The following is a 57,325-nucleotide window of genomic DNA, read 5'->3' as shown; positions in this document are numbered from 1 at the left end:
CGGAAGCCGCTGGGATTCTTCACGAGCACCAGTTCAAGGGGCCGGCCGTCCACGAGGATGCTCTCCCCACGGCCGAACGCCGGTTCGACGGCGGCCAGTGACCGCAGGAGCCGGTCGATGTCCGCGGCTCCGCCCAGTACCGCGCGGGCTGCCGCGAGCGCCGCTGCTGCATTGAAGATGTTGTACACCCCGCGCAGCCGCAGCCCGGTGCTGACCCGCAGCCCGTCGATGTCGAACTCGGCCGAGTCGCCCTCCACGGCGGACAGGACGACGTCGGCCGGAAGCGCCGCAGCAGGCGCCGTCCCCTCGGCGCCGCGGAGCTCGTCGTCGTTCGGGAACGTACTGCGCAGCGATTCGTCGAGGCCGAAGTAGACCGCGCGGGCCTGGGTGAGCGACGACGCGATGCCGGCGACGCGCGGGTCCTCCCGGTTCAGGACGACGGTCCCGGTGGTTGCGGTGGCGATGCGCTCCAGCAGGCGCGTGGTGGCATCGATCTCGCCGAAGCGGTCCAGCTGGTCGCGGAGCACGTTCAGCAGGAGCGAGTACTTCGGGGGAACAAGTTTCACGAAGTGCACCGCATGGGCTTCGTCGAGCTCGAGGACGGCGACGTCGGCGACGAGCCGACCTCGCCAGTCGACCTCGCCGAGGAGGGCGGCGGCGACCCCGCGGGTGAAGTTGCTGCCCGTCCGGTTGGTGAAGACGCTCAGGCCCTGGCCCTCGAGGAGCTCGACCACCATCTTCGTGGTGGTGGTCTTCCCGTTGGTTCCGCTGACCACCACGACGCCGTGGGGCAGGGCGGACAGAGCGCGGCCCATGAAGCCCGGGTCGAGGCGCTCGACGACGAGACCGGGCAGTGCCGAGCCACCGCCTCGCAGCCGCGACGCGATGCGCACGATCTTGCCCAGCAGAACGGGAAGGGGATTCATGTCTCCACAGTATCGTCGGCTCGTCCTCCTGCCCTGCAGGCGGCGTGCCGCAGTGATCCACAGCTGGTCCGACGAGACGGGGCCGGCGCGGATCCCACCTAGGATTGCAGCATGCTGTCACCGCACCCGCCCGACGCCGGATCACCGGTTGCCGCGGATCGGGGCGGCGACGTGTCCGTCGGCGTACTCGCCGTGCAGGGCGACGTCCGCGAACACATCAGGACCATCGCCTCGCTCGGCGCACGTGCGGTCCCCGTCCGCCGCCCCGGCGAGCTCGCCGCACTCGACGGACTCATCATCCCGGGCGGTGAATCCACGGCGATGGATCGGCTGACGCGGAGCTTCGGGCTCGCTGATCCCCTGCGGGAGCGGATCGCCGCCGGTCTGCCCGTCTATGGGTCGTGCGCCGGGATGATCATGCTCTCCGACGTCATCGCCGATCCCTCGCTCGACCGGCATGGCGACCCGCAGCGCAGCCTCGGCGGGATCGACATGGTGGTGCGCCGCAACGCCTTCGGCAGGCAGCGCGAGTCCTTCGAGACCGATCTCGCCTTTGCGGGGCTCTCCGGGGCCGGCAGCGTTGCAGGGGAGGCGCCCGTGCGCGCCGTGTTCATCCGTGCGCCGTGGGTGGAGAAGGTGGGCCGGGGAGTGCAGATCCTCGCACAGGTGGCCGCAGCGGACACGCCTCCGGCCGGACCTGTCGAGGGGGGTCCCGGTGCCGGTTCGGACCGGAGTCCTGGTGCTGAGCCGATCGGTGCGGGCCGCCCGGAGCGGGTCGCTAGAATTGTCGCAGTGCGTTCGGGGAATCTGCTGGCCACGAGTTTCCACCCCGAGATCACGGGGGAGCGGCGGGTCCACGAACTATTCATCCGCATGATCAGAGGAGAAGCGTAAGCATGTCGGGCCACTCCAAATGGGCAACAACCAAGCACAAGAAGGCGGCGATCGACGCCAAGCGCGCCAAATCCTTCGCCAAGTTGATCAAGAACATCGAGGTGGCGGCACGCGCCGGGGGTGCCGACGTCGCGGGGAACCCTGGACTCGAGCTCGCGGTCTCCAAGGCCAAGAAGACCTCGGTCCCCATCGACAACATCAACCGTGCGGTCAAGCGCGGAGCCGGTCTGCTCGGTGAGGCGGTCGACTACCAGACCATCATGTACGAGGCACGTGGGCCCCAGGGCTCCGCTCTGCTCATCGAATGCCTCACGGACAACAAGAATCGTGCGGCATCCGAGGTCCGGCTCGGCATCACCCGCAACGGAGGCTCCGTCGCCGATCCAGGGTCGGTCTCCTATCTCTTCGCGCGCAAGGGTGTGGTCACATTGCCGCGCAAGGACCTCACGGAGGACGAGCTGCTCATGTCGGTCCTCGACGCCGGCGCGGACGAGGTCAAGGAATCCACCGACACCTTCGAGATCATCTCGGAGCCGCAGGATCTGCGCGCGGTGGTCGGGGCGCTGGAGGAGAGCGGGATCGAGTACGACGCCGACGAGGTCGAGTTCGTACCCTCCATGCAGGTGGATCTCGATGCCGACGGCGGACGGAAGTTCCTCCGCCTCGTGGATGCCCTCGAGGAGCTCGACGACGTCCAGAACGTCTACTCGAACGCCCACCTCCCCGACGACGTCCTGGCCGAGCTCGAGAACGAGGACTGACATCGCGACCGTCAGGGACGCCTGTCGCGGCTCGTCATGACCTACCGTGTGATGGGCGTGGACCCGGGCCTGACGCGCTGCGGCCTGGCCGTGGTGGACATCGAGCCGAACCGACGATCCACCCTCGTTGCGGTCGGCGTCGTCGGAACAGATCCGGGCAGGAGTCTGGACGAGCGTCTCCTGGTGATCTCGGAGGCCGTCGACTCATGGCTCGATCTGCACTCACCGGAGGTCCTGGCGGTGGAACGCGTCTTCAGTCAGCTCAATGTCAGTACGGTCATGGGTACGGCGCAGGCCTCCGGCGTCGTGATCGTCTCCGCAGCCCGCCGCGGGATCCCGGTGGCACTCCATACCCCCACCGAGGTCAAGGCGGCAGTCACGGGCAACGGCCAGGCCGACAAGACCGCCGTCACCAAGATGGTGACGAAGATCCTCCGGCTCGAGACCCCACCGCGGCCCGCGGACGCAGCGGACGCCCTGGCACTGGCGATCACCCATGCCTGGCGCAGGGGAGCGCAGCCCGGGGTGACGCCGGGACTGGTGACACCCGCACAGCGGATCTGGGCCGAGGCCGAAGCGCGCGCCCGGCGACGGTGATCCGAGAGCGAGGTACCGGTGATATGCGCTGATTCGCTGCGCGCAGGAACTGCGCAGGGTACGGCGATGGCTCGTCAGACGTGCGACCGGTACTATCACTAGAACGTGTGTTCGACAGCGAGCAGTTGTCCGGACCTCCCACCAGCACGTGCGTCAGGAGCATTCGATGATCAGTTCGCTGCGCGGACCAGTGACCCACGTGGGCCTGAACTCCGCCGTCATCGACGTCAACGGGGTCGGCCTGCAGATCCTGGCGACGCCGCAGACGCTCGCCGGCCTGCGGGTGGGGGAGCAGGCATCCGTCGCGACCGCCCTGATCGTCCGGGAGGACTCCATGACGCTCTTCGGCTTCGAGGACGCCGACCAGCGCGAGGTGTTCGAGACGCTGCTCGCCGTCAGTGGAGTCGGTCCGCGACTGGCCCTGGCGGTCCTCGCCGTGCACGCGCCCGAGGCCATCCGGGTCGCCGCGGCGGCGGGCGACGACAAGGCCTTCAGCAAGGTACCCGGCATCGGGCCCAAGGGGGCCCGTCGGATAGTGCTCGAACTCGCCGGCAAACTCGTCCCGCTGGACGCAGTGCCGGGTACGCCGCGACAGGCCTGGCAGGGTCAGGTCCTCACCGCCATGATGGGACTGGGCTGGTCGGAGAAGGACGCCGGGGCCGCCATCGACGCCGCCGTCGACGAAGCCCCCGAGATCGCCGCGACCGGTGACGTCGGTCAGATCCTCAAGCTCACCCTGCGACGCCTCGGTCAGGACGGCGCGCGCAGTTCGGCACGGACGACGGTCGGCTCATGAGCGACCCGCAGGAAGCACCCCTCGTCGCGCAGACCGCCGATCCCGAGGATCGCGCCGTCGAGGCTGCCCTGCGGCCGAAGAACCTCGACGACTTCGTGGGCCAGAAGAGGGTCCGGCGCCAGCTCTCCCTGGTGCTCGAGGCCTCCCGGCTGCGCGGGCGCAGCGCTGATCATGTCCTGCTCTCCGGCCCTCCCGGCCTCGGCAAGACCACCTTGGCCATGATCATCGCCGCGGAGATGAACGCTCCGCTGCGGATCTCCTCGGGGCCCGCGATCCAGCATGCGGGTGACCTGGCAGCGATCCTGTCCTCGCTCACGGACGGGGAGGTCCTCTTCCTCGACGAGATCCACCGCATGTCCCGGCCCGCGGAGGAGATGCTCTACATGGCCATGGAGGACTTCCGCGTCGACATCATCGTCGGCAAGGGTCCGGGAGCCACGGCCATCCCCCTGGAACTGCCGGCCTTCACGCTCGTGGGTGCGACCACGCGCGCCGGTCTGCTGCCCGGTCCGCTCCGTGACAGGTTCGGGTTCACCGGGCATCTGGAGTTCTACTCGACGGACGAGCTCGAACTGGTCCTGCGACGCTCGGCCATGCTCATGGACATGTCGGTGAACTCGGCCGCCTTCGCCGAGATCGCGGGACGGTCACGGGGAACGCCCCGGATAGCCAACCGGCTCCTGCGCCGGGTCCGCGACTGGGCTCTGGTCCACGGCTCCGCGGCGATCGACGCGCGCGCCGCGAGTGCTGCCCTGGACATGTACGAGGTCGATGCGCGGGGACTGGACCGGCTGGACCGCTCGGTGCTGACGGCGCTGATCACCAAGTTCAACGGGGGACCCGTAGGTCTCTCGACGCTCGCCATCGCCGTGGGCGAGGAACCGGAGACGGTCGAGACCGTGGCCGAGCCCTATCTGGTGCGCGAGGGCATGCTCGGACGGACGCCGAGGGGCAGGATCGCGATGGCATCCGCCTGGAAACACCTCGGGCTGGTGATGCCGCCGACGGTTGCTGCGGCGATGCCGGAAGACCTGTTCTCCGTGGCTCCGGAGGACCTGATGGGGGCCGGAGCGGACCTGGACGGCTGGTCGCAGCCGGAGGGCTGACGAGGAGCCGGTCAGGATTGCCCTCTACACTGGTCTTTCACGATGTGTGCCGGGGCACAGTGCCGCCCCCACATCCACTCCCAGGAACGGAAGATACCCAGTGCTTGCAGCTGTAGTTGCCCAACCCGCCGCCGGAGAGACGGAGGGTTTCGATCTCTTCGGTCTCCTGCTTCCGCTGGCCCTGGCCTTTCTGATCTTCACGATGTTCCGTCGGCAGCGGAAGACCCAGAAGCAGGTGCGGCAGATGCGCACCGAGCTGGAGCCGGGCACGGAGGTGATGACGCAGTTCGGACTGTTCGGCACCATCGTGTCGATCGACCAGGAGAACAACAAGGCCGTCCTCGAGCTCTCCCCGGGCAACCATGCGACAGTCCACACGCAGGCCCTGACGAGGGTCGTCCAGCAGGACGCGGCCGTGTCGGACGACGCCGCGGCCGGAGAGCCGGATCGCCCGGACCTCGAGCGTTTCGACGGGATGTCGGTGCCGGACGACGCGTCCTCCCTCGACGGTGTGGACCGCATCGACGGTCCAGCGACCGGTGACGGTACCGACCGACCGGCCGCCTCCGGGTCGACGGCGGCCGGCGCCGGAAGCACCGACGTGGGCTCCGAGACCCCGGAGCAGACCGTGGAGCGCCTGGACCGGGAGCGGGCCCGGCGCGAGGAGCGCGACGCGCGTGGTCACGGCGGACCGGCGAACGGTTCCGACAACTAGTCTTTCATCGGGCGCGGTGGCGGCACCGCTCTCATCAGGTTCAACCGGCGCCAGTGCAGCGCCACTGCATAAGGACGTTCATCATGCCTCGTACCGGTCCCGGGACGGCAGCCAAGCGGACACTTGTCTGGCTGGGCGTATTGACAGCATTGCTCGCCATCCTCCTGGGATCAGGTTCCCTGTGGAGCACGGCGAGCTGGAGTCCCCGCCTCGCGCTCGACCTCGAGGGCGGTACCCAGATGATCCTGGCGCCCCGGGTCCAGGGCGACAGCGAGATCACCCCGGAGCAGCTCGACCAGGCGGTGGAGATCATCCGCCAGCGCGTGGACGGCTCGGGCGTGGCCGAGGCGGAGATCAATACGCAGTCGGGCCGGAACGTGATCGTCTCCCTCCCCGGCACACCCGACTCGCAGACCCGCGATCTCATCCAGGCCTCAGCCCAGATGGAGTTCCGTCCGGTGCTCGCCGGCGGACCGGGTCAGGCACCGGCCGCCGAGACGCCGACGCCGGAGGACCAGTTGCCCAACCCGGCGGCCGAGCCGCAGAATGCGAGCGATCCGAACTGGATCACCCCGGAGCTCTACCAGGAGTTCGAGGCACTGGACTGCCTGGACCCCGCCGCCCTGGAGCCGGCGGAGGAGCCGGCCCCGGCGGACCAGCCCATGGTCGCGTGCGAGCCCGACACCCAGGGCAAGTACATCCTCGGACCGGTCGAGATCCCCGGCACCGACATCTCGACGGCGAGCTACGGCCTGGAGCGAAGTGCCCAGGGCCAGGCGCTGAACAGCTGGGCCGTGAACATCGACTTCAATGACGAGGGCACCCGGCTCTTTCGGGACGTCACCGAGCGGCTCAATGCCATCGGTCCGGGGGATCCCCGCAACCAGTTCGCCATCGTCTTGGACGGCAGGATCGTGTCAGCGCCCACCACCAACGCGGTGATCGTGGACGGCAACGCCCAGATCAGCGGCAACTTCACCGAGGAGTCCTCGGCCGCTCTCGCCGAGCAGCTCAAGTACGGCGCGCTGCCCATCAGCTTCGAGATCCAGAGCGAGCAGCAGATCTCGGCCACCCTCGGATCGGATCAGCTCCGGCTGGGCCTGATCGCCGGGCTGATCGGCCTCGCCCTCGTCGCCGCCTACTCGATCTTCCAGTACCGGCTCCTCGGCCTCGTGACGATCGCGTCCCTGGTGGTCGCCGGTGTCCTGACCTATCTGGCCATCTGCATCCTCGGCTGGACGGAGAACTACCGGTTGTCCCTGGCCGGTGTGGCCGGCCTGATCGTCGCCATCGGTCAGACCGCGGACTCGTTCATCGTGTACTTCGAGAGGATCCGCGACGAACTGCGCGACGGCCGGGGGCTCGTGTCCGCCGTCGAGAACGGCTGGCGCCGTGCCAAGCGCACCGTGCTCGCCTCGAAGGCCGTGAATCTGCTGGCCGCCCTCGTGCTCTACTTCGTCGCCGTCGGGAACGTACGCGGTTTCGCGTTCACGCTCGGGCTCACGGCGATCGCCGATCTCGTCGTCGTCTTCCTCTTCACCCATCCCGTGCTCCGCCTCCTCGCGCAGACCAGATTCTTCGGCGAGGGTCACCCCCTGTCCGGTCTGGACCCGCGCAGGCTCGGCGGTCTGCCGCTGTATCGCGGTGCCGGCCGTCTGCGTGAACCGGGTCAGTCGGTTCCGGTGGCGCGGACCAGGAGCAAGGGGGCCTCGGCCGAAGCCGAGCGGCGCCTGACCATTGCCGAGCGCCGCCGTGCGGAACAGGACAAGGCCCTCGCCGGACGAACCGGTTCCACCAGGAAAGAGAACACCCCATGAGCCGCACCAACTTCGCCACCTTCGGCAATGAGCTGTACTCGGGTAAGCGTTCCTATCCCTTCGTGGCCAGACGCAACATCTGGTTCCTCATCGCGGGCCTCGCGGTCCTGATCTCGATCATCATCCCGGTGGTCAAGGGCGGCTTCAACCTGGGCATCGACTTCCGTGGTGGCTCCGAGTTCACGGTCTCCGACACCCGGAACACCGACATCTCCGTCGGGGAGACCGCGGTGACCGACGTCGTGCCCGACGCCGTACCGCGCGTCACCAACATCGCCGCGAACACCATGCGCATCCAGACCGAGCAGCTCACCGACGACGAGACGCTCAGCGTGCGCGCCAATCTGGTCGACGGGTACGGGGTCGACGCGGACCAGGTGACATCGAGTTTCGTGGGACCCACGTGGGGTGAGGACGTCAGCCGTCAGGCGTTGATCGGCTTCGGCGTGTTCGTCCTCCTGGCCGCGATCCTGATGGCCATCTATTTCCGGACCTGGAAGATGGCACTGGCCGCCATGGCCGCTCTCGTGGTCGTCATGGTGGTGACCGCAGGGTTGTACTCGCTCAGCGGATTCGAGGTGACGCCGTCGGCGATCATCGGCTTCCTGACGATCCTGAGCTACGCCCTGTACGACACCGTGGTGGTGTTCGACAAGATCCGGGAGAATACCGCCGACATCCTGATCTCCACCAAGCGCACCTTCGCCGAACAGGTGAATCTGGCCATCAACCAGACGCTCGTGCGGTCGATCAACACCTCGGTGGTCGCGATCCTGCCGGTGGCCTCCATCCTGTTCATCGGTGCGTTCGTCCTCGGTGCCGGTACCCTGCAGGATCTGTCCCTGGCACTGTTCATCGGTATCATCCTCGGAACCCTCGGCACCATCTTCATCGCTGCTCCGCTCTATGCCGCCCTGAGGGTCGATGAACCGGAACTGAGGAAGCAGGAGAAGAAGGTGAAGGAGCGGCGTTCGCTCGAAGCAGCATCGGTCGGAGGGCATCCGGTGGTCGGTCACGGGTAGACTCGGACGTGCCGCATTCTTCCCGCGGCGCCTCGAATCCACCGGGTCCGAGATCGAGATCGAGGGACGTTGAATGGCTGATGCGGTCGAACCCGCGGTGACCTCCGCGACCGGAGGACAGGGTGCAGAGCCCGAGGAGGGCGGTCAGGTCACGACTGCCGTGCCGATCATGACGCCGTCGGCACCGCCGCCGGAGACCGCTCCCTCTGCTGCGAGCGCCGACCAGGTACCGCCCGGGCGACGGGGACGTACCCGGGCGCGTATCGCCCGGCTGGCAGGTCGTGGGTCCTCGGGATACTCGCCCGTCCTCGAACCGTTGCTGCGCACGGTGCGGGCGAACAATCCGAAGGAGGACCTCGATCTGATCCAGCGCGCGTACCTCGTCGCGGAGCGCAGCCACGAGGGCCAGACGCGCAAGAGCGGTGACCCGTACATCACCCACCCCGTCGCCGTCGCCACGATCCTGGCCGAACTCGGGATGACCGGTACCACGCTCGCCGCGGCACTGCTGCACGACACCGTGGAGGACACCTCCTACACCCTGGCCGAACTCGAACGTGATTTCGGCGCCGAGGTCGCGATGCTCGTCGACGGCGTCACGAAGCTCGACAAGGTCTCCTTCGGGGACGCCGCGCAGGCCGAGACCGTGCGGAAGATGGTCGTGGCCATGGCCAAGGACATCCGGGTCCTGGTCATCAAGCTCGCCGACCGGCTCCACAACGCCCGCACCTGGCGTTTCGTCTCGGCGGCGTCCTCGGCCAGGAAGGCCCGGGAGACCATCGAGATCTTCGCCCCGCTGGCTCACCGGCTGGGGATGAACACCATCAAGTGGGAGCTCGAGGATCTCTCCTTCGCCGCCCTGCACCCGAACATCTACCAGGAGATCGTGCGGATGGTCGGGGACAGGACACCCGAGCGGGAGAAGCACCTGGGCCTGTTGCGGAACCAGATCGAGGAGGATCTGCGCGCGGTCAGGATCAAGGCGACCATCACCGGACGGCCCAAGCACTACTACTCCATCTACCAGAAGATGATCGTGCGCGGGAAGGACTTCGACGACATCCACGACCTGATGGGTGTGCGTGTGCTCGTCGACAGTGTCCGTGACTGCTACGCGACGCTCGGCTCGCTGCATTCTCGCTGGAATCCCTTGCCGGGGAGGTTCAAGGACTACATCGCGATGCCGAAGTTCAACATGTACCAGTCGTTGCACACCACGGTGATCGGCCCCGGGGGGAAGCCGATCGAGATCCAGATCCGCACCCATGACATGCACCGCCGGGCCGAGTACGGTGTTGCCGCCCACTGGAAGTACAAGAGCGGCGGTAGAGCACTGGAAGCGCAGGACACCACCGACCTGGGGTGGTTGCGCAGCCTCGTGGACTGGCAGCAGGAGACGGCGGACCCGAACGAATTCCTGGATTCCCTCCGCTTCGAGATCAACGCCAGGGAGGTCTTCGTCTTCACGCCCAAGGGCGAGGTGATGGCCCTGCCCGCCGGATCGACGCCCGTCGACTTCGCGTACGCCGTCCACACGGAAGTGGGTCACCGGACCATCGGCGCGCGGGTCAACGGAAAGCTCGTCCCGCTGAGCAGCGAGCTGCAGCACGGGGACTCGGTGGTCATCTTCACGTCGAAGGCCGAGGGAGCGGGCCCCAGCCAGGACTGGCAGGGCTTCGTCAAGAGCCCGCGGGCGCGCAACAAGATCAGGCAGTGGTTCACGAAGGAGCGCCGGGAAGAGGCCGTCGACAAGGGCAAGGACCTGCTCACACGGGCGATGCGCAAGCAGAATCTGCCCCTGCAGCGCATGATGACGCACACCGCCCTCATGACGGTGGCGGAGGAACTGCACCACCAGGACATCTCCGCGCTCTACGCGGCAGTCGGCGACGGACACACCTCTGCACAGAACGTGATCGAACACCTCGTGGCACTCATGGGTGGACACGAGGGAACCGAAGCGACCATCACCGAGACCGCCGTGGCCGCCCAGCCCCGGCGTCCCAAATTCTCCGACTCGGGTGTCACGGTGCGTGGTCTCGGCGACGTGTGGGTCAAGCTCGCCCGGTGCTGTACGCCCGTACCTCCGGATCCGATCATCGGATTCGTCACACGCGGCTCCGGGGTCTCCGTTCACCGGAGCGACTGTCGCAATGTGGAGGAGTTGCGGGACCAGCCGGACCGGATGGTCCCGGTGGAATGGGCGCCGACCCAGTCCAGTGTCTTCCTGGTCGAGATCCAGGTCGAGGCGCTGGATCGCAAGAGCCTGCTCTCCGACGTCACGAGTCTGCTCGCGGAGAACCACGTCAACATCCTGGCCGCGAACGTCAATACATCCTCCGACCGCGTCGCGATGTCGCGCTTCGCCTTCGAGATGGGCGACCCGAAGTACCTGAACCACATCCTCAGTGCCGTCCGTCGTATCGACGGCGTGTTCGACGTGTATCGCACCACCGGTTCCCAGCGACGTTCCTGACACCTCATCCGCACTGCTGGGCGGCACGCAATCTGGTCAGTGCGCGGGCTTTTCCCGGTACGCGTGAGGAACCCAGCAGCGCCGCCTCCACGAGGCGCAGCGGACAGGCGAGCTCGCGGGCACCATCGATGGCCCGGAGGACGGACACCGCGGTGCCATCGCCGTGCACGGCGATATCGAGCGCCGTCCGCAGGGGAGTGGTCACGGATACACCGCCCACCAGATTGACGTCGAACGGACCGAGGGAGACCTGGTGCATGACGGCGGCGGTGAAGGGCGGCAGGGCCGTGGTGCGGCGCCGGTGGTCCGTCACGAGACTGATCTGCGCAGGTGCCGGGGCACACCCGTAGATCCACGCGGCACAGGAGCGTGCCAGAGCGACGCGGGGCCTGAGCGAGTGCGGGACACTGTGAGCCGCCGACCGGGAGCGCGTCACGGGATTCTCCGCGAAGTCACTGCGGAGATACGACGAACCGATGACCAGTCGTACGAGACCGTCGAGCTTCATCGCCTGGAGTTCGGCGGAGGTGAAGATCTCCCCTGCATGGAAGAGCACGCCTCCCGTGGAGGTGACGGGAGGTTCGCCGGGGTACCGCTCGGGCGGTGTCGACGCGGTGCTGTCCAGCGGAGGCATTGGTCCAGCATCGCCACTGGACGCCGCACGCAAAAGCCCCCCGACGCTGTTGTGGACAACGGCGTCGGAGGGCCCGGGGCAGCGGTGTCAGGAGAAGTCGCGTGCGGAGCTCTGCAGCATCTCGAGCCACTGCTCGCGCGCCTCCAGAGCCTCCTTCGCGGACGTGATCTTCGTGGTGTCACCGGCGCGTTCAGCAGCAGCGAGGTCCTCACGGAGCTGCGCGATCGTCGCCTCGAGCTGACTCAGTGCACTGTTGGTACGCGCCTTGGTCTCGGGGTTCGTCCGCTGCCACTGGTCCTCGTCCGCTGCCTTGACCGCGTCCTCCACCTTGCGCAGCGCGGCGTCGATCCGGCCCATGTCAGCTCGCGGAACCCTGCCCGCCTCGTCCCACCGCTCCCTGATGGACTGCAGCGCCTTCTTCGCCGCCGGAAGATCCTTCACCGGCAGGATCTTCCGGGCTTCGGCCAGGAGGGCCTCCTTGGCCACGAGGTTGACCGAGTACTCCTCGTCGACGGCGTCGTTCTGGGCCTTCCGCGCCTCGAAGAAGCGGTCCTGGGCAGCACGGAACCGCGCCCAGAGGGCGTCGTCGTCCTTGCGGCTGGCACGCTTGGCCGCCTTCCACTCGTCCATGAGGCGTCGGTACTCGGCAGCGGTCTGTCCCCAGTCCGTGGAATCCGAGAGCTGTTCGGCACGCTTGATCAATGCCTCCTTGGCCTGTTTCGCCTCGGCGTTGTCGCTGTCGAGCTGCGAGAAGTAGGCGCGGCGATGCCGGTCGAAGACCGTGCGCGCGGTCCGGAAGCGTTTCCAGAGGGCGTCCTCCGTACCGCGACCGAGTCGCGGCCCGGTCTTCTGGGCCGTCTTCCAGAGCTCGAACAGTTCGTTCATCCGCGTGCTGCTGGCCTTCCACTGGACCGTGGAGGGTTCCCGTCCGGCGAGGTCCTCGGCCTCGGCGACGATCGCCTCACGGGCGGCGAATTCCCTGGCCTTCGCCTCGTCCTGCACTTCCCGTTCGGCCTGCTCCAGACCGGCGACAGCCTCCAGCAGGGCGTCGATCCGCGCGTCCAGCGCGAGGACGTCACCGACCATGGTGCGCTCTCCGACCTGCGCGCGCAGCTGCCTGGCCGTCCTGGCCATGTCGGAGGACGGTGCTTTGGCGCGGACCCGCTGTTCGAGGAGGGCGACCTGGCTCACGACGTCATCGTACTTCCGCACGAAGTAGGCCAGTGCTTCCTCGCGGGGTGCATCGGGATACTGCCCGACGGCGTGTTCCTCGCCGTCGACGAGCAGGAAGACATGGCCGTCCTCCTCGACCCTGGCGAATCGTGCCGCTTCCTCGAGCGAGGTGGAGTGGACCGGCGGCGCTGAGGGCCGTCCGGTGGTATTCCTGGGTCTGGGGGCCATGGCGGTGGGCAGCGGGCCACGCGGTGCTGCGGGGCGGGGCGACGGCGCGCTCGCAGGAGCGGCCCCGGGTGTCGCTCGCGTCGGGCGCTCGGCCGCTGCTTCCGCCGGTGCTGCGGGCTCGGCTGGTGCTGCGGGCTCTGCCGACTCGGAGGCCACACCCGGTGCGGAGCCGTCGTCGGTCGCCGACGGCTCTGCATTCACTCCTTCGGACCGCGGGGAAGGGATGCCTTCGACTGTCGCGGCGTCCTGCCCGGCGCCCTGGTCGATGCTTGTCTCGTCGGATTGCTGACTGTCTGTCACCGCTAGAAGTCTTTCACTCGTCGGATGGCCGTGAGCGACGCCGGGGCCATTTCGTACAGGGTCCAGGATTCTATCGGACCGGTGGGCCGGCGTGTCGGAGCTGCCACGCCGACGATCACCACCGGCACCGCAGAGGACTGCGGACCCTGCACTGAGGCTACTGTACTCAGGGCCACCTCCGGAGGCCCTGCCCGAACGACGACGACGCTGCGTCGTCACGCAGGGGTAGCAGCGCCGTACCGACACTCCGCGGGCGAGCGCAGGGGTTCTCGTCCGGCTCCCCGGGTGGCTGGAGCTTTTCCGGGGGCCGGGCCGCGGCACCTAGGATTGGTGACGCGGACCCGGTCCGCACCGCCGCTCGCCATCGGGCGACGACGACCCCGCACGCGAGGAGACTCACCCCATGGCCCGCAAGGCTTCACTGTCCGGTTTTCCCGAATGGCTCCCGGAGGAGCGCCTGATCGAGCAGCACATCATCGACGTGCTGCGACGGACGTTCGAGCTGCACGGTTTCTCCGGCATCGAGACCAGGGCCGTGGAGACGGTCGGTGATCTGCTGCGCAAGGGCGAGATCGACAAGGAGGTCTACGCGGTCTCCCGACTCCAGGCCGACGAGGCCTCCGCGTCCGAGAGCGGCCTCGCCCTCCACTACGACCTCACGGTTCCGTTCGCACGCTACGTGGTCGAGAATTCCGGGCACCTCGCCTTCCCGTTCCGCCGGTACCAGATCCAGAAGTGCTGGCGCGGAGAGCGTCCGCAGGAGGGGCGGGCACGCGAATTCACCCAGGCGGACATCGACGTCGTCGGGGACGGCGCTCTGCCCTTCCGCTACGACATCGAGCTCGCGCTCACCGTCGTGGAAGCCCTCGGCGCACTTCCCATCCCCGACTTCACCCTGAGGATCAACAACCGCAAACTGGCCGAGGGCTTCTACCGGGCGATCGGGCTGGAGGACACGGCAGCGGTCCTGCGCAGCATCGACAAACTTGAGAAGATCGGGGCGGAGCAGGTGGGTTCGCTGCTGCGCGAGGAGGTCGGAGCGGACCAGGAACAGGTGCGCCTGGCCCTGGAGCTGGCCGGTATCCGCACACCCGACACCTCCTTCGTCGAGCGCGTCCGTGCCCTGGGTGTCAGCGACGAGCTCCTCGAGGAGGGGCTCGAGGAGCTGCGCCAGGTGGTCGCCGAGGCCGCACACCGGGCGCCCGGGCGTGTGGTGGCCGATCTGAGCATTGCGCGCGGCCTGGACTACTACACGGGGACCGTGTACGAGACGGTGCTCGACGGACACGAGAGTCTCGGCTCCATCTGCTCGGGCGGACGCTACGATGCGCTCGCGCGCAAGGGCAATCGAACCTTCCCCGGTGTAGGACTCTCCATCGGCGTCACGCGTATCGTCTCGCGCATTCTCAGCCAGGGTCTCGCGACGGTGTCCCGCCCCGTTCCCACCGCCGTCCTCGTCACACTGGCCGACGAGGGCTCCTGGTCCCAGGCCCAGGAAGTCGCCTCAGCGCTGCGCGTTCGTGGCATCCCTGCCGAGGTCGCCGCGAACGCCGAGAAATTCGGGAAGCAGATCAAATTCGCGGACCGTCGCGGGATCCCCTTCGTCTGGTTCACCGACACCGAGGGCGCGCACGAGGTCAAGGACATCCGCTCGGGCGAGCAGCACGCCGCCGATCCGGGATCGTGGCTGCCGCCCGCGGGGGACCTGCGCCCAATCGTCAGCGCGCGGTAGCCCGGGGCTCCGGCAGCCGGCGGTCACCGGGTGGCAGGCCGCTGCCCCCGGGCCCGATCAGCCGGCCCGGTCGACGCCGCGACCACCCTGCCGCCCGAGCGCATGCAGGAGCACCCCGGCTGCCAGGACGGCGAGCATGGCGAGGACCTGCGGCCAGGGAAGCGCGAGGGCCAGTGCCACGCAGCCCACAGCACCCACCGCGTTCAGCCAGCGTGGCCAGTACCACCGGCGTCCGCCCAGCGTGAGTGCGGCGATGTTGATCACTGCGGAGTGCACGAGGATGCCCAGGCTGGCGAGGCTGATGGCGGTCACCACGTCCGTGGTGAGCACGAGGACCACCACGACGGCGGCGATCACGAGATCCGTGATCCACGGGAGCGGATTCCGCGCCACCGAGTCCCTTCCCACCGAGTCCCGCACCGGGACCTGTGCCAGCGCGTGAGGTAGATCCCCGTTCCGGACCAGCCCATGACCTGCTCGCCCCACCAGAGTGATCAGGCCGAGCAGCGCGCCGAGGCCGGCGAGGACTGCTGCGCCACGGACGACCGTATCGAGGACGCCGTCGGACCCGTCTCCGGCCGCACCGCCCACGAGGTCCCTCAGTGGAGTGGTCGTCTCCGCCAGGGCGAGCGGACCGAGTGCCTCCAGGAGCGAGACGGACAGCAGGAGATAGAGGACCGTCGTGACGCCGAGTGCTCCGACGATGACCGCCGGGATGTTGCGGTGTGGCTCACGGACCTCCTCACCCATCCGTGCGATGCGCGAGTATCCGGCGAAGGCGAAGAGGGCCAGCGCCGCACCCTGCAGAACGCCGCCCACCCCCACGGGACCGGTCACGGCACCGCTGCCGGCCGCGGCCGGGGACGCGAAGCCGACCACGACCACGAAGGCCAGGACGGGGAGCACGAGCGCGATGACGACGCGCGTCACCAGTACAGAGCGCGTGATGCCGAAGCGGTTGACGATCAGCAGGGCGACGACGGCGGCGACCGCCACGGGCCGCTCACTGCCCGGGGCCACGTGGAGACCGACGGTGAGCGCCGCGGCAGCACACGCTGCCAGTCTGCCCGTGAGCAACCCCCAGCCCGCGACGGCAGCAGCCCACCATCCGAGCTGTTCCCGGCCCGATGCGTCGGCGCCGGTGGGAGGTGCCTGCGCAGCCGCGAGCACGGCAGCTGCGGTGGCATTGCAGTAGGCCAGAAAACCTGCGATCACCACCGCCAGCGGCAGCAGCACACCTGCGGCGGCAGCGGCCGGGCCGAAGACGACGAAGGCACCTGCGCCGATGATGGAGCCGATCCCGACCGTCGTCGCGTCGAAACCTCCCAGGACCCGGCGGGGCACCGGTGGCTGCGCCATGTCTCTCCTCGTGTCGGATCGGACCCGGTCGCGGCACGTAGGACCGGGGCCGACGGCTTCGATGCCGATACCGACCCCACACCCCACCTGTCACGATGCCGTCGGCGCGACCGGTAACGTTGATCGCGCTCGACCCAACTCTAGGTGGGTGCACGAAGTGCCTGCCACCCCTCTGTCACCTCTGTACCTCTGTGGGAAGGAATGCTGTGCTGCGCACGCATGAACTCGGTTCCCTTCGACCCGAGCACGTAGGACGAACGGTCACGCTGGCCGGATGGGTTGCCCGCCGCCGGGACCACGGCGGTGTCGCGTTCGTCGATCTCAGGGATGCCTCCGGCGTCGCCCAGGTGGTGGTCCGCGAGGAGGAGGTGTTCTCCGCCCTGCGCAACGAATACGTGCTGCAGGTCGTGGGAACGGTGCAGCAGCGCCCGGCGGGCAACGAGAACCCCGCCCTTCCCACGGGTGAGGTGGAGGTCATCGCGGACACCGTCACCATCCTCAATACCTCGGACCCGCTGCCCTTCCAGATCGACGAGCACGTGGAGGTCGGCGAGGAGGCACGCCTGCGCCATCGCTACCTCGATCTGCGCCGGCCCGGCCCCCAGGCCAACCTGCGGCTCCGTTCCGAGGCGAGCCGGGTGGCGCGTGAACTGCTGCACCGCGACGGCTTCGTGGAGATCGAGACCCCCACGCTCACGCGCTCCACGCCCGAGGGTGCCCGTGATTTCCTCGTCCCGGCGCGCCTGGCGCCCGGGTCCTGGTACGCCCTGCCGCAGTCACCCCAGCTGTTCAAGCAGCTCCTGCAGGTCGGCGGGTTCGAGAAGTACTACCAGCTGGCCCGCTGCTACCGCGACGAGGACTTCCGGGCGGACCGCCAGCCGGAATTCACCCAGCTCGACATCGAGGCGAGCTTCGTCGAGGAGGACGACATCATCGCCCTCGGCGAGCAGCTCGTGGCGGCCCTGTGGAAGCTGATCGACGTCGAGATCCCCCTGCCCATCCGCCGGATGACCTACGCCGACGCGATGGCCAGGTACGGCTCCGACAAGCCCGATCTCCGCTTCGGCCTGGAGCTGACGGAACTGACGGAGTTCTTCCAGGACACGGGTTTCGGGGTCTTCAGGGCCCCCTACGTGGGCGCCGTCGTGATGCCCGGTGGAGCCTCGCAGCCGCGTCGTCAGCTCGACGCCTGGCAGGAATGGGCCAAGCAGCGCGGCGCCAGGGGTCTGGCCTACGTGCTGATCGACGACGACGGCAGTATGCGCGGACCCGTGGCGAAGAATCTGAACGACGCCGAGAAGGACGCCCTGCCCGCCGCGACCGGGGCCGGGCCGGGAGACTGTATCTTCTTCGCCGCAGGTGACCGGGTCTCCTCGCGCGCCATCCTCGGGGCCGCCCGCGTGGAGATCGGCCGCCGCACCGGCATGATCAGGGAGGGTGACTGGGCCTTCGTCTGGATCGTCGACGCTCCGATGTTCGAGCCGGCCTCGGCCGCCGTCGCCGCCGGGGACGTGGCCGTCGGCGGTGGCGCCTGGACAGCCGTCCACCACGCCTTCACGTCCCCGAAACCGGAGTTCCTCGACACGTTCGACACGGAGCCCGAGAACGCTCTCGCGTATGCCTACGACATAGTGTGCAACGGCAACGAACTCGGTGGCGGCTCCATCAGGATCCACCGGCGGGACGTGCAGGAGCGCGTCTTCGCCGTGATGGGCCTGAGCGCCGAGGAGGCCCAGGAGAAGTTCGGCTTCCTGCTCGAGGGCTTCAAGTACGGCGCACCCCCGCACGGCGGGATAGCCCTGGGCTGGGATCGGGTGGTGTCCCTGCTCGCCGGGACGGATTCCATCCGCGATGTCATCGCGTTCCCGAAGTCCGGCGGCGGCTACGATCCGCTGACGGCTGCGCCGGCACCGATCACGGCCCAGCAGCGCAGGGAGGCCGGCGTCGACGCCGTACCGAGGACGGATACCGCATCGCAGTCCGACGCCGTCCCCGGATCCGATGCAGCCCTCATGACGGACGTGCCGACCGACGCGTGACGGATCACTGACGGCTGACCGGGACCAGATCCGGGGCTGACGGAGGACCTGTTCTGTGACAGAATCGGCACAGTACGTGCTCCGGGGTCGGTGTAAGTCCGAACCGGCGGTGATAGTCCGCGACCCGCTCCACGTTCCGCACCCGCGGGACGGGATCGGTTGAGCCGGTGGAATTCCGGGACCGACAGTCAAAGTCTGGATGGGAGAAGCACGCACAGCAGGGTCCTGCCGTCGCCTGGTCATCGGGTCGCGGCCATGAGGGCGTCCCTTGCGCGGTATGAGCGCGCAAGGGAGGTGCCTGGTGCTGCCATTTCCCGGAGTCGTCATAGTGACGAAGGATCGGCATGGACTTTCTGCAGTGGCTCTTCGAGGCCCGCATCCCCGTTGGCAGTGGCTCGCTCCTGGTCCGCGAGGTGGTGGGTAATGTCTTCGGACTGCTCAGCGCCCTCGGCGGCATGCGGCGCCGGATCTGGGCATGGCCCGTCGGCATCGTCGGCAACCTCCTGCTCCTGACCGTGTTCCTCGGCTCGCTCTTCGGCGGGGCCGGCGCAGCGAATCTGCTCGGGCAGGCCGGACGGCAGATCATGTTCATCATGGTCTCCGTCTACGGCTGGCGGCAGTGGCAGCGCAGCCGCCGGAGCGGCGGGCAGGCCGTCACCCCGCAGTGGGCGGGGACGAGGATCCGTCTCGGCATGGTGGTCTTCATGATCGCCGGCACACTCGTGCTCACGCCCCTGTTCCGCGTGCTCGGGTCCTACGAGCCGGTCTGGGCCGACGCCTGGACCTTCGTGGGATCCCTCCTGGCCACCTACGGCATGGCCAAGGGGTGGGTCGAGTTCTGGCTCGTCTGGGTCGCCGTCGACCTGGTGGGTGTGCCCCTGCTCTTCAGCGCCGGCTACTACGCCACGGCCTTCATGTACGTGTTCTACGGTGGCTTCACCCTGGTGGGCTTCTTCGTCTGGGCCCGTGCCCAGCGCCATGCCAAGCCGAGCATCGAGACCCTGCTGCCCGATCCCACGCTGCAGTGACGTCGCCGGGCACGAGGGAGAGCAGCCGCGATACGGAGTTCTGCGTCACAGCATCGGCCTGCCGTGAGGTTCCGCTCCCCGGGAGCCGATAGCCTAGGGACGTGAAGACCTTTGATTCCCTGTTCGAGGAGCTCAGCGTGAAGTCCGCCGAGCGGCCCGAGGGATCGCGGACCGTCGCCGAGCTCGACGGGGGCATCCACGGCATCGGCAAGAAGATCGTCGAGGAGGCCGCCGAGGTCTGGATGGCCGCGGAGTACGAGTCGACCGAGAACACCGCCGAGGAGATCTCGCAGCTGGTCTACCATCTGCAGGTGCTCATGATCGCCAAGGGTCTGCGTCCCCAGGACGTCTACGAGCATCTGTAGCCGCGACGGCCTACGCCCGCGGCTCCCGCTCGGCCCCTACCTCTCGAGTGAAGGATCTCCTCCATGCTCCGTGTCGCAGTCCCCAACAAGGGCGCCCTCTCCGAGGCCGCCTCGTCCATGCTCGCCGAGGCAGGCTACCGCCAGCGCCGAGACGCGCGCGAGCTCGTCCTCGTCGATCCCGAGAACGAGATCGAGTTCTTCTTCCTCCGCCCGCGTGATATCGCCGTGTACGTCGGGTCGGGAACCCTGGAGGTCGGCATCACCGGGCGTGATCTGCTGCTCGATGCGCAGGTCCCCGCCGAGGAGCGTCTGCAGCTGGGCTTCGCCGCGTCCACCTTCCGGTTCGCCGGACCGCAGGGGGACTTCTCGTCCCCGGACGAGCTCCAGGGCAAGCGTATTGCCACCAGCTTCGAGAATCTGCTGACCGACTACCTCGCCCAGCGGCAGATCGCAGCGACCGTCGTCCGGCTCGACGGCGCTGTCGAGTCCTCCGTGCGCCTCGGCGTCGCCGACGCGATCGCCGACGTCGTCGAGACCGGAACGACGCTGCGGGCAGCCGGGATGGAGATCTTCGGCGAACCGATCCTCGAGAGCGAGGCCGTGCTGATCGTCCGGGCCGGCGTCCAGGCGCCCGCCGGACTGGACGTGCTGCTGCGGCGTCTGCAGGGCGTCCTGGTGGCGCGCCAGTACGTCATGATGGACTACGACATCCGCGCGGATCTCGTCGGCGCCGCCGCCGCGCTGACGCCCGGGCTGGAGTCGCCAACGGTCTCACCGCTGCGCGACTCCGACTGGGTGGCCGTGCGCTCCATGGTCAGGCGCGAGAGGACCAACCGGATCATGGACGAACTGTACGACCTCGGAGCCCGGGCCATCCTCGTGAGCACCATCCACGCCTGCAGGATCTAGGAGCAGCCATGACCGTCGCGATCCGCGTGATCCCGTGCCTCGACGTCGATGCCGGCCGTGTCGTCAAGGGCGTCAACTTCCAGGAACTGCGCGATGCCGGCGACCCGGTGGAGTTCGCCCACCGCTACGACCGCGGTGGTGCCGACGAACTCACGTTCCTCGACGTCACGGCGTCCTCGGGGAACCGGGAGACGACATTCGACGTCGTCGCCCGTACTGCGGAGGAGGTCTTCATCCCGCTCACCGTCGGAGGGGGCGTCCGCGAGCTCGCGGACGTGGACCGCCTGCTGCGCCATGGTGCGGACAAGGCCTCGATCAACACCGCCGCGGTCGCCAGACCTGCCATCATCGACGAGATCACCGCCCACTTCGGCGCCCAGGTTCTCGTGCTCTCGCTCGATGCCCGGCGCACCCGGGATGCGGCCACGACGACACCGTCGGGCTTCGAGGTCACCACGCACGGCGGCCGCCGGGGCACCGGGATCGATGCCGTGGCGTGGGCGAGAGAGGCAGCCGACCGCGGGGTGGGGGAGATCCTGCTCAACTCCATCGACGCCGACGGCACGAAGGAGGGCTTCGACCTCGACCTCATCCGTGCCACGCGGGCCGCCGTCGGCGTACCGCTCATCGCCTCGGGTGGAGCAGGCAGACCCGAGCACTTCCCCCCGGCCGTGCAGGCGGGTGCCGATGCCGTCCTCGCCGCGTCGATCTTCCACTTCGGCGCGCAGGACGCCATCGCCCAAGTCAAGTCGGCCATCCGCGAGGCGGGCTTCCCGGTTCGCTGAGCAGGCCGGGTGAGCTGCCGGAGGCTCAGATCCCGACGTCGGCGCTCGAGAGCAGCGCCACGGCGTCCGGCTGGCCCTCGAACGTGACCAGCGCCTGCTCGCGGCGGCCGTGGGCGTGCATCACCAGTTCTCCCGGTTCACCGATGATGGCCACCGAGACCGGCGCCCGCTTGGCCACGTGGCGCGGACCGTTGGGCCGCACGAGGATGACGCCCACATCAACTCCGCGGTACATGAGCGCGGCTCGCTTGATGAGTTCGTCCCACAGGGCGTCGGCGTAGTCGTCGTCGAGGGCCCGTGGAGCCCAGCGGTCCGTCGCCCGCCTCACGTCCTCGGTGTGCACGAAGTACTCGATGAGATTGGCGCTGCGGTCGATCACCGGCAGACGCATCGGCGAGAGCTTCGGAGGGCCGGCCTCGAACCGTCGGACCAGGGCCGAGTACCCTGCAGGCGAACCGGCACGCTCCGCCGTCTCCCTGGTCACGCGGTCGGTCATGGCTGCGAGCCTCTTGACGACCATGCCGACGCCGGTCGCCGGACGATGCTCGCGGAGGTAGAGGTGCGCGGCAAGTTCGCGCGTGGTCCACCCCTCGCACAGGGTATCGGCGTCGGGGCCCGCTGCGAGCAGCGTTTCGGCCAGAACCTCTCGGGACGGGATCACGTAGCGCATCACTGCTGAAACTAGCACGATGCGCCCACCTGTGCCGAGGGTGCATGATCCGACACGGGTGACGCCGGTAGAATCGACCCGATGGCCTCCATGACACCCGCCCCGACTCGCGCTGCTCCGACGACCCCGAGCGGTGCCCCGCACGAGCAGCTGGATCCGGCGATCGCCGGGCTGCTGCGGAAGGACGACGCCGGACTCGTCGCCGCCGTCGTCCAGCAGTACGACTCGCGGGAGGTGCTCATGCTCGGCTGGATGGACGAGGAAGCTCTGCGACGCACCCTGACCAGTGGGCGCGTGACGTTCTACTCGCGGTCCCGCTCCGAGTACTGGCGCAAGGGGGACACGTCCGGGCATCGCCAGTGGGTCAGGGCCGTGGCCCTGGACTGCGACGGCGATGCCCTGCTGGTCACGGTGGACCAGGAGGGTGCGGCCTGCCATACGGGTACCCGGACCTGCTTCGACGGCCGGGCGCTCCCGGTCGTGACGGGTCACCGGCCCGACAGCGAAGGATCCTGATCCGATGCGGCACCCGGGAACCATCAGCCCCACGCTCGAGGAGTTCCGTGTACTCGCGAGGACACGCCGCGTCGTGCCGGTGAACCTGGTCGTGCTCGCCGACGCGCTCACGCCGATCGGCATCTATCGCACGCTCGCCGCGGGCCAGCCGGGCACCTTCCTCATGGAGTCGGCGGCCGTCGGCGGCGTATGGTCTCGGTACTCGTTCATCGGCTCGCGCTCGCGCGCCGTACTGACCACGCGCGACGGCGATGCACACTGGCTCGGGGAGCCACCGGTGGGCGTACCCGTGGACGGCGATCCCGTGGAGGCTCTGCGGCTCACGGTCGAGGCACTGCGGACCGAGCGGTTCGAGGACCTGCCGCCCTTCACCTCCGGCATGGTGGGATTCGTCGGCTGGGAAGCGGTGCGGCACTGGGAGAGGTTGACGAGTCCTCCCGAGGACGACCTCCTGCTTCCGGAGCTGGCCATGTGCCTCGTCTCGGACCTGGCCATCCACGACAACTCGGAGGGCTCCCTGACGCTGGTCGCGAACGCCATCAACTTCGACGGCACCGACGACCGCGTCGACGAGGCGTGGCACGACGCCGTCGCCCGGGTCCACGCGATGCTCTCCCGGGTCCTGACGCCGACCGAATCGGCCGTGTCGGTGCTTGACACGGACGCGTCGACCTCGCAGCGGGCGATGGACCGGGTGCGCGAGTCGTGGTTCGAACCCGACTACCTCGCCGCGATCGAGCGCGGGAAACGGGCGATCGTCGACGGGGACGTCTTCCAGGTGGTCATCAGCCGTCGCTTCGAGATCGACTGCGATGCCTCCGCCCTGGATGTCTACCGGGTGCTGCGCACGACGAACCCGAGCCCCTACATGTACCTGTTCAGCCTCGAGGACGCCGCGGGGCGGACCTACTCGATCGTGGGCAGTTCACCCGAGGCGCTCGTGACGGTCACCGGCGACGAGGTCATCACGCATCCCATCGCCGGTTCCAGGCCGCGCGGGCGCACCACCGAGGAGGACCGCAGCCTCGCCGTCGAACTCCGGGCCGACACGAAGGAGAAGGCCGAGCACCTCATGCTCGTGGACCTGGCCCGCAACGACCTGTCCAAGGTGTGCAGACCCGGCAGCGTCGATGTCACGCAGTTCATGGAGGTGGAGAAGTTCAGCCACATCATGCATCTCGTCTCCACCGTGGTGGGACGGCTCTCACCGGGCAGGAGCGCCTACGACGTCCTCGCGGCCACCTTCCCCGCGGGAACCCTCTCAGGAGCCCCGAAGCCCCGCGCGCTACGCCTGATCGACGAGGTGGAACCCCACCGGCGCGGGATCTACGGGGGAGTGGTCGGCTATCTCGACTTCGCCGGCGACATGGACCTGGCCATCGCGATCCGTTCGGCACTGCTGCTCGACGGCACGGCCTACGTCCAGGCAGGAGGCGGGATCGTCGCGGACTCGGTGCTCGACGCCGAGGCGCAGGAGACCGTCAACAAGGCCGCCGCTCCACTCCGCGCGGTCCTGGCCGCGGCCGGACTGCGCTCGGCGGCCCCCGGGCAGGATCGACCGGAGGCGTCGGTGACCGGCGCCCAGTCGCGGGACGCCCGGACGACGGGCGATCCGGCGGGCGACCTACCGGTGGGTGCGCAGTGAGCGAACCGACACCGGCCGGCACCGGCTCAGGGCCGCAGGCCCAGCGACGTTCCGTGCGTCGGGGAAGCGTGGTCCTGGGGATCGTCGTCGTCTCGCTGCTGGCGTTCGGTTCGACGACGCAGACCTGGCTCACCGTCGCGCTGCCGCAGGAAACCGTGCAGAGCCCCGATCTGATGATCGCCGGCAGCGACGCCGCCACACCCGTGACGGCGTTCGCACTCGTGGCACTGGCGGCTGCGATCGCGGTCTCGATCGCCGGGCGGGTGGCACGGTGGATCATCGCCGTCATCCTCGTGCTCTCCGGGATCGGGATCGTGCTCTCGAGCGCCGGCGTGGCGCTCGACCCCGCTGCCGCCGCCCGGCCGGCCATCGGCGCAGCCATCGGTGTCACGACTCCGGCCGGAGCGGACGCCTCGGCGACCTGGCTGCCGTGGCTCGCGGTCGTCGCGGGTATTCTGCTGGTCCTGGCTGCGGTATGGGTGGTCCTGGCCGGCCGTGGCTGGGGATCCAACCGCCGCTACGACTCCGGCACCAGGGACGACTCCCGGGGAAGGGCCGGGGAAGATGTCCGGGAAGCACCGGTCAGGTCCTCCGGCGACGTACCGCCGGGTGTGCTCCCGCCGGACGGGGTGGAGACCGCGGAGCGGGCGGAGACCTCGGATCAGCCGGGAGTCGTGCAGCCCGCGGCGAGGCGTCGCTCTGCCCACGCGGACGAGATCGACAGCTGGGACGAACTCTCCCGCGGCAACGACCCGACCTGAACCGACGAGACCCCCGCGGTCCATGCCTGCTGCCCCGCCCATCAATGGCAGAATGGGAGCAGACCCGTTCGAAGGAGATGTCCCATGGCAGCCGAGACCCGTACCGCGCAGCACCGTAATTCGTCCGAGAACCATTCCCGCCAGCCGGACGAGACGATCGGACACGGCAACAGCCCTGCGGCCTGGACCTGCGTGATGATCATGCTGGTCGGTGCCGCCGTCGCCTCCTTCGCCTACATCCTCGCGAGCACCGACGGCAACCACGACTTCGGCACCCTGCTGTTCTGGATAGGTATCGCCGTCATGTTCGTCGGCCTGCTCGTCGGCTTCGTCCTCCGCAGGATCGGCTACGGCGTGGGCGGGTCGAAGCTGAAGAACAACGCACACTAGATGACGGTCCTCGACGACATCATCGAGGGCGTCCGCGAGGATCTCGCGGCACGCCTACGTCAGGTGAGCCTCGAGGACGTCCGGGCCGCGGCCGCCGCAGCCCCGGCTCCGCTGGACGCGTTCGAGGCGCTCAGCAGCGGGCGGGGCAGCGACGTGGCGGTCATCGCCGAGGTCAAGCGAAGCAGCCCCTCCAAGGGTGCACTCGCGGACATCGCCGACCCCGGGGACCTGGCGGCGGCCTATGCCCGGGGCGGTGCGAGTATCATCTCCGTCCTCACGGAAGAGCGGCGCTTCGGCGGATCGCTGGCCGATCTCGACGCCGTACGCGCAGCAGTGCGCATCCCGGTGCTGCGCAAGGACTTCACGGTCGACGAGTACCAGATCTGGGAGGCCCGCGCCCACGGTGCCGACGTCATCCTCCTGATCGTCGCGGCTCTCACGGATGCCGAGCTCACCTCGTTCCTCTCCCTGACCGGGGAACTGGGGATGCAGGCGATCGTCGAGACCCATACAGCGGACGAGGTGCACCGCGCGGCGGCTGCGGGTGCCTCGATCATCGGCGTGAACGTGCGCAATCTGAAGACACTCGACGTGGACCGGTCGGTCTTCGCCGGGCTGGCAGAGCTGATCCCCGCAGACGCCGTCGTCATTGCCGAATCAGGGGTGCGCGGGTCCGCGGATGTCGCCTCCTATGCCGCTGACGGAGCACATGCCGTGCTGGTCGGTGAGGCTCTCGTCCGCGGCGACGACCCCGCGGCAACCATCAGGGAGTTCCGGCAGGCCGGCCGGGAGGCCTGGCAGGACTCCGCCATGGTCGCCGGCCGCTGAGGAGCGCTGCAGGGAATCTGCTGCAGCGCTGGCTTTCGCAATGACGTACGACAGTGACATTCGGAACGAACCGAGACGACACGAATCCCGCCGGCGTACCGCCCGGGACGGGATCAACAGGACAGGAGTGCTGCAGTGACCGAGATGCACCAGGCCACGGAACGCCAAGGCGCTGATGCCGGGCCGGTGGACGCCACCGACGTCGGATCGGTCGAGGCATTCCTCAGCCACGACGAGAGCCTGCGACACGCGCCCGGCCCCTATTTCGGCGCCTACGGCGGGCGCTGGATGCCCGAGTCCCTCATCGCAGCCCTCGACGAACTGCAGGACACGTTCGACAAGGCCAAGGCCGATCCCGAGTTCACCGCCCAGGTGGCGGACCTCAACAGGAACTACGCGGGCCGCCCGTCGCTGCTCACCGAGGCGAGGCGTTTCGCCGAGCACTGCGGGGGTGTGCGGGTCTTCCTCAAGCGCGAGGACCTGAACCACACCGGCTCCCACAAGATCAACAACGTGCTGGGGCAGGCCCTGCTCGCCAAGCGGATGGGCAAGACCCGCGTGATCGCCGAGACCGGTGCCGGGCAGCACGGCGTCGCGAGCGCGACGGCCGCAGCCCTGCTCGGGCTCGAGTGCGTGGTCTACATGGGGGCGGAGGACACGCGGCGGCAGGCTCTGAACGTGGCGCGCATGCAGTTGCTCGGCGCGACCGTCGTCCCCGTCACCACCGGCTCGCAGACGCTCAAGGACGCCATCAACGATGCCCTGCGCGACTGGGTCGCGAATGTGGAGAACACCCACTATCTGCTCGGCACCGCGGCAGGGGCACATCCGTTCCCTGCTCTGGTCAGGTACTTCCACGAGGTCATCGGGGAGGAGACCAGACAGCAGATCCTGGAGCAGACGGGCCGGCTGCCGGACGCGGTGTGCGCCTGTGTGGGCGGCGGCTCCAACGCGATCGGGATGTTCCATGGCTTCCTCGACGACCCCGAGGTGGCCCTCCACGGCTTCGAGGCAGGTGGTGACGGGGTCGACACCGGCCGCCACGCAGCCACCATCACCCTCGGACGTCCGGGGGTGCTGCACGGCGCCCGGTCCTACCTGATGCAGGACGAGGACGGCCAGACCATGGAGTCGCACTCCATCTCGGCCGGCCTCGACTATCCCGGTGTCGGGCCCGAGCATGCCTACCTCGCGGACATCGGACGCGCGACCTACGAGCCGATCACCGATGCCGAAGCCATGGAGGCCTTCACCGTCCTCTGCCGGACCGAGGGGATCATCCCCGCGATCGAGACGGCACACGCCCTCGCCGGCGCCATGAAACTCGGTCAGCGCCTCGTCGCAGCTCTCCGGCCGGGAGAGCAAACCGATGACAAGGTGATCGTGGTCAACCTGTCCGGGCGGGGGGACAAGGACGTGGCCACCGCTGCGGGGTACTTCGATCTCCTGCCGGACGAGAGCGCCGAGCAGGAGATCGCCGAGGACGGTGAGCAGCTGTGACGTCGGCATCCGGGCATCGGTCGGTACCTCCTGACGTGGGCGGGTCCCGAGCCGCGGCAGCGATAGAGAAGGCCCGCAGCGAAGGCCGAGCGGCGCTCATCGGTTATCTGCCCGCCGGTTTTCCCGACGTCCGGACCACCATCGACGCCGGCATCGCCATGGCACGCAACGGCATGGACCTCATCGAGGTCGGCATCCCGTACTCCGATCCGGTGATGGACGGACGCGTGATCCAGGAAGCCACCGTCGAGGCGCTGTCCAATGGGTTCACGGTGTCGCAGATCTTCGAGGTGGTCGAGGGCATCACGCGCAGCACCGATGCGGCCGTCCTGGTCATGACCTACTGGAACCCGGTGATGCGGATGGGGGTGCGTCGGTTCGCCGAGCGTCTCGCGGCGGCGGGCGGCGCCGGACTCATCACTCCGGACCTGATTCCCGACGAGGCGTCCGAATGGCTCGAGGTCTCCGAGGACCTCGGTCTGGACCGGGTGTTCCTGGTGGCGCCGTCCACATCCCCGGAGCGGATGCACCGCACCGTCGAGGCGAGTCGCGGCTTCGTCTATGCGGTCTCGGTGATGGGGGTCACCGGGGCGAGGTCGTCCGTCGGCGCCGCCGCCGAAGCGGTGGTCGCCGCCGCCCACGAGGCCGGTGCCGAGCGCGTCTGCGTGGGGCTGGGTGTCTCCTCCTCGGACCAGGTGCGCGAGATCGGCGCCTACGCCGACGGCGTCATCGTGGGTACCGCGCTCGTCGCTGCACTGCGCGACGGCGGCGTCGAGGCGGTTGCGCGCCTCACGAGGGACCTCAGCTCGGGAACGGCGCGAGGAAGCAGCGGCAGGGACGAGGGCACGGGTGACGGCACAGCTGACGGGCCCGCCGGCGGCGCCGTCGACAGCACCGGCCACAGCACCGGTGCGAGGACGTCGGGCGGCCCCGCATGATGCAGGCCGGCCTCGCGGCATCGATCCCGAGTCCGCCCTCGCAGTGGGCCAGCTTCGATATCGGTCCCCTCACCATCCACGTCTACGCCCTGTGCATCCTCGCCGGGATCGTCCTGGCGGTGATCCTGACGCAGAAGCGTTTCGTGGCGTTCGGTGGTCATGCGGACACCGTGTGGGACATCGCGATCTGGGCGATCCCCTTCGGCATCATCGGAGGCCGGCTCTACCATGTCGTCTCCTCGCCCGACGCCTACTTCGGTCCTGACGGCGATCTCGCCCGGATCCCGCAGATCTGGCAGGGCGGACTCGGCATCTGGGGGGCGATAGCCCTCGGAGCCCTCGGAGCCTGGATCGGGGCACGCAGGGCGGGAGTGAAGCTCTCCGCCTTCGCCGACGCGGCAGCTCCCGGCGTCCTGCTGGCACAGGCGGTGGGACGGCTGGGGAACTGGTTCAACCAGGAACTCTTTGGTGCACCCACGACCCTGCCGTGGGGACTCGAGATCGACGCCGACAACCCGAATTTCCCGCCGGGTCAGGAGCCCGGGACACTCTTCCACCCGACCTTCCTCTACGAACTCCTCTGGAATCTCGCCGGTGTGGTGCTCCTGCTCCTGCTCGCGCGGAAGATCCGGCTGCGTGGCGGACGCATGGTGTGGCTCTACGTGGCGTACTACACCCTCGGCCGGGTCTGGATCGAGACACTCAGGATCGACGACGCCGAGCAGGTCTCGCTCTTCGGCATCACCCAGCGCCTCAATGTGTGGACCAGCATCGCCGTCTTCCTCGTCGCACTGGGAGTCCTGATCTATCTGTTCGTCAAACGTCGTCCGGGGAAGGATCCCTCCGTCTACCTTCCGGGCCGCGGACCCCGGACCACGCAGGAGGAGGGAACCGGGCCCGTCGACGACGGATCCGGTGACCGCGTGATGAAGAGCACGGCGGAGCGGAACGGACGAGAGGGTGCAGCCGGGAAGAACGAGTCCTGAGCGGTCCGGAACCGACGCCGGCTCGTCGCCACGCACAATCCACACCACGCAACACGACTAGGCTAGGTTTCATGAGACGCGCAAAAATCGTTGCAACATTCGGCCCCGCGATCGACAGTTACGAGAGCACACTCGCGGTGCTCGACGCCGGCGTCGACGTCGCGCGCATGAACATGAGTCACGGTGACTACTCCGTGCACAGCGGTACCTACGAGAACGTCCGCCGGGCGGCCGCGGAACTCGGCAAGCCCGTGGCGATCTTCGCCGATCTGCAGGGCCCCAAGATCCGCCTAGGCCGCTTCTCGGACGGACCGCACCAGCTCAGTGCGGGGGACACGTTCACCATCACCACCGAGGACATCGAGGGCACCCCCGAGATCAGCTCGACCACGTTCAAGGGCCTGCCCGCCGACGTCGCCATCGGTGACCTGCTCCTGATCGACGACGGCAAGATCTGCCTGCGGGCGACGGCCGTGGACAGCACGAGTGTCACCACCGAGGTGGTGATCGGCGGCATGGTGTCGAACAACAAGGGCATCAACCTTCCCGGAGTGGCCGTGAACGTCCCGGCCCTCAGTGACAAGGACGAGGAGGACCTCCGCTGGGCGCTCCAGCTCGGGGTCGACATGGTGGCGCTCTCGTTCGTCCGGGACGCCGCGGACATCGACCGAGTACACGAGATCATGGACGAGGAGGGCCGCAGGGTCCCGGTCATCGCGAAGATCGAGAAGCCGCAGGCCGTGAAGGCCCTCGAGTCGATCGTCGACGCCTTCGACGCAATCATGGTGGCCCGCGGCGATCTCGGCGTCGAGCTGCCGCTGGAGGACGTCCCGATCGTGCAGAAGAATGCCGTGGAGCTCGCCCGTCGCTGGGCCAAGCCCGTCATCGTGGCGACCCAGGTCCTCGAGTCGATGATCGAGAACCCGCGCCCCACCCGGGCCGAGGCCTCGGACTGCGCCAATGCCGTGCTCGACGGCGCGGACGCGGTGATGCTCTCGGGGGAGACCAGTGTGGGAAAGTACCCGATCGAGACCGTGCGCACCATGGCGAACATCATCGAGTCGACGGAGCTCCACGGGCTCGAGCGCGTGCCCGCCCTGGGCAGCAAGCCCAAGACCCGCGGAGGTGCCATCACCCGAGCCGCAGTGGAGATCTCGGACCAGCTCGAAGTCAAGTACATCTGCACGTTCACCCAGTCGGGGGATTCGGCGCGCCGCCTCTCCCGGCTGCGACCGAAGAAGCCGGTCTTCGCCTTCACCCCGGTGCAGTCGACGCTGAATGCCATGTCACTGCTGTGGGGCATCCAGCCCAGGCTCGTCGAGTTCGTGGAGCACACCGACCAGATGACCGCGCAGGTGGACCGCGTCCTCTTCGAGCAGGGACTGGTGGAGGTCGACGACCTCGTGGTCATCGCGGCCGGTTCACCTCCCGGACAGGCGGGGTCGACCAACTCCATCAAGGTGCACAGGGTCGGCGACATCACGGATGCGGGCCAGCTGCCCGACGACCACACCTCCTTCATCAAGGAGGACGTGGGTCCCTGGCCCGTCAAGAAGAAATAGTAGGGCGCAGCCGGATCGATCCGGCTGATCCAGCCGGTCCGGCTCCGGTCAGGACCACGAAGACCCCCATCCGGCCGGATGGGGGTCTTCGTGCGTCCATGTCTCAGTTCACCTGGTTGATGATGGTCTCGGCCACCTCACGCATCCCCAGGCGCCGGTCCATCGACGTCTTCTGGATCCAGCGGAATGCCTCGGGCTCGGTGAGACCCATTTTCGTGGTCAGCAGGCTCTTGGCGCGTTCGACCAGCTTCCGCGTGGCGAACTGCTCCTGCAGATCGCTGACCTCGGCCTCGAGCGCGAGGATCTCCTCGTGGCGCGACATCGCGATCTCGATGGCCGGGATGAGATCAGCAGGTGTGAAGGGCTTCACCACGTAGGCCATCGCTCCGGCATCCCGTGCCCGCTCGATGAGTTCCTTCTGACTGAACGCCGTCAACAGGACCACCGGGGCAATCCGGGCCTTGACGATCTGCTCGGCCGCCGTGATGCCGTCCAGCACGGGCATCTTCACGTCCATGAGCACGAGGTCGGGCCGGTGCTCCGTGGCCAGCGCAACAGCCTTCTCGCCGTTGTCCGCCTCGGCCACCACCTCGTAGCCCTCTCCGCGCAGGATCTCGACGATGTCCAGTCGGATGAGCGTCTCGTCCTCGGCCACGACGACCCGGCGTGCGGGCCCGGAGGGCGTGGACTCGGTGTTTTCAGACACTGGTGCTCCTTGGTCACGATGATGATTCAGGGGTCGCTCGACGCTCTCGTCCTGACCCCGAAAACAGCCTATCGGCATGTAGAGTGGTTTCTCGCACCAGGGGCACCCGAGCCGGTCGGCTGACGGCACCCTGTGCAGGTACGGCCCGAATGGCGGAATCGGCAGACGCGCTGCACTCAAAATGCAGTATCGAGAGATGTGTGGGTTCGAGTCCCACTTCGGGCACCGTCGTGAGCCGGATGGACGGCTGGAAACAGGGCAGTCAGTGCGGAGAACATTGTTCAACAATCTCTTGCCGAGATTGTTGAACAACCTGTAGGGTCGTCTCCACCATCCGATGTGACCGTAGTCACCATGTTCGAACGGACGATCCATGGCAGAGACCGGCAGTACGCCACGATTGAGTTCATCCACGCGGCGCACAGCTCTGCTGGGCGCGATGTTCCTGATGGCGACCAGCGCCATCGGACCCGGGTTCATCACCCAGACCACGGTCTTCACCGCCCAGATCGGCGCAGCGTTCGCCTTCGCCATCCTGGCCTCGATCCTCATCGACATCGCCGTCCAGCTCAACGTCTGGCGGGTCATCGGCGTCTCCGGCCTCCGCGCCCAGGAGCTGGGCAACCGGGTCATCCCCGGAGTCGGCTGGTTCCTGGCCGGGCTGGTCTTCATCGGGGGCGTGGTCTTCAACATCGGCAACATCGCCGGAACCGGGCTCGGCGCCAATGCGATGCTCGGCCTCGACCCGAAGATCGGCGGCGCCGTCTCGGCGATCATCGCCATCATGATCTTCGTCAGCAAGAAGGCCGGCATGGCACTGGACCGCATCGTGGTGATCCTCGGTGCCATCATGATCCTGCTGATGATCTATGTCGCGATCGTCGCCGCACCGCCGCTCGGAGAAGCCCTGCGGAACGCCGTCCTCCCGGAGCAGATCGACTTCCTCATCATCACCACCCTCGTCGGTGGCACCGTGGGCGGCTACATCACCTATGCAGGCGCCCACCGCATGCTCGACTCCGGCGCGACCGGCATCGAGAGCGTGAAGGAGATCACCCGCAGCTCCGTCCTGGGCATCATCGTCACCGGTCTCATGCGCGTCCTGCTGTTCCTGGCCATCTTCGGCGTCGTCGCCGGCGGAGCGGTGCTCTCGAGCGAGAACATGGCAGCCGAGGCCTTCGGGATCGCCGCCGGTGACGTCGGCATGCGCCTGTTCGGAATCGTCCTCTGGGCAGCAGCGATCACCTCGGTGATCGGCGCGGCGTTCACCTCGGTCTCGTTCATCACGTCCTCGAGGACGCCTGATCGCACGCGCAATCTCATCACGGTCGCCTTCATCGCCGGGTGTGCTGTGGCCTATCTGTTCCTCGGCCAGGCACCTCAGCAACTGCTCATCTTCGCCGGGGCGTTCAACGGACTGATCCTGCCCGTCGGATTCGGCGTGCTGCTCTGGGTGGCGTGGCGCCGCCGGGACCTGATGCACGGTTACGTCTACCCGAGGTGGCTGCTGGTGATCGGTGTCCTCACCTGGTTCCTCACCCTGTTCCTCGGCTACACCTCGATCACCGGGCTGGCTCAACTGTGGGGCTAGGTGCTGATCCGGCGAACCAGCTCCGTCTCGGCGTCGTCCAGGTAGGCGCGTAGTCCTTCCGCGGCCGCCAGCCGATCTCCGGCCCGAAGCCGTTCGACGAGCCGGACGTTGCGCTCCACGAAGTGGGCGTGGAAGTCGGGAGCCGAGGTCATGGCGTGGAAGACCAGTCGCATCTCCGCGAGCACACGGTCCATGAGCACCCGGAGGGAGGAACTGCCGGTGAGGTCCACCACGCTACTGTGCAGGGCCTGGTTCGCATCGGCCATGTCCGCAACCGCACCGTCGTCCCGCGCCGTCAGGGCGCGTTGCACGATGCTCTCCATGCTCTCCAGTGCCTCCGCGCTGAGCTCACCCCAGAGGACGGCGGCCGGTTCGATGGCGCGGCGCACGCGGTAGATCTCGCGTACCTCCTCGATCCCGGGTGAGGCGACGAATACTCCCCGATTCGGGATCCTCGTGATCACGGATTCACCGGCGAGCGCAGAGAAGGCCTCACGCAGCGTGTTGCGGGAGACCCCGAGCGAGGTCGAGAGGGTCTGCTCGGAGAGCTTGGTCCCGGGCGTGAGATCTCCCGCCGCGATCCGCGCGCGCAGGACGGAGGCGACCCACCCGGCGGTGTGCGCGTACTCCGCCGAGCCGGCGGGACGGTCCCGGTCAGCATCCGCCGTCGGCGTGGTGTCTTCGGCTGTCGTCACGACGGGAGGCCACCCACCGTTCCCAGTGCCTCGCCGCGGACGACGACCCCGCCGGGCTCCTGGTCACCGCGACGGAAGACCCCGGCCACCGAGCAGACCACGTCGGTCTCCATCTTCATGGCTTCGATCACCGCGACGGACTGCCCGACCGTGATCAACGCGCCGTCGTCGACCAGCCATTTCACCAGGGTCCCACCCATCGACGCCGTGACCGCGCGGTCCTTGGCCGGGTCACGGCCGACAGTACCGTCGTCGCCGGCACCGCCGCGGACTGCCGGACCGGCGGCCCGATCGATCGGTGCTCCAGCGCCGTTCATGAGGGCCGCGAAGACGGTGGCGGGCAGTCCCAGCTGGACGGCCCTGCCGTCGATCTCCACGGTGAGGGTCTGGCGGCGGGCCACGGGCGAGGCCGTGCCACTCGAGAGTGCTGCGTCCAGCCGTGGGGCGAAGGCGCCCTCTATCCACGTGGTGTGGACCCGGAGTGTCCCGGGGTCGGTGAAATCGGGCTCGCGCACCACGGCCCGGTGGAACGGAAGGACGGTCGGCAGGCCCTCGATCCGCAGTTCGTCGAGGGCGGCACGTGCGCGCCGCAGCGCCTGGGGACGATCCTCGCCGTGCACGATCAGCTTGGCCATCAAGGAGTCGTACTGGGCCGGCACACTCGAGCCGGGCCGGACCCCCGTGTCCACCCGGACACCGGCGCCGGTGGGTGCCTCGAACACGTCCACAGGACCGGGGGAGGGCAGGAAACCGCGGCCCGGATCCTCGGCGTTGAGGCGGAACTCGAACGCGTGACCGGTCGGTGCCGGGTCCTCGGTGATGCTCATCGGCAGTCCGGCCGCAATCCGGAACTGTTCACGCACCAGGTCGACGCCCGAGGTCGCCTCGGTCACCGGATGCTCCACCTGCAGGCGCGTATTGACCTCGAGGAAGGAGATCACGCCGTCGGGGGCCACCAGGTATTCGACGGTACCGGCGCCGATGTAGCCGGCCTCGCGGCAGATGGCGCGGGCCGACTCGTGGATGCGCACACGCTGGTCCGCGGTGAGGAACGGTGCCGGAGCCTCCTCGACGAGCTTCTGATTACGACGCTGCAGCGAGCAGTCGCGGGTCCCCACGACGACGACGGTGCCGTGCGTATCGGCGAGCACCTGCGCCTCGACGTGCCTCGGTGTCGCGAGGAACCGTTCGACGAAGCACTCGCCGCGACCGAACGCGGCGGTCGCTTCACGGACCGCGGAATCGAAGGCGTCGTCGATGTCCTCCAGTCTGTGGGCTATGCGCATCCCGCGGCCGCCCCCGCCGTAGGCGGCCTTGATGGCGACGGGCACGCCGTGCTCCTCCGCGAAGGCACGGACCTCGCCGGCGGTCGCGGCCGGCCCGTCCGATCCCGGAACCAGGGGCGCGCCGACCTTCACGGCGATGTCCCTGGCCGTGACCTTGTTGCCGAGGATCCTGATCGCCTCGGGGGGTGGCCCGATCCAGGTGAGACCGGCATCCAGCACGGCCTGGGCGAAGTCGGCGTTCTCCGACAGGAACCCGTACCCCGGATGCACGGCGTCCGCCCCGGCGCGGGCAGCCACGTCGAGGAGCCCGGCGATGTTCAGATAGGTGTCCGCACTCGATGATCCGGGCAGGGCGTATGCCTCGTCGCTGAGGCGGACGTGCAGGGCATCGGCGTCGACGTCGGAGTACACGGCGACCGAGGTCAGCTCCGCATCGGTGCACGCCCGGATGATGCGCACGGCGATCTCGCCGCGGTTGGCGATCAGGACCTTCTTCATGGTGGCTACTTCCACGGGGTTCGGGTAAGGGCTGCATCGGTGCACGGCAGCGGCTGCAGGGTCTCGGCGTCGACCGCCACGAAGACCACGCTCGTGCCCGGGCCGAGCTGCGCGGCGACGGGCAGATCCTCGGGTACCACGACGCCGATCACCGGGTACCCTCCGGTCACCGGATGATCGGCGAGGAACACGACCGGCAGACCGGAAGGGGGTACCTGGAGGGAGCCCGCCACGACACCCTCGCTCGGGAGTTCGTCGGTGACGGCGCGTTCCAGCGCCCTGCTGCCCGGTGTGTCCGGCAGCGCGAGCCGGATGCCGATGCGGTTCGACTGGTCGGTCACCAGCCAGGTCTGTTCCGTGAGACCCTCACGGGATGCAGGGGTGAACCAGTCGTCACGGGGACCCGGGGTGATCCGCAGGACCGCGGGCCCGGCAGCACCCGAGGCGATCGTGTCGGTGAGCGCGGAGACTTCGGGCAGGCCTACCATCCGCGCCGTGTCCACCTCACCCACGGGCAGCACGGTCCCCGCCGACAGCGGATCCGGCCCGAGCCCGGACAGGACATCCGTGGAGCGGCTGCCCAGGACGAGCGGGACGTCGATGCCGCCCCTGACGGCCAGATACGTGCGCAGCCCCGTCGTCGGCGGCCCGAGGTGGAGGCGCTCGCCGTCGTGCAGCGCGAACGGAGCATCCATGGGAGCCGGGCGGCTGCTGTCATCCGCGCCCCGGATCCGGGCCGGTGTCACGGCTCCCGCCAGGGCCGCCGTCAGTTCTCCCTGTGCGCGGACCGTGAGCCCGCCGAGAACGGTCTCGATCACCGCGTCCGTCGGCAGGTTCCCCACCAGCCTGTTGGCCTGGCGGGCACTTGCGGTATCGGCTGCTCCGGACGCAGGCACACCGACGTCGCCGTGGCCCGGCCGGCCGAGATCCTGGATGAGGGACAGCGGCCCTGCCTCGATCACCTCGAGGCAACCGGCCACGCCGACGCCTGCCCGGTCGGGCGCTGCGGGGCAGGGCGCGCCCCGTACGTCCTGGTTCACCAGGGTCACAGCTTCCCGTACCGCGACGTACTGCACGGAGGTGCCGGGGCGCAGCAGGGCCGGCTGGTCCCGGTCGAGATCCCACAGCCGCGCTTCGGTCCGGCCGATGAGCTGCCAGCCGCCGGGGGAGCGTCGCGGGTAGACGGCCGAGAAGGTGTCCGCGAGGGCGACCGCTCCCGCGGGGACCGCCGTACGCGGGGTCGTGCGGCGCGGGACCGTGAGCGCGTCGTTCTCACCGATCAGGTAGGCGAAGCCCGGGGCGAAGCCCCCGAAGGCCGCGGTCCACAGCTGGCCCGTGTGCGCGGCGACGACGCCGTCGGGGTCGAGACCGGTGAGGCGGGCCACAGCGGCGAGGTCCTCGCCGTCGTACACCACCTCGATGCGCACCGGGTCGCCGCCCGCGAAGGGTTCGGCCGAAGCAGGTGCATCGAGCTGCGCGAGGGCACCCCGGGCGGCCCGGGCATGGGCGCCGGACGCGAACGTGATCAGCACGGTCCTGGCGGCGGCGAGGACGTCCACCTGGCCCGCCAGCGGGTCCTGCTCCAGCCGGGCGTGCACAGCGAGGACGGCCTGGAGCGAGTCGAGCTGCACGAGGAGGGCACGCGGTCCGGCCCGGCGCGTCCCCACCGGACTCACACGAAACTCCGGATCCCGACACCGGCTGCTTCGAGTTCGCGGCGAACGGCGGCGGCCATGGACACTGCTCCGGCGGTGTCGCCGTGGAGGCAGATGCTCTCGGCGGAGGTGTTCAGGATCGATCCGTCGCGGGCGATGATGACCCCCTCGGTGGCGAGCCGGACCATGTTGGCTGCCACCTCGCTCTCATCGTGCAGCACGGCGCCCGCCTCGCGGCGGGAGACCAGGGTGCCGTCCGGATTGTAGGCGCGGTCCGCGAAGGCTTCGGCCACGCCGCGGAGCCCTGCGCGCTCGGCAGCGGTCAACGCCACCGAGCCCGGCAGGAGCAGGAGCGGCAGATCGCCCCCGAAGGCCCCGACGGCGTCGACCACGGCCTGGGCATGCACCTCGTGCGTGACGATGGTGTTGTAGAGGGCGCCGTGGGGTTTGACGTACGCGACGGTCCCTCCGGCAGCGCGGGCGATGGCCTCGAGGGCCCCGATCTGGTACAGGACGTCGTCGGCCAGCTCGGTGGGTGAGCAGTCCAGGAAGCGGCGGCCGAACCCGGCCAGATCCCGGTACGCCACGTGCGCGCCGATCGTCACGCCGGAGGCAACCGCCTCGCGGCAGGTCTGGGCGATGGTCGAGGGATCACCGGCATGGAAGCCGCAGGCGATGTTCGCGCTGGAGACGGATGTCAGGACCGCGGCGTCGTCGCCCATGGTCCAGTTGCCGAAGGACTCCCCGACATCGCTGTTGAGATCGATGTACGCCATGGTGATCCTCGTCTCTGCAGGGCCGTTCCTCATAGGATGCACGACGGCAGGGAATTGTTCAACAATTCCGGTGAGGTCGCCGACGAGATGGATGGCTCAGCGCGGCTCCTCGCCGGGTCCGAGCCGCCGGCGTTCGTCGGTGACGGAGGTGGTCGGGTCAGAACCGTCCGGGTGCTCGATCCCGGAGCTTCCGGGCCGGAATCCGAAGAGCTGTGACTGAACCGCCCCTGAGTCCATGACGGGAGCGGCCGCTGCCGAACGTGCATGCCGGATGCCGAGCACCAGCCTGACCACGACGAGCGCTCCGAGGATCCAGGCGATCGGACCGACCAGGGGGCCGAGGTCCGTTCCGGTCAGCGGGTCGACGATCATGATGAGTACCAGTGCCAGGAGCGTCACGACCGTGACCGCCGTGAGGGCGCTCGACAGTTTCCGGACCATCCATCAACCCTACGCCGCAGGGGTACAGTGGGCCGATGGCCCGCGAAGCGATCACCCTGGACGTCGAGGGCCCGCACGGCACGCGCCGGGTGCGCCTGTCGAGTCCGTCCCGCGTGGTGTGGCCGCAGGTGGGACTGACGAAGCTCGATCTCGCCCGGTACGTCGTCGAGGTCGCACCGGCCTTCCTCCGCGCGAACGGCGGACGTCCCGTCTCGCTGCAGCGCTTCGGCGGGGACGTGGCGGGGGAGTCGTTCTTCAGCAAGAATCCGCCCAGGGGTGCTCCCGACTACGTCCGCAGTGAGACGGTCACCTACCCCAGCGGCCGGTCGCATCCGCAGGTGGTCCTCGACGAGGCGGCGTCCGTGGTGTGGGCCGTCCAGATGAACACCCTCGTCTTCCACCCCTGGGCCTCCCGCGCCGAGGACCCCGATCATCCCGACGAACTGCGCGTCGATCTGGATCCGCAGCCCGGCACGTCCTTCGGCGACGTCGTCTCGGCTGCGCACGCTCTTCGGGGTGTTCTCCGGGAGGCCGAGCTCGACCCCTTCGTCAAGACGTCCGGGAACCGGGGGCTCCACGTCTTCGCCGCCATCGAACCCGTGCACGAGTTCCTGGCGGTCCGGCGGGCCGTGATCGCCGCGGCCCGTGAGCTCGAGCGGCGTATGCCGGAGCAGGTCACGACGGCCTGGTGGAAGGAGGAACGCGGGGCCAGGATCTTCGTGGACTACAACCAGGCCAACCGGGATCGCACGATGGCCGGCGCCTACAGCCCGAGGGCCCTTCCCCACGCACCGGTCTCCTGCCCGGTGGCGTGGGAGGAGCTGACCGACGTCGACCCGGCAGCACTGACCATCACGACGGTTCCGGACCGCCTGCGCGCCGGTGGGGATCCCTGGGAGGACCTCCACGCGGCGCCCGGAAGGATCGACGTCCTGCAGGCCTGGTGGGACCGCGATGTCGAGGCCGGGCTCGGGGAGCTGCCCTTCCCTCCGGACTTCCCGAAGATGCCCGGGGAGCCGCCGCGGGTGCAGCCGAGCCGTGTACGGCACAGCGGGTGAGCCTGCCGGTGCGACTCCGTCCCGGAGTGCGGAGTAAGCTCGGATCATGCCGCTCCATGACCACCCCCGCACCGCCGTGGTCATCGAGGACGATGACGACGTCAGGGATCTTATCCATACGGTGCTGACGGGGTCCGGGTTCCGTGTCCATACGGCACCGGCCGGACTCGCCGGTGTGGAGATGGTGCGCCGTCTGGCCCCTGATGTCGTCACGCTCGACGTCGGACTCCCGGACATTGACGGCTTCGAGGTGGCGGCACGCATCCGGCGTTTCTCCTCGACCTTCATCGTGATCCTGACGGCCCGCACGGACCCCGCCGACGAGCAGCGGGGCATCGAAGCCGGTGCGGACCGCTATCTCCGCAAGCCCTTCCGCCCCGCCGAACTCCGCGCGCACATCCAGGAGGGCGTCGTCACCGCGCGAGCCTGACCGGCGACGTAAGCGACGTCGTCCGTGCCGTACCGGTCGTCGCTACCGATCGCGTTTCAGCCGCGTGCGTCCCGGATCATGTTGGTGATGCGGGCCGTGGAGAGCCGGCGGCCCTTCTCGTCCGTCATCACCACTTCGTGCGTCGTGAGGGTGCGTCCGAGATGGATGGCCGTGGCGGTCCCGGTGACCAGGCCGGAGTCGGTGCTGCGATGGTGGGTCGCGTTGACCTCGATGCCGACGGCCTGCCGCTGCGGGCCGGCATGCAGCCCTGCAGCGAAGGAACCGAGCGTCTCCGCGAGGACCACGTGGGCCCCGCCGTGCAGTATCCCTGCCACCTGCTGGTTGCCCTCGACGGGCATCGTCGCGACCATGCGCTCGGCGCTCATCTCCAGGAAGACGATGCCCATCTTGACCGTCAGCGCGCCCACCCCGTAGCGGCCCAGCCAGTGATGCATCTCGGGTGGTACACCTGCTGCCACGAGCTCGGCCAGGCGCTCCTCGGATGATGCCTGATCTACATCGGAGCGTATGCGGTTCTGCGTCATGGCAACTAGGCTGGCACCTGTGAGTGAAACAACCAAACCTGCGTACATGCCGACCCCGACCACCACGGTATCAACGGCCGGACCGCAGGCTCGGGACCGGCGCAGCGACGGCTCACGCAACCGACTGCTGGTGATCGACGGCCACTCCATGGCGTTCCGCGCGTTCTACGCGCTGCCTCCGGAGAACTTCTCCACGGACACGGGCCAGCACACCAACGCGGTCTACGGCTTCACCGCCATGCTCATCAATCTCATCAAGGACCAGCAGCCCACGCACGTGGCCGTGGCCTTCGATCTGGACACGCCGACCTTCCGTTCCGAGGAGTACACCGAGTACAAGGCCGGGCGCTCGAGGACCCCCGAGGAGTTCCACGGTCAGGTGGATCTGATCATCAAGGTCATGGAGGCGATGCGGATCCCGACCATCTCCCTGGACGGCTACGAGGCCGACGACATCCTGGCCACGCTCGCGGCCCAGGCGACGGCCGCCGGCTGGGACGTGCAGGTGGTCAGCGGCGATCGCGACGCGTTCCAGCTCGTCAACGATCGCGTGACGGTGCTGTACCCGAAGCAGGGCGTGACCAACATCCCGCAGATGGACGCCCGGGCGATCGAGGAGAAGTACTTCGTGCCGCCTCATCAGTACTCGGACCTGGCCGCGCTGGTGGGCGAGAGCGCCGACAACCTGCCGGGCGTTCCCGGCGTCGGACCGAAGACCGCCGCGAAGTGGATCAGGCTGTACGGCGGTCTCGAGGGCATCCTCGAGAATCTCGACGCCATCGGCGGGAAGGTCGGGGACTCGCTCCGGGCGAACATCGAGGACGTCAAGAGGAACCGTCGGCTCAATCGCCTGCTCACCGATCTCGACCTGCCCGTCGATCTCGACGCCATGGCGTCCAGGCACCCGGACCGCTCCGCCGTCGAGGACCTCTTCGACGCGCTGCAGTTCAACACCCTGCGCAAGCGGCTCTTCGATCTCTTCGGCGAGGAGCAGTCGGACGACGACCAGGAGGAGCAGGACGCACCGGAGCATGTCCTGCTGGAGGACGCGGAGGCGCTGACGCAGTGGTTCAAGGCCACGAACCAGTCCCAGGCGTCGGTGGCCCTGGCGACGGAGACGACGGCGGGCGCCACCGACGTGCTCGGGATCGCCGTCGTGACGGCAGCGCAGGCGGCCTTCGTGCCGCTGGAACGGCTGGATGCCGCCGCCGAGAAGGTTCTGGGCGACTGGCTCGCCGATCGAGATGCACCGAAGATCGTGCACGACTTCAAGACCGTCCTGAAGCTGCTCGCAGCGCGCGGTTTCTCCCTCGCCGGTGAGATGGACGACACCGCCATCTCCGGGTACCTCATCCAGCCGGACCGCCGCAGCTACGACCTCGCCGATCTGGCCCAGTACCACCTGCGCCTGTCCATCACCGCCTCGGCGAACGATTCCTCGGGCCAGCAGGCGCTCGACCTCCCAGGCGCCGATGCCGCCTCGCCTGCCGTGGTGGCCGCCTACGCCGCACTGCGCCTCAGTGAGCACTTCGCCGGTCAGCTCGTGGAGCGCGGCGCCAACCAGCTGCTCGGCGGGCTCGAACTGCCGCTGGCGGAAGTGCTGGCCCGGATGGAGCTCACCGGCGTCGCGGTCTCCGTCGAGGGACTCGACAGGTTGCTCGACGACTTCTCGAAGACCATCGGCGCCGCAGGCTCCGAGGCGTTCCGCATCATCGGCAAGGAGATCAATCTCGGGTCCCCGAAGCAGCTGCAGACGGTCCTGTTCGACGAGCTCGATCTCCCGAAGACGAAGAAGATCAAGACCGGTTACTCCACCGACGCCGATGCCCTGACCGACCTCATCACCAGGACCGGTCATCCGTTCCTCGAACAGCTCCTCGCGTACCGGGACGCCACCAAGCTGCGCCAGACCGTGGAGGGCCTGCGGAAGGCGGTCGGCGACGACGGTCGGGTCCACACCACCTACCTGCAGACCGTCGCCGCGACCGGGCGCCTGTCCTCCACGAACCCGAATCTGCAGAACATCCCGGTGCGCTCCGAGGAAGGACGGCGGATCCGCGAGGTCTTCGTCGTCGGACGCGGGCGGGACGGCGACCGCTACGAGTCGCTGATGACCGCCGACTACTCGCAGATCGAGATGCGCATCATGGCCCATCTCTCCGGCGACGAGGGCCTGATCTCCGCGTTCCTCGAGGGGGAGGACCTGCACCGGTTCGTGGGATCGCACATCTTCGGCGTGGCCCCGGAGGACGTCACGAATGCCATGCGGTCCAAGGTCAAGGCCATGTCCTACGGCCTGGTCTACGGGCTCAGCTCCTTCGGCCTGTCGAAGCAGCTGAACATCTCGGTGGACGAGGCACGCACGCTCATGCGCGACTACTTCGAACGGTTCGGCGCGGTGCGCGACTACCTGCGCGGCATCGTGGAGCAGGCCCGCAAGGACGGCTTCACCTCCACCATCGAGGGGCGCCGGCGCTACCTGCCGGATCTCTCGAGCGACAACCGGCAGCTCCGTGAGATGGCCGAGCGCGCAGCGCTCAACGCGCCCATCCAGGGCTCGGCCGCGGACATCATCAAGAAGGCGATGCTCGGCGTCGACGGCGCTCTGACACAGCGCGGACTGCACTCGCGCATGCTGCTGCAGGTCCACGACGAACTGGTCCTGGAGGTCGCCGCGGGGGAAGCCGAGGAGGTCGAGGCCCTCGTCCGTGAACAGATGGCCGGTGCCGCCGCTCTCTCGGTGCCCCTCGACGTGTCCGTGGGTACCGGCGCCAGCTGGCACGAGGCCGCGCACTGAGGACTCCGGGACACTAGGCTTGTCTGCTGTGAGCGACTACACCACCCCTGATCCCCGTACGCCTGAGTTACGCACCCCCGATCTCCGCACCGAAGTCTTCGGGCTCGCCCCTGACGAGGACGCCTCCACCGGCGGCCGCTTCGCCCAATGGCTCGACGCCGAGAGCATCGGCTTCCACGACGGCACGCAGGATCCCGAGGACATCGCGCAGTTCCTCGAGGCGTACCGGAACGACCGGCGTGTGCTGTGGAGCGTGCACGACGACGCCCAGCCGGCAGGGGCCCTCGGCTACCCCGTCGGCACCTACGGCACGATGGCGCACACCATGAACGTCGGCGCCTCGCACATCGAGGCACACCAGATCACGGCCGTCAGTGTCCGCGCGAGCCACCGGCGCCGCGGCATCCTCCGCTCCATGATGACCCGGGACCTGCGTGAGGCGAAGGACCGCGGCACACCCCTGGCGATCCTCACCGCATCGGAGGCCACGATCTACGGGCGGTTCGGCTTCGGGAGCGCGACCTTCACGCAGAGCGTCGAGGTGGATGTCAGCGAACGATTCGAGATCACAGCTCCTGCCTCGGGCACGACGACGCTCGTGGCGCGGGAGCATGCGGTCCGCCTCGCGGAGGACATCTTCGCCTCCTTCCACGCCGGCACCTTCGGCTCCGTGGGCCGCCAGTACGCCTACGCCCGCCGGGCCTCGGGCGAGTGGGGACGCGAACGTCCGGTCGAGGACCGCAGTGTCCGCATGGCCGTCCACTACGACGCTGCCGGAGCACCGACCGGGTACGTGAGCTACCGCTTCGCCGGGTGGGAGAAGACGCCGCGCACCATGAAGGTGGTGGACCTCGTTGCGAGCACACCGTCGGCCTATCTCGAGCTCTGGCGTTACCTGGGCTCGCTGGACCTCGTGCAGGTCGTCACCTGGGACGAGGCCCCGCGCGACGACGTGCTCCCATGGGCACTGCGTGACCGGCGCGGCTACAGCGTCAAGGCGACGGACGACGTCCTCTGGCTCCGGATGCTCGATGTCCCCGCGGCGCTGGAGGCCAGGTCCTACCGGGGCAGCGGGTCGCTCGTCCTGGAGGTCCTCGACGATCTCGGCCTCGCCGCCGGCTCCTTCGCCCTGAGCGTGTCGGACGGCGTCGCCCGGGTACGCAGCGTCGAGGATGGCTCGGGCGCGGACATCACACTGAGCGTCAACGCACTGGGTTCGCTGTACCTCGGCGGGGTGCACGCCGCGACGCTCGCTGCAGCCGGAGGCCTCAGTGCAGCCGACGCCGCCGCCGTCGAACTCCTCGACACCCTCTTCGGCCGGTCCCGGGAACCCTACTGCATCACGCACTTCTGAGTTCCGGCAGCGATCCCGGGGGGGTCCGGCACCGGGCACCGGGATCGATGAGCGCCCTTTGTTCCGAATGCGCCTGCTTTGACGGTGTTGCGGGCCGAAGTTAGACTGGACAGGCGTGTAGTCCGCTCTGACGGGACCGGTCCAGGCTGTTTCCCCCACCCGTACTACGAGCTCCGAATCTTCCGAGGTTCTGTCCATCCAGTCCACATCCGGACGGGGAATCCGCTCCCGGCACAGCCGGGGCTGCGGCGTTCGTCCTGGCCGGAGTACGTCACCATCCACAACGGAGTCCCAACTACATGACCATCACCACCACCGAGAAGCACGGTGCCCCGCAGGTCGCCATCAACGACATCGGCACCGCAGAGGACTTCCTCGCAGCCATCGACTCGACCATCAAGTACTTCAACGACGGCGATCTCGTCGAGGGTACCGTCGTCAAGGTCGATCGCGATGAGGTCCTTCTCGACATCGGTTACAAGACCGAGGGTGTCATTCCTTCCCGTGAACTCTCCATCAAGCACGACGTCGATCCCGGGGACGTCGTCTCCGTGGGTGACGAGGTCGAGGCCCTCGTCCTGACAAAGGAGGACAAGGAAGGCCGCCTGATCCTGTCCAAGAAGCGTGCTCAGTACGAGCGCGCCTGGGGCGACATCGAGAAGGTCAAGGAAGAGGACGGCGTCGTCACCGGCACGGTTATCGAGGTCGTCAAGGGTGGCCTCATCCTCGACATCGGCCTGCGCGGCTTCCTGCCCGCCTCCCTCGTGGAGATGCGTCGTGTGCGCGATCTCGCCCCGTACATCGGTCAGCAGATCGAGGCGAAGATCATCGAGCTCGACAAGAACCGCAACAACGTGGTGCTGTCGCGTCGAGCATGGCTGGAGCAGACGCAGTCCGAGGTGCGCTCCACGTTCCTCAACAAGCTGGAGAAGGGGCAGGTACGGCCCGGCGTCGTCTCCTCGATCGTCAACTTCGGTGCCTTCGTGGATCTCGGAGGCGTCGACGGTCTCGTGCACGTCTCCGAGCTGTCCTGGAAGCACATCGACCACCCGTCCGAGGTCGTCGAGGTCGGCCAGGAAGTCACGGTCGAGGTCCTCGAGGTGGATCTGGACCGCGAGCGCGTCTCCCTGTCGCTGAAGGCCACCCAGGAAGATCCCTGGCAGACCTTCGCCCGCACGCACGCCCTGGGTCAGGTGGTCCCGGGCAAGGTCACCAAGCTCGTTCCCTTCGGCGCGTTCGTCCGTGTCGAGGACGGCATCGAGGGCCTGGTGCACATCTCCGAGCTCGCGGTTCGCCACGTCGAGCTGGCCGAGCAGGTCGTCTCCGTCGGGGACGAGCTCTTCGTCAAGGTCATCGACATCGACCTCGAGCGCCGCCGGATCTCGCTGAGCCTGAAGCAGGCCAACGAGGGTGTCGATGCGGACAGCACCGAGTTCGACCCCGCGCTCTACGGCATGGCCGCGGAGTACGACGAGGAGGGCAACTACAAGTACCCCGAGGGCTTCGACCCCGAGTCGAACGAGTGGCTCGAGGGCTACGAGACGCAGCGTGCCACCTGGGAGGCCCAGTACGCCGAGGCCCAGTCGCGCTGGGAGGCGCACAAGAAGCAGGTCGTGCAGCACGAGTCCGACGACGCGCGCGCCGCCAGCGAGCCGGCCGAGTCCAACTCGTCCAGCTACTCCTCGGAGCCGGTCGTCGCCGACACCGGTTCAGGGACGCTCGCATCCGACGAGGCTCTCGCGGCCCTGCGCGAGAAGCTGACCGGAGCGTAGGGTTCCGCACAGGTCCGTCGTGCCGTTGGTTCACCGACGGCCTGACAGCCCCATGACAGCAGGCCCCGTCCACCGGACGGGGCCTGCTGTCATGTGCGGGTGCGGAACCGGACGGACGGCGGTGCGCGTCGCATCGTGCAGCAGGTCCGGAATCGGCTGGAACGGCCGGGCTGGATGGATCAGCGGCGGATGGAGCGGGTGACCGTGTAGCGCGGCGAGCGCTCGAGCTGCCGGGTGGGACCGATCAGGCGTTCGAGGACGGGCCTGTAGCGCAGCTGGCTGTTCCACACCGTCCACAGCTCTCCGCCCGGTGCCAGGACACGGCCACACGCCTCGAAGAGACGGTGCGCCACGCCCGTGTGCACAGTGCCTCCGATGTGGAACGGGGGATTCAGGACGATCGACCCTGCGGAGCGGTCGGCGAGAGCCGAGAGGGCGTCGTCCCTGCTCACCGTGACGCGGTCGAGGACGCCGTTCGCTCTCGCTGTGCCAGTGGTGGAGGCGACCGCCGAGCTGGACTGGTCGGTCGCATACACCTCGCGTGCCGGATCGCTCAGGGCCAGATAGGCGGAGATGGCCCCGTTGCCGCATCCGAGGTCGATCACGCACTCCTGGCCGGACTGTTCGACCTGCCCGGGCACCGGCGAAGCGATCCCGCGCAGATGGGGCAGGAGCAGACGCGTGCCGGGATCCAGCGCGGCTCCGCCGAACGTCGCCCCGTAGGCCCGCAGCTCAAGCGGCCGGGCGAGACCGACGTCGTGCTGCGTGCTGCGGGGGAAGGACGGCGCCGCCACGCTGCGGGGTCCGGTTGCCTGGATGACACGTGACTTCTGCCGGGCACGACCCGCGCTGACGACGTCGAAGTAGCGGCCCAGCACCGCGTTCATGGACAGCGACATGTGCTTCAGGCGCCCCGCGGCGAGGACACGCACGTCCGCCCGAGCGTGGGCCGCGACGGTCCAGGCGATCTCCTCCAGTTCCTCCAGCGACCGCGGAAGCCGCATCAGGACCGTGCTCACTCCTGCGAGCAGGCCGGCATCGAGCGGGAGCGAGTGGTAGGTACCCTCGAGGCCCTGGTCGGCCGCGTTCAGTGCCAGGGCCCGTTCACCGACCAACGAGTCCTGGAACGCCCGGATCTCACGCCGACCGGCGCGCTGAACGGCTCCGAGCGTGAGTGCACCGTAGGCGTCGTTGATCGTCGCGATCGCACCTGCCTCACCTGGGGCATCCGCGTCATCTCCACCTGCTGTGCCGCTCTTGCCGGTGAGGTGATGCGCCGCCGTGTCGAGAAGCAGCCGATCCGCGGCATCCACCGCGACCAGTCCGGGGGACTCGATGTCGGGCCGCCGACGCAGGAGATCGAGGCTGAACGCAGTCACCCGGTATATCCTAGGCGTTCTGGTGGTCTCAGCGCCGCGTCTAAACTGCTGCCTTCACCCCTTCCTTCGTTCCTGCCGTCGCTCCGGTGTCCGGTCCACCGGCCGGGACGGCGACGAGCAACTTCTTCTCCTCGACCAGCGACAGCGAGAGTGTCCGGTAGCCGACCGTGTCGAAGAGCACGGTGATGACGTCGTCCTCGTACCCCATCACGGTGCCGTGGCCCCACTGGGGATGCACGACCTCCGAGTCGACGTCGAACGGCTCGTCGGCCACCGTCTCGTCCAGCAGGGAACCGCGCAGTGCCGCGGAGGTGCCGGCCTGCTCGGCAGCAGCGCAGTTGTCACAGTTCCCGCAGGGTTCGGGACGTTCCTCCCCGAAATAGGAGAGCAGCGACTGCCGACGGCACCGGCTGGTCTCCGCGTACCGACGGGCCATCTCGACGCGTGAGAGATCGATGCTCTCCCGACTCTCCGCCTGTTCGACGGCGCCGTCCACGGCAGCGGAAGGGCGCATCTTCCGCGCGCGGTACCCCTTGGCCACCTCCTGCACACTGCCACCGGCCTCCAGCAGGTTGAGCAGGCCCGTGAGCTTCCGCGCGGACAGGCCGGAAAGCTCCCTGAGCTGCTTCAGGGTGGCCGGTTCGGCCTGCGCGCACAACAGGAGGAAGAGTTCCCGCAGCTGTGTGCGGTTCGCCGAGGCGGAGGCGAAGAAGCGCCGGAGGGAGAGATCCTCCGGACGGTAGTGCAGCACGGCCCGTGCCGGTTTCCCGTCGCGCCCGCTGCGGCCGATCTCCTGGTAGTAGCTGTCGAGCGAATCGGGGATGTCCGCGTGGACGACGAAGCGGACATCCGGTTTGTCGATGCCCATCCCGAAGGCCGTCGTCGCGACGACGACGTCCGCCGTGCCGTCGAGGAATGCATCATGGACGGCCTCCCGCTCCTTCCGCCGTCGGCCGGCGTGGTAGACATCGACGCGGAGGCCGTGAGCGGCGAGGTCGGCGGCCAGTGTCTCGGCTGTCTTCTTCGTCGCGGTGTACACCAGCCCCGGACCGTCGAGCCCGAGGACCTCCTCGCGCACGGCGCGGTTCTTGTCCGCTTCCTCGACGTGCTGGATCACCTCGAGGAAGATGTTGGGCCGGTCGAAGCCCTCCACGAGGACCAGGGGATCTTCCAGGTGCAGTCTCTGAACGATCTCCTGCTGCACGGGCTGGGAGGCCGTTGCGGTCAGGGCGACGACGGGCGCCTCCATCCTCCTGAGAACATGCCCGAGCTGGAGATAGTCGGGGCGGAAGTCGTGGCCCCAGGACGAGACGCAATGGGCTTCGTCGACGACGACGAGGCTCACGTCGAGGGCGCGCAGCTTCTCGGTGATGTCGTCACGCGTCACCTGTTCGGGCGCGAGGAAGAGGAACTTGGCGCGGGTGGACTCGTCGGTGTCGGCGGCCGCACCCCACGCCGCGTCGAGTTCGCTCGAGGTCAGCTCGGAATTGATGACGCGAGCCCGCTCGGCGCCGGCGTGCCCGTTGATCGCCTCCGCCTGATCGTGCTGCAGCGCGATCAGGGGGGAGATCACGATGGCCACCCCTGGGAGCGTCATGGCCGGTACCTGGTAGATCGCCGACTTGCCGGAGCCGGTCGGCATGACGCAGAGCACGCTCTTGCCCGCGATCAGTGCTTCCATGGCCTGCTCCTGGCTGCGGCGCAGGCTGCTCCACCCGAAGACGGCGTCGGCGGTGTGCTGGAGGTCCTTCAGTGTGGTCACGATGCTCCTCGGACGGGACAGATCGATCCAGCGTAATCAGGCGCACCGACGTTCCTCCCGGGGAGGTGCGCACGGAAGGGGCCTTGACCGACCGGCAGGGTCACCGTAGTGGATGCGCCCATATTAGGGTGGGCCCATGCTGCGTATCGGACTGACAGGGGGCATCGCCGCGGGCAAGTCGGTGGTGGCCCGGCGCTTCGGCGAGCTGGGCGCCGTCGTCGTGGATGCCGACGCGCTGGCGCGGGCAGTGCTCGAGCCCGGCTCGGAGGGTCTGCGCGAGGTCGTGGCGGCCTTCGGCCGGGAGATCCTCGGGCCGAACGGCGGTCTCGACCGCGCCGCACTCGGCGCGCTGGTCTTCGCCGACGAGCAGGCGCGCGATCGGCTGAACGGGATCGTCCACCCGCGTGTGCGACGGCACTCGGCGCGCCTCGTCGACGAGGCTCCCCGTGATGCGATCCTGGTCCAGGACACTCCGCTCCTGGTCGAGACGGGCCAGGCCGCCCGTTTCCACCTCGTCGTCGTCGTCGATGCCCCGGATGAGGTGCGCGTGGAGCGGATGGTCGGGCAGCGTGGCATGGAGCGCGGCGATGCGCTGCGGCGCATGGCCGCGCAGGCGTCACGGACGGACAGGCTGCGGGAGGCCGATGCCGTGCTGCGGAACGAGGGCACCGTCCAGGAGCTGCTGGCGGCGGCCGACGCGCTCTGGCACGAGCGGATCGTCCCGTTCGCCGACAACCTGCTCGCGGACCGCACGGCGGGCATCCAGCGATCGGCGCCCTCCGGCGCGGGCCTCGCCGGGACGAGCGGTCTCACGCGCCGGATCGTCGCGAAGCTCGACGCCGCACTGCCGGCCGGGTCAGCGCTCCCGCCGGTTCCCGACGGCGACGTCGTCCCGGGGACGGCGACCGGAACAGCGACCGGCGCCGGGGGCGGATCGGCGCCGGACTCCGACGACGTGACGCGCACCGTGGTCCGTGTCCCGCTCCTGCTGCCGAGCGAACTCGACCGTGCCTCCCGCGCTGTCTCGGCGGCCGGCTTCCCGCGGCTCACGGGCGGGAAGGTGCCCGCGGAGCACGAGGGACGGGCTGTGCACCGCTCCGCGGATCCGGCACTGGATGTCACGGTTCTCGTCACCGGGCAGGACGACCCAGGCACCTGAGCACCCCTGACCGGGCGCGGGCCGGGGCGCATTCAGCCTGCAGCACACTCCGGGTGGAGTGTCACCGTCAGGCACTATCTTTGAGGCATGAGTCTTGCGCAGGATATCAAGCGTGTCGTGGCGCCCTTCGAGGTCATCAGCGAGTACACCCCGGCCGGTGATCAGCCCACCGCCATCACGGAACTGTCCGAGCGGATCACCGCGGGTGAGAAGGACGTGGTGCTGCTCGGTGCCACCGGTACCGGCAAGAGTGCCACCACCGCCTGGCTGATCGAGCAGGTGCAGCGACCCACTTTGGTCATGGTCCAGAACAAGACCCTCGCGGCCCAGCTCGCCAACGAGTTCCGCGAGCTGCTGCCGAACAATGCCGTGGAGTACTTCGTGTCCTACTACGACTACTACCAGCCAGAGGCCTACGTTCCGCAGACCGATACGTTCATCGAGAAGGACTCCTCGATCAACGAGGAGGTCGAGCGGCTCCGCCACTCCGCAACGAACGCCCTCCTGACCCGGCGCGACGTCGTCGTCGTCGCCACCGTGTCCTGCATCTACGGCCTCGGTACGCCCGAGGAATACATCAACAAGATGGTCACGCTGCGGCGCGGCGACCAGCTGAACCGGGACGAACTCCTGCGGCAGTTCGTGAGCATGCAGTACACGCGCAACGACATGGACTTCCACCGCGGTACGTTCCGGGTGCGTGGGGACACGGTGGAGATCATCCCGATGTACGAGGAGCATGCGCTGCGCATCGAGTTCTTCGGGGACGAGGTCGAGAACATCTACACCCTGGACCCCCTGACGGGCACCGTGATCCGTGAGGAGGAGGAGATGTACGTCTTCCCGGCCTCCCACTACGTGGCCGGTGAGGACCGCATGACACGGGCCATCAAGGACATCGAGGACGAACTGCAGCAGCGCCTGGCGGAGCTCGAGTCGCAGAACAAGCTCGTCGAGGCGCAGCGCCTGCGGATGCGCGTCACCTACGACCTCGAGATGATGCAGCAGATGGGTTTCTGCAACGGCATCGAGAACTACTCCCGGCACATCGACGGCCGCGATGCAGCCTCGGCGCCGCACTGCCTGCTGGACTACTTCCCGGACGACTTCCTGCTGGTCGTGGACGAGTCGCACGTGACGATCCCGCAGATCGGCGCCATGTACGAGGGCGACATGTCGCGCAAGCGCACACTCGTGGACCACGGTTTCCGGCTTCCGTCCGCCATGGACAACCGGCCACTGAAGTGGGACGAGTTCCAGGACCGGATCGGGCAGACCGTCTATCTCTCGGCCACCCCGGGCAAGTACGAACTGGGCAAGGCCGACGGGTACGTGCAGCAGATCATCCGTCCCACCGGTCTCGTGGATCCCGAGGTGGTGGTGAAGCCGACCAAGGGGCAGATCGACGATCTGCTCGACGAGATCCGCGAGCGCGTGGAGATCAACGAGCGTGTGCTCGTCACCACCCTGACCAAGCGGATGGCCGAGGACCTCACGGGCTATCTCCTGGAGCACGGGGTCAAGGTGGAGTACCTGCACTCGGACGTCGACACCCTGCGGCGTGTCGAGCTCCTGCGGGAGCTACGCATGGGCACGTTCGACGTCCTCGTGGGCATCAATCTCCTCCGCGAGGGGCTGGACCTGCCGGAGGTCTCCCTCGTGAGCATCCTCGACGCCGACAAGGAGGGGTTCCTGCGGAGCACGACGTCGCTGATCCAGACCATCGGACGCGCCGCCCGCAACGTCTCGGGCGAGGTGCACATGTACGCCGACCGGATCACGGACTCGATGGAGCGGGCCATCGACGAGACGAACAGGCGCCGCGCCATCCAGGTTGCGCACAATCTCGAGCACGGCATCGATCCCACACCGTTGCGGAAGCGGATCGCCGACATCACCGACACCATCAACCGAGAGGACGCCGATACACGCACGCTCCTCGAGGAGGCCGGCAGGAGCAGGAGACCGACCAAGGGAGCCGTCCGCGCCGAGGGACTCGCATCGGTGCCCGCGGAGGATCTCACCGATCTGATCCAGCAGCTGACCGACCAGATGCACTCCGCTGCGGCCGATCTGCATTTCGAGCTGGCCGGCAGGCTCCGGGACGAGGTCGGGGACCTGAAGAAGGAGCTCCGGCAGATGCAGTCGGCCGGACACGCCTGAGACATGGTGTTCCGGTAGGATCGGGGGGACGTAGGGGAGTATCCCAAGCGCTACGGACGTCAGCACGCGGGGCATCGTCGTCCCGCCGGGCGTAGCGGTCAGCCGGCCCAGGCCGCGGCGGAGAGACTTACGGCGGTCCATCGTGAACACCGGAAGGTAACCCATGCCCGAATTGCCCGTCGTCTTCGAGGTCGGCACCTTCATCGTGCTCGGCATCGTCCTGCTGTTCGATCTGCTGCTCGTCGTGAAGCGACCCCATGAACCCTCCATGAAGGAGGCAGGTCTGTGGGTGGGCTTCTACATCGCCCTGGCGCTGGTCTTCGCCGGTCTGATGTTCGTGTTCACCGGTCCGGAGTACGGCGGCCAGTTCATCGCGGGCTGGATCACCGAGTACAGCCTCAGCATCGACAATCTCTTCGTGTTCATCATCATCATGGCGCGTTTCTCGGTACCCCGGAAGTACCAGCAGGAAGTGCTGATGGTCGGCATCATCATCGCGCTGATCCTCCGCGGTATCTTCATCGCCCTCGGTGCGGTGTTCATCGAGAACTTCAGCTGGATCTTCTACCTGTTCGGTATCTTCCTGCTCTACACGGCCTACAGGCAGGCCACCGACGCCGGCGACGACGAGGACGCCGGTGACAACAGACTCATCGCGAAGCTGCAGTCCGTGCTGCCGATGTCCCAGTCCTACGACGGCAACAGGATCCGCACCGTGGTCGACGGCAAGAAGGTCTTCACGCCCATGATCATCGTCTTCGTGACGCTCGGGCTCACGGATCTCCTGTTCGCCGTCGACTCCATCCCGGCCATCTTCGGCCTGACGCAGAGTGCCTTCATCGTCTTCACGGCCAACATCTTCGCGCTCATGGGGCTGCGTCAGCTGTACTTCCTGCTCGGTGGGCTCCTGACCCGCCTGGTGTACCTGAAGCACGCCCTGTCGGTGATCCTCGCCTTCATCGGCGTGAAGCTCATCCTCCACGCCATGCACGTGAACGAGCTGCCGTTCATCAACGGCGGAGAGCCGATCGAGTGGGCGCCCGAGATTCCCACGTTCGTCTCGCTGGCCGTCATCGTCCTGACGATCGTCGTCGCCGTGATCGCCAGCCTCATCCGCTCGCGTGTGGGCGGGGACACCGACGACGGCGCCGGGAACACCGGGAACACCGGGAACACCGGTGGGCAGGACTCCGCGGGCGGCACGGGGTCGCGCGGGGATTCCGCCGTGGACCCGGCCCTCGACGAGGCCGCTGACGAGGCCGGCAGGAAGAACCCCCGCCGTCGCGCCTGAGATGGCAGCAGCTCCTCGGTCCGGTGGCGGCCCTGGGTGTCAGCGGTGGGTCATGGAGAGCAGCCGCTCGAAGATCGCCTCGCCGTCGTCCGCAATGCCGTCGTGGTGGTACTCGTCGGTCTCCCAGACCCGAAGATTCCGCACCGCAGCGGCCGTGGCCAGCGACAGGTCCCTGTCGACGTAGATGTCGTGGGTGTACACGGCCGCGGCGACGGGAACGGTGTTCGCTGCGAGGACCCCGGTGTCGTAGAGCGCTCCCCAGTCCTCCTTGCCGGCGAGCACGTCGGCGACGGCACTCAGGGGTCGCAGCGCCGGGTCCTCCTCGAAGTACCACCGGTACACCATCTCACCCGTCAGGAGCGGCTCGGCGGCGTCCGGCTCGAACTGCGGGTACTCCGCCAGGATGCGCTGCGCCGACCAGCGCGAGGCGGATCCCTGACAGTAGATGGACTCGTGCATCAGGGCGTAGAGCGGCTGGGATGCGCGGCTGACGAGGCCGTGGACCTGCTCGAGGAACGTCGCCGACAGGCGCGGACCCGACGACGTCCCGGTGAACGCGTCCTCCAGCAGGTAGTGGAGACCGTGGATCCTCGTGTTGCCGCCGAGGTACGAGCCGATCAGCTGCAGGCGCCGGGCCGTGAGCCGCTCACCGCTCGGCAGGAACTCCTCGACGTCGTCGAGATGGCGCATGATGCGGCTCAGGAGATCCCTGTCCTCCGGGTACCAGGAGAAGTACTCGGCGTTCCGCTCCTCGACGCGCGCGAACGTGGCGCGGTACACCTGGTCCGGATGCCCCTCCAGGGGTGCGAGACCGCCGGTGATGAGTGCGCGGTCCATACCCTCCGGCGCGTTCGACAGATAGGTGAGGGTGCAGAAGCCGCCATAGCTCTGCCCGAGGACCGTCCAGGGCGGGCTGCCGAGACTGCGGCGGATCAGCTCCGCGTCGGCGACGATCGAGTCGGCCCGGAAGTGGGTGAGATACTCCGCCTGTGCCTCCGGTGAGCCCAGCGAGGCCAGGGTCGCGGCGTCGGCGGGTGTGGACAGGCCCGTGCCGCGCTGATCCAGCATGAGGATCCGGAACTGCCGGGCGGCGGCCGTCAGCCACCCGGTCAGCTGCGTGGTCCGCACACCCCGTCCGCCGGGGCCGCCCTGCAGGAACAGGAGCCACGGGAGGTGCGCCGCCTCCTCCTCGCCGTGATCGAGGGAGGAGTACTCCCGCGCGAAGATCTCGATCGTCCCGGAGGAGGGGTCAGCGTGATCGAGCGGCACCCGGAAGACGTGTCCGGTGGCCCGCAGCCCGCGCATGACCGCCGTCCTGCCGACCACGTGGTCCCGCGTGCCGGCGAGGACGGCGGGAGCGTCGGAGGGTTCGGGCAGCGGCTGCACTACGCGGCGGAATCGGCGAGCGCGGCGACCTCGGCGAGCGCGTCGCCCGTCAGCCGGAAGGTGCTCCACTCGGTCTGGTTCGTGGCGCCGAGGCTCTCGTAGAACCGGATGGACGGCTCGTTCCAGTTCAGGACCGACCATTCCACACGCGCGTAGCCGCGCTCGGCGGCGATCGAGGCGAGGTGCGCCAGGAGGGCCTTGCCGAGACCGGCGCCGCGGGCCTCGGGGCGCACGTAGAGATCCTCGAGGTAGATCCCGTTGACGCCCTCCCAGGTCGAGTAGTTCAGGAACCAGAGCGCGAATCCCTGGACGGCGCCGTCCGCTTCGATCACGTGGGCGTAGATGGTGGGCTGCTCCCCGAACAGGGCATCGCGCAGTGCGTCGGCGGTGTTCCTGACCGCGTCGGGTTCCCGTTCGTAGACCGCGAGATCGTGGATGAGCTGGAGGATGACCGGGACGTCCGCCGGTTCTGCTGCGCGAATCAGTGACATGGCATCAGCCTAGCGAGAACACACCCTGTTCCGGTGTCCGTCACTGTCTCCCCGGGTACTGCTCAGGCTGCCACGGGAGCCCCGACGCCGAGGATCCGCACCACCGGGCTGCCGGCGTCGTCCGATGCCGCGAGGTCGATCTCCGCGTTGATGCCCCAGTCGCCGTTGCCCTCCGGATCCTTCAGGATCTGGCGGACCTTCCAGCTGCCCGGCTTCTTCTCGATGAGCAGCAGAGCAGGCCCGCGTGCGTTCGGGCCGTCGTCGATGTCCTCGTAGTCGGCGAAGTAGCCGTCCAGCGCATCCGCCCAGCGATCGGCGGTCCAGCCCGAATCCGCGTCGAGTGCCCCGAGCGCCTCGTCCTGCTCGTCGGCGAAGAGCTTCACGCGCTGGAACATCTCGTTGCGGACCATCACGCGGAAGGCGCGCTCGTTCGAGGTCACCGAGGGTGGTTCGGGGGGCAGGTCGACGGCGTCGTCAGCGGGTCCCTCGAGCACTCCGGCGGCAAGCTGCGTCCACTCGTCGAGGAGACTGCTGTCGACCTGGCGCACGAGTTCGCCCAGCCACTCCACGATGTCGCTGAGGTCCTCGCGGAGCGCCTCGACCGGGACGGTGTGCCGCAGTGCCTTGTAGCA

At 68.5% G+C, this 57,325-nt stretch carries 50 protein-coding genes, 1 tRNA gene and 1 riboswitch (2 of these 52 cut by a window edge); of the genes, 34 read left to right on the top strand and 17 right to left on the bottom strand.

Annotated features, from left to right (window positions below; genetic code table 11):
* On the bottom strand, positions 1-926 hold the 5' portion of the coding sequence (locus E8P82_RS04875; protein WP_136453373.1) for a Mur ligase family protein. It extends 346 nt beyond the left edge of the window; only the first 926 of its 1,272 coding nucleotides appear in the window; it begins with the start codon at positions 924-926; its stop codon lies off the left edge, out of view.
* 111 nt (positions 927-1,037) lie between these two features.
* Between E8P82_RS04875 and pdxT the strand changes: the two genes are divergently transcribed.
* The 9 genes from pdxT to E8P82_RS04830 all read left to right on the top strand — a co-directional run bounded on the left by pdxT (position 1,038) and on the right by E8P82_RS04830 (position 11,110).
* Positions 1,038-1,820, top strand: a complete 783-nt coding sequence (pdxT, locus tag E8P82_RS04870) for a pyridoxal 5'-phosphate synthase glutaminase subunit PdxT (RefSeq protein WP_136453372.1) — start codon at positions 1,038-1,040, stop codon at positions 1,818-1,820.
* Positions 1,821-1,822: 2 nt separating this feature from the next.
* Complete coding sequence (locus E8P82_RS04865) at positions 1,823-2,581, top strand: YebC/PmpR family DNA-binding transcriptional regulator (protein ID WP_136453371.1); 759 nt, start codon at positions 1,823-1,825, stop codon at positions 2,579-2,581.
* 36 nt (positions 2,582-2,617) lie between these two features.
* Positions 2,618-3,178: a crossover junction endodeoxyribonuclease RuvC gene (ruvC, locus tag E8P82_RS04860; protein ID WP_136453370.1), complete on the top strand. Its 561-nt coding sequence runs from the start codon at positions 2,618-2,620 to the stop codon at positions 3,176-3,178.
* A gap of 166 nt (positions 3,179-3,344) precedes the next feature.
* Positions 3,345-3,974, top strand: coding sequence for a Holliday junction branch migration protein RuvA (ruvA, locus tag E8P82_RS04855; protein WP_136453369.1), 630 nt, complete (start codon positions 3,345-3,347; stop codon positions 3,972-3,974).
* Entirely contained in the window at positions 3,971-5,080 is a 1,110-nt protein-coding gene (gene ruvB / locus E8P82_RS04850) for a Holliday junction branch migration DNA helicase RuvB (RefSeq protein ID WP_136453368.1), read from the top strand. The genes ruvA and ruvB overlap by 4 nt, the downstream gene beginning before the upstream one ends.
* Before the next feature lie 100 nt (positions 5,081-5,180).
* Positions 5,181-5,795, top strand: a complete 615-nt coding sequence (gene yajC, locus E8P82_RS04845) for a preprotein translocase subunit YajC (RefSeq protein ID WP_246020958.1) — start codon at positions 5,181-5,183, stop codon at positions 5,793-5,795.
* Between the two features lie 83 nt (positions 5,796-5,878).
* Entirely contained in the window at positions 5,879-7,612 is a 1,734-nt protein-coding gene (gene secD, locus E8P82_RS04840; RefSeq protein WP_136453367.1) for a protein translocase subunit SecD, read from the top strand.
* On the top strand, positions 7,609-8,634 hold the full coding sequence (gene secF / locus E8P82_RS04835; protein ID WP_136453366.1) for a protein translocase subunit SecF: 1,026 nt from the start codon (positions 7,609-7,611) through the stop codon (positions 8,632-8,634). The genes secD and secF overlap by 4 nt, the downstream gene beginning before the upstream one ends.
* 169 nt (positions 8,635-8,803) lie before the next feature.
* On the top strand, positions 8,804-11,110 hold the full coding sequence (locus E8P82_RS04830) for a RelA/SpoT family protein (protein ID WP_136453508.1): 2,307 nt from the start codon (positions 8,804-8,806) through the stop codon (positions 11,108-11,110).
* Positions 11,111-11,114: 4 nt separating this feature from the next.
* On the opposite strand, the gene E8P82_RS04825 is transcribed toward E8P82_RS04830, so the two are convergent.
* Positions 11,115-11,744: a hypothetical protein gene (locus tag E8P82_RS04825; RefSeq protein ID WP_136453365.1), complete on the bottom strand. Its 630-nt coding sequence runs from the start codon at positions 11,742-11,744 to the stop codon at positions 11,115-11,117.
* Positions 11,745-11,831: 87 nt separating this feature from the next.
* Entirely contained in the window at positions 11,832-13,445 is a 1,614-nt protein-coding gene (locus E8P82_RS04820; RefSeq protein ID WP_246020952.1) for a DUF349 domain-containing protein, read from the bottom strand.
* Between the two features lie 403 nt (positions 13,446-13,848).
* Here E8P82_RS04820 and hisS point away from each other — a divergent pair, with 403 nt between their 5' ends.
* Positions 13,849-15,177 (top strand): histidine--tRNA ligase, encoded by a 1,329-nt coding sequence (hisS, locus tag E8P82_RS04815; protein WP_136453364.1) that lies wholly within the window; start codon positions 13,849-13,851, stop codon positions 15,175-15,177.
* A 57-nt stretch (positions 15,178-15,234) separates the two neighbouring features.
* Here the strand turns inward: hisS and E8P82_RS04810 are convergent, their stop codons facing one another.
* Positions 15,235-16,536: an APC family permease gene (locus E8P82_RS04810; RefSeq protein WP_136453363.1), complete on the bottom strand. Its 1,302-nt coding sequence runs from the start codon at positions 16,534-16,536 to the stop codon at positions 15,235-15,237.
* Between the two features lie 206 nt (positions 16,537-16,742).
* Here E8P82_RS04810 and aspS point away from each other — a divergent pair, with 206 nt between their 5' ends.
* From aspS to hisF, 5 genes are all read left to right on the top strand, one after another.
* Positions 16,743-18,575 (top strand): aspartate--tRNA ligase, encoded by a 1,833-nt coding sequence (gene aspS / locus E8P82_RS04805; protein WP_211096797.1) that lies wholly within the window; start codon positions 16,743-16,745, stop codon positions 18,573-18,575.
* Positions 18,576-18,648: 73 nt separating this feature from the next.
* Positions 18,649-18,790, top strand: a riboswitch (FMN riboswitch).
* 129 nt (positions 18,791-18,919) lie between these two features.
* Positions 18,920-19,603, top strand: a complete 684-nt coding sequence (pnuC, locus tag E8P82_RS04800; protein WP_136453361.1) for a nicotinamide riboside transporter PnuC — start codon at positions 18,920-18,922, stop codon at positions 19,601-19,603.
* 101 nt (positions 19,604-19,704) lie between these two features.
* Positions 19,705-19,968, top strand: a complete 264-nt coding sequence (locus E8P82_RS04795; protein WP_136453360.1) for a phosphoribosyl-ATP diphosphatase — start codon at positions 19,705-19,707, stop codon at positions 19,966-19,968.
* A gap of 63 nt (positions 19,969-20,031) precedes the next feature.
* Complete coding sequence (gene hisG / locus E8P82_RS04790) at positions 20,032-20,877, top strand: ATP phosphoribosyltransferase (RefSeq protein WP_136453359.1); 846 nt, start codon at positions 20,032-20,034, stop codon at positions 20,875-20,877.
* A gap of 8 nt (positions 20,878-20,885) precedes the next feature.
* Entirely contained in the window at positions 20,886-21,662 is a 777-nt protein-coding gene (hisF, locus tag E8P82_RS04785) for an imidazole glycerol phosphate synthase subunit HisF (RefSeq protein ID WP_136453358.1), read from the top strand.
* A gap of 25 nt (positions 21,663-21,687) precedes the next feature.
* On the opposite strand, the gene E8P82_RS04780 is transcribed toward hisF, so the two are convergent.
* Positions 21,688-22,332 carry a TIGR03085 family metal-binding protein gene (locus tag E8P82_RS04780; RefSeq protein WP_136453506.1) on the bottom strand — a complete coding sequence of 215 codons (645 nt, stop codon included), beginning with the start codon at positions 22,330-22,332 and terminating at the stop codon, positions 21,688-21,690.
* Positions 22,333-22,413: 81 nt separating this feature from the next.
* On the opposite strand from E8P82_RS04780, the gene hisI reads away from it, so the two are divergent.
* The 9 genes from hisI (at position 22,414) to pyk (ending at position 31,458) form a co-directional block, all read left to right on the top strand.
* Positions 22,414-22,848 (top strand): phosphoribosyl-AMP cyclohydrolase, encoded by a 435-nt coding sequence (gene hisI, locus E8P82_RS04775; RefSeq protein ID WP_136453357.1) that lies wholly within the window; start codon positions 22,414-22,416, stop codon positions 22,846-22,848.
* Positions 22,849-22,852: 4 nt separating this feature from the next.
* Positions 22,853-24,493 (top strand): anthranilate synthase component I, encoded by a 1,641-nt coding sequence (locus E8P82_RS04770; RefSeq protein ID WP_136453356.1) that lies wholly within the window; start codon positions 22,853-22,855, stop codon positions 24,491-24,493.
* On the top strand, positions 24,490-25,254 hold the full coding sequence (locus tag E8P82_RS04765; RefSeq protein WP_136453355.1) for a Trp biosynthesis-associated membrane protein: 765 nt from the start codon (positions 24,490-24,492) through the stop codon (positions 25,252-25,254). Before E8P82_RS04770 ends, E8P82_RS04765 begins: the two co-directional genes overlap by 4 nt.
* An 84-nt stretch (positions 25,255-25,338) precedes the next feature.
* On the top strand, positions 25,339-25,644 hold the full coding sequence (locus E8P82_RS15255; RefSeq protein WP_246020950.1) for an HGxxPAAW family protein: 306 nt from the start codon (positions 25,339-25,341) through the stop codon (positions 25,642-25,644).
* The gene (gene trpC, locus E8P82_RS04755; protein WP_136453354.1) at positions 25,645-26,472 is read left to right on the top strand and encodes an indole-3-glycerol phosphate synthase TrpC; all 828 of its coding nucleotides are present in this window, start codon (positions 25,645-25,647) and stop codon (positions 26,470-26,472) included.
* A gap of 144 nt (positions 26,473-26,616) precedes the next feature.
* Positions 26,617-27,972: a tryptophan synthase subunit beta gene (trpB, locus tag E8P82_RS04750; RefSeq protein WP_136453504.1), complete on the top strand. Its 1,356-nt coding sequence runs from the start codon at positions 26,617-26,619 to the stop codon at positions 27,970-27,972.
* Positions 27,973-28,007: 35 nt separating this feature from the next.
* Positions 28,008-28,910, top strand: coding sequence for a tryptophan synthase subunit alpha (gene trpA, locus E8P82_RS04745; protein ID WP_136453353.1), 903 nt, complete (start codon positions 28,008-28,010; stop codon positions 28,908-28,910).
* A complete protein-coding gene (gene lgt, locus E8P82_RS04740) occupies positions 28,907-29,896 on the top strand; it encodes a prolipoprotein diacylglyceryl transferase (protein ID WP_136453352.1) in 990 nt (329 codons plus the stop codon). Before trpA ends, lgt begins: the two co-directional genes overlap by 4 nt.
* A gap of 71 nt (positions 29,897-29,967) precedes the next feature.
* Complete coding sequence (pyk, locus tag E8P82_RS04735) at positions 29,968-31,458, top strand: pyruvate kinase (protein ID WP_136453351.1); 1,491 nt, start codon at positions 29,968-29,970, stop codon at positions 31,456-31,458.
* Positions 31,459-31,561: 103 nt separating this feature from the next.
* Here pyk and E8P82_RS04730 read toward each other — a convergent pair whose 3' ends face one another.
* Entirely contained in the window at positions 31,562-32,164 is a 603-nt protein-coding gene (locus tag E8P82_RS04730; protein ID WP_136453350.1) for an ANTAR domain-containing response regulator, read from the bottom strand.
* 143 nt (positions 32,165-32,307) lie between these two features.
* Between E8P82_RS04730 and E8P82_RS04725 the strand changes: the two genes are divergently transcribed.
* Together E8P82_RS04725 and E8P82_RS04720 are read left to right on the top strand one after the other, a co-directional pair.
* Positions 32,308-32,389, top strand: a tRNA-Leu gene (locus E8P82_RS04725).
* A gap of 148 nt (positions 32,390-32,537) precedes the next feature.
* A complete protein-coding gene (locus tag E8P82_RS04720; RefSeq protein ID WP_136453349.1) occupies positions 32,538-33,755 on the top strand; it encodes an NRAMP family divalent metal transporter in 1,218 nt (405 codons plus the stop codon).
* On the opposite strand, the gene E8P82_RS04715 is transcribed toward E8P82_RS04720, so the two are convergent.
* The 5 genes from E8P82_RS04715 to E8P82_RS04695 form a co-directional block, all read right to left on the bottom strand.
* On the bottom strand, positions 33,752-34,450 hold the full coding sequence (locus E8P82_RS04715) for a GntR family transcriptional regulator (protein ID WP_136453348.1): 699 nt from the start codon (positions 34,448-34,450) through the stop codon (positions 33,752-33,754). The two genes, E8P82_RS04720 and E8P82_RS04715, sit on opposite strands and share 4 nt — an antisense overlap.
* The gene (locus E8P82_RS04710; protein WP_136453347.1) at positions 34,447-36,234 is read right to left on the bottom strand and encodes an acetyl/propionyl/methylcrotonyl-CoA carboxylase subunit alpha; all 1,788 of its coding nucleotides are present in this window, start codon (positions 36,232-36,234) and stop codon (positions 34,447-34,449) included. The genes E8P82_RS04715 and E8P82_RS04710 overlap by 4 nt, the downstream gene beginning before the upstream one ends.
* Positions 36,235-36,239: 5 nt before the next feature.
* Positions 36,240-37,910 carry a 5-oxoprolinase subunit B/C family protein gene (locus E8P82_RS04705; RefSeq protein WP_136453346.1) on the bottom strand — a complete coding sequence of 557 codons (1,671 nt, stop codon included), beginning with the start codon at positions 37,908-37,910 and terminating at the stop codon, positions 36,240-36,242.
* Positions 37,907-38,665, bottom strand: a complete 759-nt coding sequence (locus tag E8P82_RS04700) for a LamB/YcsF family protein (RefSeq protein ID WP_136453345.1) — start codon at positions 38,663-38,665, stop codon at positions 37,907-37,909. The genes E8P82_RS04705 and E8P82_RS04700 overlap by 4 nt, the downstream gene beginning before the upstream one ends.
* Positions 38,666-38,761: 96 nt before the next feature.
* On the bottom strand, positions 38,762-39,106 hold the full coding sequence (locus E8P82_RS04695) for a hypothetical protein (RefSeq protein ID WP_136453344.1): 345 nt from the start codon (positions 39,104-39,106) through the stop codon (positions 38,762-38,764).
* A gap of 35 nt (positions 39,107-39,141) precedes the next feature.
* Between E8P82_RS04695 and ligD the strand changes: the two genes are divergently transcribed.
* Positions 39,142-40,164 carry a non-homologous end-joining DNA ligase gene (gene ligD / locus E8P82_RS04690; protein ID WP_136453343.1) on the top strand — a complete coding sequence of 341 codons (1,023 nt, stop codon included), beginning with the start codon at positions 39,142-39,144 and terminating at the stop codon, positions 40,162-40,164.
* A 46-nt stretch (positions 40,165-40,210) separates the two neighbouring features.
* A complete protein-coding gene (locus E8P82_RS04685) occupies positions 40,211-40,594 on the top strand; it encodes a response regulator transcription factor (protein WP_136453342.1) in 384 nt (127 codons plus the stop codon).
* A 56-nt stretch (positions 40,595-40,650) separates the two neighbouring features.
* Here the strand turns inward: E8P82_RS04685 and E8P82_RS04680 are convergent, their stop codons facing one another.
* Positions 40,651-41,139, bottom strand: a complete 489-nt coding sequence (locus E8P82_RS04680; RefSeq protein WP_136453341.1) for a PaaI family thioesterase — start codon at positions 41,137-41,139, stop codon at positions 40,651-40,653.
* A 148-nt stretch (positions 41,140-41,287) separates the two neighbouring features.
* Between E8P82_RS04680 and polA the strand changes: the two genes are divergently transcribed.
* The 3 genes from polA to rpsA all read left to right on the top strand — a co-directional run bounded on the left by polA (position 41,288) and on the right by rpsA (position 47,062).
* Positions 41,288-43,936 carry a DNA polymerase I gene (gene polA, locus E8P82_RS04675; RefSeq protein WP_246020981.1) on the top strand — a complete coding sequence of 883 codons (2,649 nt, stop codon included), beginning with the start codon at positions 41,288-41,290 and terminating at the stop codon, positions 43,934-43,936.
* 28 nt (positions 43,937-43,964) lie between these two features.
* Positions 43,965-45,290 carry a GNAT family N-acetyltransferase gene (locus E8P82_RS04670; protein ID WP_136453339.1) on the top strand — a complete coding sequence of 442 codons (1,326 nt, stop codon included), beginning with the start codon at positions 43,965-43,967 and terminating at the stop codon, positions 45,288-45,290.
* A gap of 299 nt (positions 45,291-45,589) precedes the next feature.
* Complete coding sequence (rpsA, locus tag E8P82_RS04665; protein ID WP_136453338.1) at positions 45,590-47,062, top strand: 30S ribosomal protein S1; 1,473 nt, start codon at positions 45,590-45,592, stop codon at positions 47,060-47,062.
* Positions 47,063-47,241: 179 nt separating this feature from the next.
* On the opposite strand, the gene E8P82_RS04660 is transcribed toward rpsA, so the two are convergent.
* Together E8P82_RS04660 and E8P82_RS04655 are read right to left on the bottom strand one after the other, a co-directional pair.
* Positions 47,242-48,441, bottom strand: coding sequence for a class I SAM-dependent methyltransferase (locus E8P82_RS04660; RefSeq protein ID WP_136453337.1), 1,200 nt, complete (start codon positions 48,439-48,441; stop codon positions 47,242-47,244).
* Between the two features lie 40 nt (positions 48,442-48,481).
* Positions 48,482-50,203, bottom strand: a complete 1,722-nt coding sequence (locus E8P82_RS04655; protein WP_246020948.1) for a RecQ family ATP-dependent DNA helicase — start codon at positions 50,201-50,203, stop codon at positions 48,482-48,484.
* A 136-nt stretch (positions 50,204-50,339) separates the two neighbouring features.
* Here E8P82_RS04655 and coaE point away from each other — a divergent pair, with 136 nt between their 5' ends.
* The 3 genes from coaE to E8P82_RS04640 all read left to right on the top strand — a co-directional run bounded on the left by coaE (position 50,340) and on the right by E8P82_RS04640 (position 54,816).
* Positions 50,340-51,362: a dephospho-CoA kinase gene (gene coaE, locus E8P82_RS04650; RefSeq protein ID WP_136453336.1), complete on the top strand. Its 1,023-nt coding sequence runs from the start codon at positions 50,340-50,342 to the stop codon at positions 51,360-51,362.
* 87 nt (positions 51,363-51,449) lie between these two features.
* Positions 51,450-53,525 (top strand): excinuclease ABC subunit UvrB, encoded by a 2,076-nt coding sequence (gene uvrB, locus E8P82_RS04645; protein ID WP_136453335.1) that lies wholly within the window; start codon positions 51,450-51,452, stop codon positions 53,523-53,525.
* Between the two features lie 163 nt (positions 53,526-53,688).
* Complete coding sequence (locus tag E8P82_RS04640) at positions 53,689-54,816, top strand: TerC family protein (RefSeq protein WP_136453334.1); 1,128 nt, start codon at positions 53,689-53,691, stop codon at positions 54,814-54,816.
* Positions 54,817-54,855: 39 nt separating this feature from the next.
* Here the strand turns inward: E8P82_RS04640 and E8P82_RS04635 are convergent, their stop codons facing one another.
* The 3 genes from E8P82_RS04635 to E8P82_RS04625 form a co-directional block, all read right to left on the bottom strand.
* Positions 54,856-56,121, bottom strand: coding sequence for an alpha/beta fold hydrolase (locus E8P82_RS04635; protein WP_136453502.1), 1,266 nt, complete (start codon positions 56,119-56,121; stop codon positions 54,856-54,858).
* Between the two features lie 80 nt (positions 56,122-56,201).
* Positions 56,202-56,693 carry a GNAT family N-acetyltransferase gene (locus tag E8P82_RS04630; RefSeq protein WP_136453333.1) on the bottom strand — a complete coding sequence of 164 codons (492 nt, stop codon included), beginning with the start codon at positions 56,691-56,693 and terminating at the stop codon, positions 56,202-56,204.
* A 62-nt stretch (positions 56,694-56,755) separates the two neighbouring features.
* Positions 56,756-57,325, bottom strand: the 3' end of a protein-coding gene (locus tag E8P82_RS04625) for a DEAD/DEAH box helicase (protein WP_136453332.1). It continues 1,974 nt past the right edge of the window; only the last 570 of its 2,544 coding nucleotides appear in the window; its start codon lies beyond the right edge, outside the window — the gene reads right to left on this strand; its stop codon occupies positions 56,756-56,758.

The organism is Arthrobacter echini, from assembly GCF_004803505.1.
GTDB lineage: Bacteria > Actinomycetota > Actinomycetes > Actinomycetales > Micrococcaceae > Arthrobacter_D > Arthrobacter_D echini.
The sequence above is the reverse complement of the archived record's forward strand: the minus strand, read 5'-3'. Positions and strand labels throughout refer to the sequence as shown.

Excerpts from the sequence above, each read along its gene's own strand:
- E8P82_RS04680 (WP_136453341.1), bottom strand. The coding sequence starts at position 41,139 with ATGACGCAGAACCGCATACGCTCCGATGTAGATCAGGCATCATCCGAG.
- polA (WP_246020981.1), top strand. The coding sequence starts at position 41,288 with ATGGCGTTCCGCGCGTTCTACGCGCTGCCTCCGGAGAACTTCTCCACG.
- trpB (WP_136453504.1), top strand. The coding sequence starts at position 26,617 with ATGCACCAGGCCACGGAACGCCAAGGCGCTGATGCCGGGCCGGTGGAC.
- coaE (WP_136453336.1), top strand. The coding sequence starts at position 50,340 with ATGCTGCGTATCGGACTGACAGGGGGCATCGCCGCGGGCAAGTCGGTG.
- E8P82_RS04825 (WP_136453365.1), bottom strand. The coding sequence starts at position 11,744 with ATGCCTCCGCTGGACAGCACCGCGTCGACACCGCCCGAGCGGTACCCC.
- hisS (WP_136453364.1), top strand. The coding sequence starts at position 13,849 with ATGGCCCGCAAGGCTTCACTGTCCGGTTTTCCCGAATGGCTCCCGGAG.
- E8P82_RS04830 (WP_136453508.1), top strand. The coding sequence starts at position 8,804 with ATGACGCCGTCGGCACCGCCGCCGGAGACCGCTCCCTCTGCTGCGAGC.
- ruvA (WP_136453369.1), top strand. The coding sequence starts at position 3,345 with ATGATCAGTTCGCTGCGCGGACCAGTGACCCACGTGGGCCTGAACTCC.
- E8P82_RS04685 (WP_136453342.1), top strand. The coding sequence starts at position 40,211 with ATGCCGCTCCATGACCACCCCCGCACCGCCGTGGTCATCGAGGACGAT.
- E8P82_RS04700 (WP_136453345.1), bottom strand. The coding sequence starts at position 38,665 with ATGGCGTACATCGATCTCAACAGCGATGTCGGGGAGTCCTTCGGCAAC.
- pdxT (WP_136453372.1), top strand. The coding sequence starts at position 1,038 with ATGCTGTCACCGCACCCGCCCGACGCCGGATCACCGGTTGCCGCGGAT.
- E8P82_RS04780 (WP_136453506.1), bottom strand. The coding sequence starts at position 22,332 with ATGCGCTACGTGATCCCGTCCCGAGAGGTTCTGGCCGAAACGCTGCTC.
- secF (WP_136453366.1), top strand. The coding sequence starts at position 7,609 with ATGAGCCGCACCAACTTCGCCACCTTCGGCAATGAGCTGTACTCGGGT.
- E8P82_RS04640 (WP_136453334.1), top strand. The coding sequence starts at position 53,689 with ATGCCCGAATTGCCCGTCGTCTTCGAGGTCGGCACCTTCATCGTGCTC.
- ruvC (WP_136453370.1), top strand. The coding sequence starts at position 2,618 with ATGACCTACCGTGTGATGGGCGTGGACCCGGGCCTGACGCGCTGCGGC.
- pnuC (WP_136453361.1), top strand. The coding sequence starts at position 18,920 with ATGGACTTTCTGCAGTGGCTCTTCGAGGCCCGCATCCCCGTTGGCAGT.
- E8P82_RS04710 (WP_136453347.1), bottom strand. The coding sequence starts at position 36,234 with ATGAAGAAGGTCCTGATCGCCAACCGCGGCGAGATCGCCGTGCGCATC.
- E8P82_RS04630 (WP_136453333.1), bottom strand. The coding sequence starts at position 56,693 with ATGTCACTGATTCGCGCAGCAGAACCGGCGGACGTCCCGGTCATCCTC.
- hisF (WP_136453358.1), top strand. The coding sequence starts at position 20,886 with ATGACCGTCGCGATCCGCGTGATCCCGTGCCTCGACGTCGATGCCGGC.
- trpC (WP_136453354.1), top strand. The coding sequence starts at position 25,645 with ATGACGGTCCTCGACGACATCATCGAGGGCGTCCGCGAGGATCTCGCG.
- secD (WP_136453367.1), top strand. The coding sequence starts at position 5,879 with ATGCCTCGTACCGGTCCCGGGACGGCAGCCAAGCGGACACTTGTCTGG.
- hisG (WP_136453359.1), top strand. The coding sequence starts at position 20,032 with ATGCTCCGTGTCGCAGTCCCCAACAAGGGCGCCCTCTCCGAGGCCGCC.
- E8P82_RS04770 (WP_136453356.1), top strand. The coding sequence starts at position 22,853 with ATGCGGCACCCGGGAACCATCAGCCCCACGCTCGAGGAGTTCCGTGTA.
- ligD (WP_136453343.1), top strand. The coding sequence starts at position 39,142 with ATGGCCCGCGAAGCGATCACCCTGGACGTCGAGGGCCCGCACGGCACG.
- pyk (WP_136453351.1), top strand. The coding sequence starts at position 29,968 with ATGAGACGCGCAAAAATCGTTGCAACATTCGGCCCCGCGATCGACAGT.
- rpsA (WP_136453338.1), top strand. The coding sequence starts at position 45,590 with ATGACCATCACCACCACCGAGAAGCACGGTGCCCCGCAGGTCGCCATC.
- uvrB (WP_136453335.1), top strand. The coding sequence starts at position 51,450 with ATGAGTCTTGCGCAGGATATCAAGCGTGTCGTGGCGCCCTTCGAGGTC.
- E8P82_RS15255 (WP_246020950.1), top strand. The coding sequence starts at position 25,339 with ATGGCAGCCGAGACCCGTACCGCGCAGCACCGTAATTCGTCCGAGAAC.
- E8P82_RS04865 (WP_136453371.1), top strand. The coding sequence starts at position 1,823 with ATGTCGGGCCACTCCAAATGGGCAACAACCAAGCACAAGAAGGCGGCG.
- E8P82_RS04720 (WP_136453349.1), top strand. The coding sequence starts at position 32,538 with ATGGCAGAGACCGGCAGTACGCCACGATTGAGTTCATCCACGCGGCGC.
- ruvB (WP_136453368.1), top strand. The coding sequence starts at position 3,971 with ATGAGCGACCCGCAGGAAGCACCCCTCGTCGCGCAGACCGCCGATCCC.
- E8P82_RS04635 (WP_136453502.1), bottom strand. The coding sequence starts at position 56,121 with ATGCGCGGGCTGCGGGCCACCGGACACGTCTTCCGGGTGCCGCTCGAT.
- E8P82_RS04695 (WP_136453344.1), bottom strand. The coding sequence starts at position 39,106 with ATGGTCCGGAAACTGTCGAGCGCCCTCACGGCGGTCACGGTCGTGACG.
- E8P82_RS04810 (WP_136453363.1), bottom strand. The coding sequence starts at position 16,536 with ATGGCGCAGCCACCGGTGCCCCGCCGGGTCCTGGGAGGTTTCGACGCG.
- lgt (WP_136453352.1), top strand. The coding sequence starts at position 28,907 with ATGATGCAGGCCGGCCTCGCGGCATCGATCCCGAGTCCGCCCTCGCAG.
- hisI (WP_136453357.1), top strand. The coding sequence starts at position 22,414 with ATGGCCTCCATGACACCCGCCCCGACTCGCGCTGCTCCGACGACCCCG.